This window comes from Blautia sp. St.27G3, from assembly GCF_059728505.1.
The window spans coordinates 634,386-691,430 of the sequence record NZ_BAAGFO010000002.1 but is presented as its reverse complement, the minus strand read 5'-3'; the positions used below and the strand labels follow the sequence as shown (position 1 = coordinate 691,430).

At 46.1% G+C, this 57,045-nt stretch carries 55 protein-coding genes, 1 tRNA gene, 1 other RNA gene and 1 pseudogene (2 of these 58 running past the window's edge); 48 read left to right on the top strand and 10 right to left on the bottom strand.

All coding sequences use genetic code 11. The features are described 5' to 3' along the window. The 4 genes in view from trpC to trpA are tightly spaced (each overlapping or abutting the next) and all read left to right on the top strand, a layout consistent with a single transcriptional unit that may run on beyond the window. On the top strand, nt 1-262 hold the final stretch of the coding sequence (gene trpC / locus AC6I2O_RS12815; protein WP_120391858.1) for an indole-3-glycerol phosphate synthase TrpC. Its footprint begins 554 nt before the window's first position; the window shows 262 of its 816 coding nt (coding positions 555-816); its start codon lies off the left edge, out of view; its stop codon occupies nt 260-262. After that, nucleotides 259-882 carry a phosphoribosylanthranilate isomerase gene (locus tag AC6I2O_RS12810; RefSeq protein WP_120391857.1) on the top strand — a complete coding sequence of 208 codons (624 nt, stop codon included), beginning with the start codon at nt 259-261 and terminating at the stop codon, nt 880-882. Before trpC ends, AC6I2O_RS12810 begins: the two co-directional genes overlap by 4 nt. Next, entirely contained in the window at nt 879-2,069 is a 1,191-nt protein-coding gene (gene trpB, locus AC6I2O_RS12805) for a tryptophan synthase subunit beta (RefSeq protein WP_120391856.1), read from the top strand. The genes AC6I2O_RS12810 and trpB overlap by 4 nt, the downstream gene beginning before the upstream one ends. Then, nucleotides 2,062-2,835, top strand: coding sequence for a tryptophan synthase subunit alpha (gene trpA, locus AC6I2O_RS12800; protein ID WP_120391855.1), 774 nt, complete (start codon nt 2,062-2,064; stop codon nt 2,833-2,835). The genes trpB and trpA overlap by 8 nt, the downstream gene beginning before the upstream one ends. 101 nt (nt 2,836-2,936) lie before the next feature. Here the strand turns inward: trpA and AC6I2O_RS12795 are convergent, their stop codons facing one another. The 4 genes and pseudogenes from AC6I2O_RS12795 to AC6I2O_RS12780 all read right to left on the bottom strand — a co-directional run bounded on the left by AC6I2O_RS12795 (nt 2,937) and on the right by AC6I2O_RS12780 (nt 4,764). Then, nucleotides 2,937-3,200 (bottom strand): hypothetical protein, encoded by a 264-nt coding sequence (locus AC6I2O_RS12795; protein ID WP_120391854.1) that lies wholly within the window; start codon nt 3,198-3,200, stop codon nt 2,937-2,939. Beyond that, nucleotides 3,190-3,621 (bottom strand): hypothetical protein, encoded by a 432-nt coding sequence (locus tag AC6I2O_RS12790; RefSeq protein ID WP_497742989.1) that lies wholly within the window; start codon nt 3,619-3,621, stop codon nt 3,190-3,192. The genes AC6I2O_RS12795 and AC6I2O_RS12790 overlap by 11 nt, the downstream gene beginning before the upstream one ends. 18 nt (nt 3,622-3,639) lie before the next feature. Then, nucleotides 3,640-4,086 (bottom strand): annotated as a pseudogene (locus tag AC6I2O_RS12785) (M56 family metallopeptidase); the annotation flags it as partial. 279 nt (nt 4,087-4,365) lie between these two features. Next, nucleotides 4,366-4,764, bottom strand: coding sequence for a BlaI/MecI/CopY family transcriptional regulator (locus AC6I2O_RS12780; RefSeq protein ID WP_120391852.1), 399 nt, complete (start codon nt 4,762-4,764; stop codon nt 4,366-4,368). Nucleotides 4,765-4,988: 224 nt separating this feature from the next. Between AC6I2O_RS12780 and AC6I2O_RS12775 the strand changes: the two genes are divergently transcribed. From AC6I2O_RS12775 to AC6I2O_RS12755, 5 genes are read left to right on the top strand one after another with little or no spacing between them, the layout of a single operon-like run. After that, the gene (locus AC6I2O_RS12775; RefSeq protein ID WP_120391851.1) at nt 4,989-5,387 is read left to right on the top strand and encodes a hypothetical protein; all 399 of its coding nucleotides are present in this window, start codon (nt 4,989-4,991) and stop codon (nt 5,385-5,387) included. Between the two features lie 12 nt (nt 5,388-5,399). After that, a complete protein-coding gene (locus AC6I2O_RS12770) occupies nt 5,400-6,482 on the top strand; it encodes a hypothetical protein (RefSeq protein ID WP_120391850.1) in 1,083 nt (360 codons plus the stop codon). Then, entirely contained in the window at nt 6,479-7,261 is a 783-nt protein-coding gene (locus tag AC6I2O_RS12765) for a hypothetical protein (RefSeq protein WP_497742841.1), read from the top strand. Before AC6I2O_RS12770 ends, AC6I2O_RS12765 begins: the two co-directional genes overlap by 4 nt. Further along, entirely contained in the window at nt 7,254-8,126 is an 873-nt protein-coding gene (locus AC6I2O_RS12760; RefSeq protein ID WP_120391848.1) for a hypothetical protein, read from the top strand. The genes AC6I2O_RS12765 and AC6I2O_RS12760 overlap by 8 nt, the downstream gene beginning before the upstream one ends. After that, nucleotides 8,123-8,773 (top strand): ABC transporter ATP-binding protein, encoded by a 651-nt coding sequence (locus tag AC6I2O_RS12755; RefSeq protein ID WP_120391847.1) that lies wholly within the window; start codon nt 8,123-8,125, stop codon nt 8,771-8,773. Before AC6I2O_RS12760 ends, AC6I2O_RS12755 begins: the two co-directional genes overlap by 4 nt. Here AC6I2O_RS12755 and fic read toward each other — a convergent pair. Beyond that, nucleotides 8,770-9,378, bottom strand: a complete 609-nt coding sequence (gene fic / locus AC6I2O_RS12750) for a protein adenylyltransferase Fic (RefSeq protein ID WP_120391846.1) — start codon at nt 9,376-9,378, stop codon at nt 8,770-8,772. The genes AC6I2O_RS12755 and fic overlap by 4 nt on opposite strands. A gap of 15 nt (nt 9,379-9,393) precedes the next feature. Beyond that, nucleotides 9,394-9,807 carry a hypothetical protein gene (locus tag AC6I2O_RS12745; RefSeq protein WP_120391845.1) on the bottom strand — a complete coding sequence of 138 codons (414 nt, stop codon included), beginning with the start codon at nt 9,805-9,807 and terminating at the stop codon, nt 9,394-9,396. A gap of 448 nt (nt 9,808-10,255) precedes the next feature. Between AC6I2O_RS12745 and ccpM the strand changes: the two genes are divergently transcribed. The 11 genes from ccpM (at nt 10,256) to AC6I2O_RS12690 (ending at nt 21,737) form a co-directional block, all read left to right on the top strand. Then, complete coding sequence (gene ccpM / locus AC6I2O_RS12740) at nt 10,256-12,421, top strand: Cys-rich peptide radical SAM maturase CcpM (RefSeq protein WP_120391844.1); 2,166 nt, start codon at nt 10,256-10,258, stop codon at nt 12,419-12,421. A gap of 17 nt (nt 12,422-12,438) precedes the next feature. Beyond that, the gene (locus AC6I2O_RS12735) at nt 12,439-12,702 is read left to right on the top strand and encodes a hypothetical protein (RefSeq protein WP_497742840.1); all 264 of its coding nucleotides are present in this window, start codon (nt 12,439-12,441) and stop codon (nt 12,700-12,702) included. 62 nt (nt 12,703-12,764) lie between these two features. After that, on the top strand, nt 12,765-12,947 hold the full coding sequence (locus AC6I2O_RS12730; protein WP_497742839.1) for a hypothetical protein: 183 nt from the start codon (nt 12,765-12,767) through the stop codon (nt 12,945-12,947). Between the two features lie 259 nt (nt 12,948-13,206). Further along, nucleotides 13,207-14,517, top strand: a complete 1,311-nt coding sequence (locus AC6I2O_RS12725; RefSeq protein ID WP_497742838.1) for an ABC transporter permease — start codon at nt 13,207-13,209, stop codon at nt 14,515-14,517. Between the two features lie 38 nt (nt 14,518-14,555). After that, a complete protein-coding gene (locus tag AC6I2O_RS12720) occupies nt 14,556-16,064 on the top strand; it encodes an ABC transporter permease (RefSeq protein ID WP_497742837.1) in 1,509 nt (502 codons plus the stop codon). 18 nt (nt 16,065-16,082) lie between these two features. Further along, nucleotides 16,083-17,174, top strand: coding sequence for a S8 family serine peptidase (locus AC6I2O_RS12715; RefSeq protein ID WP_497742836.1), 1,092 nt, complete (start codon nt 16,083-16,085; stop codon nt 17,172-17,174). After that, on the top strand, nt 17,171-18,880 hold the full coding sequence (locus tag AC6I2O_RS12710; RefSeq protein ID WP_120391839.1) for an ABC transporter ATP-binding protein: 1,710 nt from the start codon (nt 17,171-17,173) through the stop codon (nt 18,878-18,880). Before AC6I2O_RS12715 ends, AC6I2O_RS12710 begins: the two co-directional genes overlap by 4 nt. Next, a complete protein-coding gene (locus AC6I2O_RS12705) occupies nt 18,864-19,511 on the top strand; it encodes an ABC transporter ATP-binding protein (RefSeq protein ID WP_120391838.1) in 648 nt (215 codons plus the stop codon). Before AC6I2O_RS12710 ends, AC6I2O_RS12705 begins: the two co-directional genes overlap by 17 nt. Further along, nucleotides 19,495-20,799, top strand: a complete 1,305-nt coding sequence (locus AC6I2O_RS12700) for an ABC transporter permease (RefSeq protein WP_497742835.1) — start codon at nt 19,495-19,497, stop codon at nt 20,797-20,799. The genes AC6I2O_RS12705 and AC6I2O_RS12700 overlap by 17 nt, the downstream gene beginning before the upstream one ends. 162 nt (nt 20,800-20,961) lie before the next feature. Next, nucleotides 20,962-21,264, top strand: a complete 303-nt coding sequence (locus AC6I2O_RS12695; RefSeq protein WP_497742834.1) for a type II toxin-antitoxin system RelB/DinJ family antitoxin — start codon at nt 20,962-20,964, stop codon at nt 21,262-21,264. 2 nt (nt 21,265-21,266) lie between these two features. Beyond that, nucleotides 21,267-21,737, top strand: a complete 471-nt coding sequence (locus AC6I2O_RS12690) for a type II toxin-antitoxin system RelE/ParE family toxin (RefSeq protein ID WP_497742832.1) — start codon at nt 21,267-21,269, stop codon at nt 21,735-21,737. On the opposite strand, the gene AC6I2O_RS12685 is transcribed toward AC6I2O_RS12690, so the two are convergent. Beyond that, nucleotides 21,632-22,864, bottom strand: a complete 1,233-nt coding sequence (locus tag AC6I2O_RS12685; protein ID WP_120391835.1) for an argininosuccinate synthase — start codon at nt 22,862-22,864, stop codon at nt 21,632-21,634. The genes AC6I2O_RS12690 and AC6I2O_RS12685 overlap by 106 nt on opposite strands. 304 nt (nt 22,865-23,168) lie before the next feature. Here AC6I2O_RS12685 and argC point away from each other — a divergent pair, with 304 nt between their 5' ends. The 20 genes from argC (at nt 23,169) to AC6I2O_RS12585 (ending at nt 48,168) form a co-directional block, all read left to right on the top strand. Continuing rightward, the gene (gene argC, locus AC6I2O_RS12680) at nt 23,169-24,209 is read left to right on the top strand and encodes an N-acetyl-gamma-glutamyl-phosphate reductase (RefSeq protein ID WP_120391834.1); all 1,041 of its coding nucleotides are present in this window, start codon (nt 23,169-23,171) and stop codon (nt 24,207-24,209) included. 121 nt (nt 24,210-24,330) lie between these two features. Beyond that, on the top strand, nt 24,331-25,560 hold the full coding sequence (gene argJ / locus AC6I2O_RS12675; protein ID WP_497742831.1) for a bifunctional glutamate N-acetyltransferase/amino-acid acetyltransferase ArgJ: 1,230 nt from the start codon (nt 24,331-24,333) through the stop codon (nt 25,558-25,560). 16 nt (nt 25,561-25,576) lie between these two features. Next, a complete protein-coding gene (gene argB / locus AC6I2O_RS12670; protein ID WP_120391832.1) occupies nt 25,577-26,500 on the top strand; it encodes an acetylglutamate kinase in 924 nt (307 codons plus the stop codon). A gap of 65 nt (nt 26,501-26,565) precedes the next feature. Continuing rightward, nucleotides 26,566-27,753 (top strand): aspartate aminotransferase family protein, encoded by a 1,188-nt coding sequence (locus tag AC6I2O_RS12665; protein ID WP_497742830.1) that lies wholly within the window; start codon nt 26,566-26,568, stop codon nt 27,751-27,753. Between the two features lie 81 nt (nt 27,754-27,834). Then, the gene (locus AC6I2O_RS12660; RefSeq protein WP_120391830.1) at nt 27,835-28,263 is read left to right on the top strand and encodes a DMT family transporter; all 429 of its coding nucleotides are present in this window, start codon (nt 27,835-27,837) and stop codon (nt 28,261-28,263) included. A 136-nt stretch (nt 28,264-28,399) separates the two neighbouring features. Continuing rightward, a complete protein-coding gene (locus AC6I2O_RS12655) occupies nt 28,400-30,478 on the top strand; it encodes a glycogen debranching protein (RefSeq protein WP_497742982.1) in 2,079 nt (692 codons plus the stop codon). An 80-nt stretch (nt 30,479-30,558) separates the two neighbouring features. After that, nucleotides 30,559-31,212, top strand: coding sequence for a ComEA family DNA-binding protein (locus AC6I2O_RS12650; protein WP_497742828.1), 654 nt, complete (start codon nt 30,559-30,561; stop codon nt 31,210-31,212). A 19-nt stretch (nt 31,213-31,231) separates the two neighbouring features. After that, complete coding sequence (locus AC6I2O_RS12645) at nt 31,232-31,921, top strand: response regulator transcription factor (RefSeq protein ID WP_120391828.1); 690 nt, start codon at nt 31,232-31,234, stop codon at nt 31,919-31,921. Beyond that, nucleotides 31,866-33,347 carry a sensor histidine kinase gene (locus AC6I2O_RS12640; RefSeq protein ID WP_497742827.1) on the top strand — a complete coding sequence of 494 codons (1,482 nt, stop codon included), beginning with the start codon at nt 31,866-31,868 and terminating at the stop codon, nt 33,345-33,347. Before AC6I2O_RS12645 ends, AC6I2O_RS12640 begins: the two co-directional genes overlap by 56 nt. Nucleotides 33,348-33,382: 35 nt before the next feature. Beyond that, nucleotides 33,383-34,339: a GerMN domain-containing protein gene (locus AC6I2O_RS12635; protein ID WP_497742826.1), complete on the top strand. Its 957-nt coding sequence runs from the start codon at nt 33,383-33,385 to the stop codon at nt 34,337-34,339. A 24-nt stretch (nt 34,340-34,363) separates the two neighbouring features. Next, nucleotides 34,364-36,703, top strand: a complete 2,340-nt coding sequence (locus tag AC6I2O_RS12630) for a DNA internalization-related competence protein ComEC/Rec2 (RefSeq protein WP_497742825.1) — start codon at nt 34,364-34,366, stop codon at nt 36,701-36,703. Between the two features lie 29 nt (nt 36,704-36,732). Continuing rightward, nucleotides 36,733-37,740, top strand: coding sequence for a deoxyguanosinetriphosphate triphosphohydrolase (locus AC6I2O_RS12625; protein WP_120391824.1), 1,008 nt, complete (start codon nt 36,733-36,735; stop codon nt 37,738-37,740). 17 nt (nt 37,741-37,757) lie between these two features. Further along, nucleotides 37,758-39,518, top strand: coding sequence for a DNA primase (gene dnaG, locus AC6I2O_RS12620; protein ID WP_497742823.1), 1,761 nt, complete (start codon nt 37,758-37,760; stop codon nt 39,516-39,518). A gap of 69 nt (nt 39,519-39,587) precedes the next feature. Beyond that, nucleotides 39,588-40,682 carry an RNA polymerase sigma factor RpoD gene (gene rpoD / locus AC6I2O_RS12615; protein ID WP_120391823.1) on the top strand — a complete coding sequence of 365 codons (1,095 nt, stop codon included), beginning with the start codon at nt 39,588-39,590 and terminating at the stop codon, nt 40,680-40,682. Nucleotides 40,683-40,731: 49 nt separating this feature from the next. Further along, nucleotides 40,732-41,454 carry a tRNA (adenine(22)-N(1))-methyltransferase gene (locus tag AC6I2O_RS12610; protein WP_497742821.1) on the top strand — a complete coding sequence of 241 codons (723 nt, stop codon included), beginning with the start codon at nt 40,732-40,734 and terminating at the stop codon, nt 41,452-41,454. A gap of 143 nt (nt 41,455-41,597) precedes the next feature. Then, on the top strand, nt 41,598-42,383 hold the full coding sequence (locus AC6I2O_RS12605; protein WP_497742820.1) for a Nif3-like dinuclear metal center hexameric protein: 786 nt from the start codon (nt 41,598-41,600) through the stop codon (nt 42,381-42,383). Between the two features lie 31 nt (nt 42,384-42,414). Next, the gene (locus AC6I2O_RS12600; RefSeq protein ID WP_497742819.1) at nt 42,415-44,085 is read left to right on the top strand and encodes a nucleoside kinase; all 1,671 of its coding nucleotides are present in this window, start codon (nt 42,415-42,417) and stop codon (nt 44,083-44,085) included. 18 nt (nt 44,086-44,103) lie between these two features. Then, the gene (locus tag AC6I2O_RS12595) at nt 44,104-44,469 is read left to right on the top strand and encodes an arsenate reductase family protein (protein WP_120391819.1); all 366 of its coding nucleotides are present in this window, start codon (nt 44,104-44,106) and stop codon (nt 44,467-44,469) included. A 65-nt stretch (nt 44,470-44,534) separates the two neighbouring features. After that, nucleotides 44,535-44,916: RNase P RNA component class A (gene rnpB / locus AC6I2O_RS12590), an RNA gene on the top strand. 279 nt (nt 44,917-45,195) lie between these two features. Further along, a complete protein-coding gene (locus tag AC6I2O_RS12585; protein ID WP_497742818.1) occupies nt 45,196-48,168 on the top strand; it encodes an InlB B-repeat-containing protein in 2,973 nt (990 codons plus the stop codon). 128 nt (nt 48,169-48,296) lie between these two features. On the opposite strand, the gene AC6I2O_RS12580 is transcribed toward AC6I2O_RS12585, so the two are convergent. Genes AC6I2O_RS12580 through AC6I2O_RS12570 form a run of 3 tightly spaced genes read right to left on the bottom strand, consistent with a single transcriptional unit; the run spans nt 48,297 to nt 50,244 of the window. Then, nucleotides 48,297-49,121 (bottom strand): Cof-type HAD-IIB family hydrolase, encoded by an 825-nt coding sequence (locus AC6I2O_RS12580; RefSeq protein WP_120391817.1) that lies wholly within the window; start codon nt 49,119-49,121, stop codon nt 48,297-48,299. Next, nucleotides 49,114-49,341: a hypothetical protein gene (locus tag AC6I2O_RS12575; RefSeq protein ID WP_497742817.1), complete on the bottom strand. Its 228-nt coding sequence runs from the start codon at nt 49,339-49,341 to the stop codon at nt 49,114-49,116. The genes AC6I2O_RS12580 and AC6I2O_RS12575 overlap by 8 nt, the downstream gene beginning before the upstream one ends. Before the next feature lie 33 nt (nt 49,342-49,374). After that, nucleotides 49,375-50,244, bottom strand: a complete 870-nt coding sequence (locus AC6I2O_RS12570; protein ID WP_497742816.1) for a PHP domain-containing protein — start codon at nt 50,242-50,244, stop codon at nt 49,375-49,377. Between the two features lie 207 nt (nt 50,245-50,451). Between AC6I2O_RS12570 and AC6I2O_RS12565 the strand changes: the two genes are divergently transcribed. The 8 genes from AC6I2O_RS12565 to AC6I2O_RS12530 form a co-directional block, all read left to right on the top strand. Continuing rightward, a complete protein-coding gene (locus tag AC6I2O_RS12565; protein WP_120391814.1) occupies nt 50,452-50,775 on the top strand; it encodes a metal-sensing transcriptional repressor in 324 nt (107 codons plus the stop codon). A 154-nt stretch (nt 50,776-50,929) separates the two neighbouring features. Beyond that, nucleotides 50,930-51,001, top strand: a tRNA-Glu gene (locus AC6I2O_RS12560). Between the two features lie 290 nt (nt 51,002-51,291). Continuing rightward, complete coding sequence (locus AC6I2O_RS12555; RefSeq protein WP_120391991.1) at nt 51,292-51,717, top strand: type II secretion system protein; 426 nt, start codon at nt 51,292-51,294, stop codon at nt 51,715-51,717. Nucleotides 51,718-51,954: 237 nt separating this feature from the next. Continuing rightward, nucleotides 51,955-52,728, top strand: coding sequence for a prepilin peptidase (locus AC6I2O_RS12550; protein WP_120391813.1), 774 nt, complete (start codon nt 51,955-51,957; stop codon nt 52,726-52,728). A 50-nt stretch (nt 52,729-52,778) separates the two neighbouring features. Beyond that, complete coding sequence (locus AC6I2O_RS12545; RefSeq protein WP_497742815.1) at nt 52,779-53,978, top strand: type II secretion system F family protein; 1,200 nt, start codon at nt 52,779-52,781, stop codon at nt 53,976-53,978. A gap of 32 nt (nt 53,979-54,010) precedes the next feature. Then, nucleotides 54,011-55,477 carry a type IV pilus biogenesis protein PilM gene (pilM, locus tag AC6I2O_RS12540; protein WP_497742814.1) on the top strand — a complete coding sequence of 489 codons (1,467 nt, stop codon included), beginning with the start codon at nt 54,011-54,013 and terminating at the stop codon, nt 55,475-55,477. Continuing rightward, nucleotides 55,474-56,205, top strand: coding sequence for a hypothetical protein (locus AC6I2O_RS12535; RefSeq protein WP_120391810.1), 732 nt, complete (start codon nt 55,474-55,476; stop codon nt 56,203-56,205). Before pilM ends, AC6I2O_RS12535 begins: the two co-directional genes overlap by 4 nt. A gap of 4 nt (nt 56,206-56,209) precedes the next feature. Then, nucleotides 56,210-57,045 carry the 5' portion of a GspE/PulE family protein gene (locus tag AC6I2O_RS12530; protein ID WP_497742813.1) on the top strand. 847 nt of this gene lie beyond the right edge of the window, so 836 of the gene's 1,683 nt are visible here — the first part of the coding sequence; its start codon is at nt 56,210-56,212; its stop codon lies off the right edge, out of view.

The following is a 57,045-nucleotide window of genomic DNA, read 5'->3' as shown; positions in this document are numbered from 1 at the left end:
TGTCAATAACCGGAATCTCAGGGATTTTACGGTAAATACAGACAACAGCAGAAGGCTTCGCAGCCTGATTCCGCCGGAAGTGATTTATGTGTCAGAAAGCGGAATCCGCGATGCAGACGATATCAGAGCCCTCAGGGAAGCGGGTACGGATGCAGTGCTGATCGGGGAGACACTCATGCGGGCAGAGGATAAGGCAGCGAAGCTTGCCGAGCTGAAAGGGGCGCCTGATAGGACTGGAGGGAAAAGGCAGGATTCGTTATGACAAGGATTAAATTCTGCGGGCTTTCCAGAGCCTGCGATATTGCGGCAGCCAATGAGCTGATGCCGGATTATATCGGTTTCGTGTTTGCTCCGAAGAGCCGCCGGTATGTGGATGAAAAAAAGGCGGCGGCCCTGAAAGCTCTTTTACATCCTGATATCCTTGCAGTGGGTGTGTTTGTGAAGGAAGAGCCGGATTTTATAGCGCGGCTGTTGCAGGAAGGTGTGATTGATATAGCACAGCTGCATGGAAATGAGGATGAGAGCTATCTGGAAGCCCTTAGGGCAAAAACAGATAAGCCGGTGATACAGGCCTTTGACGCAGACAGCGGGGAAACAGTCAGAAAGGCAAAGAACAGCCAGGCAGATTTTATTTTATTTGATTCTGCGGGAGGCGGAACAGGGCAGACATTTGACTGGAACGTGCTTGCAGGTGTGAAAAGGCCGTATTTCCTGGCCGGAGGCCTGAATGCAGAGAATGCAGAGGAAGCGGTACGGGCTTTGCATCCATATGCGGTTGACGTCAGTTCAGGGATTGAGACAAACGGCGTAAAAGACAGAGAAAAGATGAGAAAGTTTGCAGCAGCCGTGAGAGCCGCTGCCGGAAAGGACGAGAGAAGATGACAAATCCAAAAGGACGTTTTGGCATTCACGGGGGGCAGTATATTCCGGAGACGCTGATGAATGCTGTGATTGAGCTGGAAGAGGCATATAATAAGTATAAAGTGGACCCGGAGTTTAACCGGGAGCTGACGGAGCTGTTTAACAACTATGCAGGCCGTCCGTCAAGGCTTTACTACGCGGAGAAAATGACGAAGGACCTGGGCGGGGCGAAAATTTATCTGAAGCGTGAGGATTTGAACCATACAGGCGCCCACAAGATTAACAACGTGCTCGGCCAGGCGCTGCTTGCCAAAAAGATGGGAAAAAAGAGACTGATTGCCGAGACGGGAGCAGGACAGCACGGCGTTGCGACGGCGACAGCCGCAGCGCTGATGGGAATGGAATGCGTGGTGTTTATGGGGGAGGAAGATACAATCCGCCAGGCGCTTAATGTATACCGGATGCGTCTTCTGGGCGCAGAGGTGGTTCCGGTAAAGGCAGGCACGGCTACGCTGAAGGACGCGGTTTCAGAGGCAATGCGCGAGTGGACGAACCGGATTGCAGATACCCATTATTGTCTGGGTTCCGTGATGGGGCCACACCCGTTCCCGACGATTGTGCGCGATTTTCAGGCTGTAATCTCAAAAGAGATCAAGGAACAGATTCTGGAAAAGGAAGGGCGGCTTCCGGATGCCGTTGTGGCCTGCGTCGGAGGCGGTTCCAATGCAATCGGCAGCTTTTATCATTTTATTGAGGACGAAGGCGTGCGGCTGATCGGCTGTGAGGCGGCCGGACGCGGGATTGATACGTGGGAGACGGCAGCTACCGTGAATACCGGAAAACTCGGAATTTTCCATGGCATGAAATCCTATTTCTGCCAGGATGAATATGGCCAGATTGCCCCGGTTTATTCAATTTCCGCAGGGCTAGACTATCCGGGCGTGGGTCCGGAGCACGCCCACCTTTACGATATCGGAAGGGCAGAGTATGTTCCGGTCACGGATGATGAGGCGGTGGAGGCTTTTGAATATCTTTCAAAGACAGAAGGGATTATTCCGGCCATCGAATCTGCGCACGCGGTTGCTTATGCGAGAAAGCTGGCGCCAACCATGGAGCAGGATAAAATTATTGTAATTACCGTTTCAGGAAGAGGAGATAAGGATTGTGCGGCCATTGCGCGCTACAGAGGGGAGGATATCCATGAGTAACATCAGAGAAGCATTTAAAAACGGAAAAGCATTTATCGCATTCATTACGTGTGGAGATCCGGATCTTGAGACAACGGCAGCAGCCGTGCGTGCAGCAGCGGAAAACGGGGCAGACCTGATTGAACTCGGTATTCCCTTTTCAGACCCCACAGCGGAAGGCCCGGTGATACAGGCCGCGAATATCCGCGCGCTTGCAGGCGGTGTGACGACGGACCGGATTTTTGATTTTGTGAGGGAGCTCCGCCGTGATGTGAAAATCCCGATGGTGTTTATGACGTATGCGAACGTTGTATTTTCCTACGGCAGCGAGCGATTTATTTCTACGTGCAGTCAGGTTGGGATAGATGGACTGATCCTTCCGGATCTGCCATTCGAAGAACGTGAGGAATTTCTTCCGGAATGCCGTAAATATGGCGTTGATCTGATTTCCCTGATTGCGCCGACGTCAGAAGGACGGGTTGCAATGATCGCGAGGGAAGCAGAAGGCTTTTTGTACCTTGTATCGAGCCTCGGCGTAACCGGGGTAAGAAATGAAATCGAGACAGACCTGGTTTCCATGGTGCAGATGGTGCGCCAGAACACAGACGTTCCCTGCGCGATTGGATTCGGCATTTCAACGCCAGAGCAGGCGAAACAGATGGCAGGGCTTTCCGACGGAGTGATTGTGGGATCTGCGATTGTCAGGCTGCTCGAAGAGCATGGGAAAGAAGCGCCGGAGTATATCGGGGAATATGTCAGGAGGATGAAAGAGGCGATTCGGCAGTAGATTTGAGAAAATTGTGGATAGAAAAAGTACCGGGCATTTTGAAAATGGAGCCGGTACTTTTTATGTCAGAGATTAATTTTTGTTTAGTTATAGAGATACACTTAACCTATGTCAATCCAGTCAGGGTCAACCCAGCAGGCTTTTGTTTCATTCCAGCGGCGGTATTGCTGTTTCCCATTATAGAAACGTGTTTTGATAACAATTTTGTCGGTTGCCTGTATTGATATTGAAGAATCAGAGGTTGGGTGGAAAACCTGGGCTTTTAATGGTGCCGCTCCAGCAGAAATCGCAGAAAAAAGCGATGCGGCAAGCACAAATGCACGAACAGTCTGTTTGAGTTTGTTTGTGGTTGTTCTATTTTTCATAAGAGTCCTCTTTAATGGGTACACCGGCTCCTATATAGACAGGAAGTCCTATAGTTTCATCAACTTGTACGGTATCTGAACCGTTGATTACCAGGTAATAGTTTCCATCTTTTATGTATAACCAGGACAGCTCCGGGTCAATGTATGTGCCTCCATGCCCTTCGATTTCCTCCATAGGCGTTTCATACGATGGAAGCGGAAGGTACAGATAGGAAGCAAAAAAGAAGATACACATAATAATTGCGAACAGGATCGTATTGCGTGATCCTGTTTTAGTTTTTGGAGCTTTTGACAGAATCTTAAAGCGTTCGACCATGGTACTTTTAGATGCAGTCTCGGATAATGTCATGATATACGGCAAATCGGTTCTGTGTCCATCTTTTTGACTGGCACGCTTCATACTTTGTACTAGAACATCCATATACCGAATCCTGAATGGCCGGGATAAATGTTCGGAAACTGTCATATCGCATCGGATCTCAGTTGCCTGCATGATCTGTTTTTGCAGCAGACGTATGGGCGGGAACCACCACAGCAGACAGCAGCAAATGTGAATCATATATTTCAGGAGCAGATCACCGTTTCGAAAGTGACAGTATTCATGCGCCAGTATGAAGTAGAGCTCCTCATCTGAGTAATTGTAATCAGGCAAAAGGATTTTTTTGTGGAAAACTCCGATTCCGCCCGGCATGTGCAACTCGGGAATGCACAGAATACTGCAATTTATTTTCATTCCGAAGTCATGTAAAACCGACGAGGAGACTGTTTGCACCTGCTCTGACTGGCAGGAAGATAATGGACGAAGGCTTTTGGTGTAAGCGTGGTACTGTATAAAAAAGCGAAACAGCATTGCGGCAGCGCCCAGTCCCCATATGATTAAAAACATTTCCCAGGGGGAAATTGCAAAGAAATCAAATGTGGATGTAGTATTTAACATAAAGTCAGAAAATATAGCATACACACCACGAATAGGAATTCCCGTACTGAAAGAAAAATCATATGAGAGAAACATGCGTAAAATGCACAGTATGCACACCAAAATCAAAGCAAAGGCCCCATGCTTCCCGGATAGTGTAACGTGTTTTCGAAACAGAGTCAGAGCGAGAATAAATATACTGCACCATGCCAGTGCAACAAGGAATGACCAGAATGTAAATCCCATACGCTATTCCTCCGCTTTCTGGCGAAGCTGCTGAATCATATCTTCAAGCTGCGCAATGATCTGTTCAGAATCTGCGGAAGCTCCCTCAGCCAGTGCAACAGCTACCTTTGAGACAGAGCTGGAATTCAGATTAAGGGACAGAGCCAGCTTTGCAGCATATTCTTCTTTGGTGAGAAGCGGGCGAAACTGTCTTGCATACTGAGACGCATATTGGACAGATCCACAGACTTCGATCATGCCTTTTTTCAAAAGAGAACGGATCAGGATATAGACATAACTGCTTTTCCATTGCTCTTCTTCCGCATGCTCCGCTAATTCCACACTGGTCATGGGACGTTTTTTCTGCCACAAAAGTTCCATGACACGCTCTTCGCTGGGAGTCAGTGCGAATTTCTTTTTCACAAAAGGTTCACCTCCAATCAGTTTTTCTTAAATTTTATAATAAATAGGGAAAAGTGTCAATAAAAAATATCAGCTGCTAACAAATTCAAGAAAAACTATTAGAATATTCGCAACTAATAAAAAATATTACTATTAAAAAGAAAGGAGAATGAAACCAATGGTGTAAAATATGCTAGAAAAAGAAGTAATTAACAGAAAAGACGAATGAGCGAGGGAGGTAAAACATGAAGAAAAAAATTTTTGCTATTTTAACAATTATTGGACTTTTGACCATGTCAATGACAGTAATGGCCCAAACTGTATCGTTTAATATTACGATGGGAGGGAGCTCTCCCGATCCTATTTCAAAAAGGGCAGAGAAGAATCCATATGACCAGGACAATTACTTTTATGTAACTGGGTATAGTTCATCAGATTCGAGTACATTGATAATAGCAAAATCAAAACATTTATATAAGCCGAATCAATACTATACTCCTTATGGGACGATGATTATTGTTGGAGCTACACAATCAGCAGCGTATAACACTACAGTACCACATGGCGAGCTTTATTATATGGAAGGTGAATATTTGAATGGATATGGTCCCAGAGTTCAGCTGACAGGAGCTTATACACCATAATCGGAGACTAGTATGACTAGAAAATATTTGAAATTATTACTTATAGGATCAGTATTATTGCTGGGCGGCTGTACAGGCCGTCCAAGACAAGCTGAAGATGTTATACAGGAAATTTGTGAGTTCCCGGAACATTATGAAAATACGATAGAAAAGGTTACATTTGATGCTGGGCTTGAGATAGCGGACGGCGTGCAGCTGGAAAATTTAAAGGCGGGCCGCGTGCAGCTTCAGCTTCCGGATGTAGAGACAGTAAAAGCTGTTTTTCTGGATGGCTTGGAAGAAAAGAAGATAAAGGAGAAGGTAGAAGAAAAAGGTGGTGAGGGAGAGCCGGGGTATTTTCATTTGCTGACAGAGGATTTTTACAATTTATCAGCTGGCGGAAGTGTGGTGTATAATACGCCAGACGCATACTATTACCGTGCGGCTATACACTATGATGATCGTGATAATTTGCCGGAAGAATATGTAGGGAAAGAAGATCTGGACGGGATGTCAGCAAATGAGGCTCTGGATGCAGTAAGGGAAACCTTGCAAAAAATCGGAATAACGACGGAAGGATGTCTTGTTTCAGGCTTTACCTTGCCGCATACTTTGATGGAAGAAAAGGAAGTATGGGAGGATCATACGGGGAATATTACCAGTGAGTATTACAAAGAATCCTGGACTAGAGAGGATGATGCATATTATTATGTAATGCATCAGACGTGGCAGGGGCTTCCGGTTTATCACAAATATGTGTTTCCGGATAATAATGATATGAATGCACCGATCCGTGTGCTCTGGTCACGCAGAGGCTTGGAGGACCTGCAGGTTGATTACTATTTTAGGTTTAAAGCGGAAGAAGAGACGTTGCAATTGAAAGATTTTTCTCAGATTACGGCAACTGTTGCGGATAAATACAATGCGATTTTGAACGAGGTGGATTATCTTGTGATGGATGCCACTTTATATCAGACGGTGGTTCAGGGAGAAAAGGAGAGGGATTATTTTACGATTCCGGCCTGGCTTTTCCATGTTACAGAAAAATCAGATGAAGGGGAATATACAATCACAATGCTGGTAGATGCAGTTTCCGGAAAGGAGATTGTTGCATGAAAACGAGATATTGGAGAACGGATCTGTACCGATGTTTCGGCTCGTGGCAGATGCTTTTAGCAATCATAGGGGTATGTGTAGTGCATTTGTTGGGAGCAGAGCAGTTTTCAGAGGTTAGGGTTTCAGTGCTGCGCAGTTTTTACCGGGTTTGGGGAAGCAATGCAACAGTTCTGGTGTATCTGTTTACTACCTTGGCGTATGGGCGATGTTTTGCGGAGGATATGGAACAGGGCTACATAAAATATGCGCTGACCAGGGGAAAAGCCATAAATTATGTGATTTCAAAATGTATATGGATTGCCGTGTCGGCGGAGATTTCAATGGTATTTGGCCGTATGCTCTATATTTTTCTGCTGCGCTGCCGATATCCGTGGGAGGCTGGTGTCGGAGAACTGGAGATGTTATCTGTGTTTGGAGGTTTCACCGGACTGCTTGAAAACGGAAATTATTTTATGTATTTGTGGATACACAGTATATGCCAGGGTGTATGGGCGGTTGTTTTGGCGCTTTTGGCAGCGTTGGTTTCCCTGTATACTACCAATGGGTTGCTTGTCCTGGCATTTCCGGTGATGGCACATCATCTGATCCGCAGAATCAGTGTTGTGTTTGGAAGTGGAAAATATCTGATGGATCCGGATCATTTTTTCCTGATTAACTATAATGCACTCGGAAATGATAAGCTGACAGTAGCTGCTATTTTCCTTTTGGGAGTTTTTTTATCTGTTCTGATTGGGGCCGCCATTTGCAAAAGCGTGGAAAGGAGGGTACGGAATGGGTAAGTTCTGGCGACAGCTTCAGTATACATTTCAGCTCTATCGTCATCGTTTTTTTCAGATGAGAACCGGGATTTTATTGATTTTACTGTTTGGGGCAATGGACTTAGATTATATGGGTCTTGCACGTGCAGTAAAGGGACTTGATTACCCGGCTTCTCCATGGTTTATCTTAAGCGTTATGACAAATGATTTTATGTGTGCGGCCGTAGGATTGGGAGCAGTCTATCTTTTTTCCGGAGCGCCTTACCTGAACCGGAACGGAATGTATCAGATGATTCGGGTGGGCAAAAGACGCTGGGCGGCAGCACAGCGGGGAAGTATCCTGGTAAGTAGTTTTAGTTTTACGCTCTCTTTGTTTTTGATGGGACTGCTGCATCAGCTTCCGCGTATTGACTGGACGGTTTCCTGGGGCAAAATGCTCCATACGCTGTCCCTCACAAATGCAGCGCAGGAGTTCGATGTAACATTTGGCCTGAGCTATTCGTTTCTTCAGCAGATAGACGGATGGCAGGCAGCGCTTCTTGCATTTGGGCTGGATAGTTTGGTGTTTACATTGCTTGGTTTCCTGCTTTTTGGGATTGGTCTTTGTTTTGGAAGGACAGTAGCTCTGACGTGTGTCGGATTTCTGGCTGTTCTGCCATTTAGTTCACAGGCATTCGGCATACATAATTTTTATTGGTTGCATATGATCTCGCCGGTGTCCTGGCTGCAGACCGGGCTGTTTTTTACAAAAAATTATATCTATGCAGCTATGCCGCCTGTTACGGTAGTTTTTGGCCTGAGTTTGGCCTATATTGTTGCAGCCATTGGAATCGCATCATTGGGAGTACATCGAAATCAGTTCAAATGGAATGGAGAAACGGAATGAAAGAAGTTTCAATCAGAGTAGAAAATCTGCAAAAGTCTTTTCGGGATAATAAAGTATTACAGGATGTGACATTTACCTGTAAATCGGGGGAAATTGTAGGATTTGTTGGGTATAACGGATGTGGAAAAAGTGTATTGTTCAAGTGTATCTGTGGCTTTTTGCAGCCGGATTCAGGTACAATCGAAATCTCCTGCGATGATGCCAGGGTGGATGATATCAGTGGAAAAATTGGAATTATCATAGAAGAACCGGCATTTTTGAGAAATAAAAGTGGACTGAAAAATCTCGAATTTTTATATGGAATCCGTAATAAGATGAACCGCATATATCTTCGGTCGGTGATGGAAACAGTAGGCCTTGAGCCTTCTTCCAGAAAACATGTAGGGACTTATTCGCTTGGAATGAAGCAGAGGCTTGCGATCGCCCAGGCGATCATGGAGGATCCGCCAATTCTGATACTGGACGAGCCGATGAACGGTCTGGATAAGGCGGGAGTTGCCCAGATGCGGACTCTTTTTTTGAAAATGAAAGAAAAGGGAAAGGTGATTTTGCTGGCGAGCCATAACAGGGAGGATATCGAAGTCCTGTGTGACCGTGTGTATGAGCTGGAGGAAGGGCGGCTTTGTCCTTTAGGAAACGCTGATTAAAGCGTTTCCTCTGTCTTAAAGGATGTATAACCCTCATAGTAGTAGCTATGGTCGATGCCCTTCATATAGATTTCACGGCTATTGATGTCATCCGTCAGGGCGTTTTTCAGCAGGTGTTTGATTTCAATATCCTTAATCGGGCTACGCTCCATAGCAAGAAGATAATCTTCTTTATCTACCTTGCTCCAGTCAACGACCCTGTGAAGCTCGGTTTTGAAAATCAGATCCAGCCAAATACGGGCGCTGCGTCCGTTACCTTCCCGAAATGGGTGGGCGATATTCATTTCAACATACTTTTCTACAATCTCATCAAAAGTTGATTGCGGCATCTTATCAATGTTTTCAAGTGCCGCTTCCAAGTACACCACCGGGGCAAAACGGAAACTGCCTTTTGCAATGTTTACTGTTCTGATTTTTCCGGCAAAGTCGTAAATTTCGTCGAATAGATATTTATGAATAGCCTTGAGCGCAGAAAACTTTCCAGCTTCTAATTTATCAAGAATTCCTTTTTCAAAAAGTTCCGCAGCCTTTTTCTTGCTGATCCGTTCTTCCTCACGGGCAAGATCGGCAGAACTGGTCAGCCCCAATTTATTTTCAAGTGCCATATCGCACCTCCATCCTCATGTTTGATTATGAATCTCTTTTAAATCCTCGATAGCCAGAACAGGATCCATTGTGTGAAATATCATATAGTTGCGTTTCATTGTTTCAACGGGGGCCTGTTTATATATTTTTGCGCTGTCTTCTCCGCTGTAATAATGCCAATAGCGGTAGAGGTAGCCAATCCAGTACAGAATATCAGTGGAGTATATTTCTCCGCCTGAGATTAATGAACTGCTTGCGGCAGACACAATTTCCTCAAGCAGATATTCTTCACCTGCCCACTGCATCCGGTTATAATCGGAGTCAAGCGCCTTTGCGGTGTCGGATGTCATAAATGCCTTCACAAAAGCGGCACTGTCATACTTCTTTTCGGCAGATAACTCAAACAGTCTGCCTTGAATATCACATAACTTTAGCTGTAACCCGTCCATTATTGCCCTTCGTTCTTCATCTTGTCGAGTATTTCATCAAAAAACAATCCTTCACGGCGATAATTTCTGCAAATATCATTGGCAAGAGAGATTCCTTTTGCCCGGTTTTCTCCGGCGGTATTCTTTATAAATAGTCTTTCAAGGGCATATCATAAACGAGACCGGACTTTTTTTGTTTTGGATTATATCTAATGTTATATTTCGCGTCAATAGATTTTACCGAAATCTGTGCTTTTGCGTATTTTTTCTTTTTGTGGTTTGAGAAACTGGCTTCTGGCCATTCCACTACTCGATTGTGCAGAGACGGATATAAAAGTTGACTTCAATTTGAGACGATGTTAAAATATAAGCTAATAATAAAAAATATCATTAATAAACATGGTTTGAATCAGATAAAATGTAAGGATGAAACTCTGGGACAGCAAATTACTTTTTGGAGGAGGAACACATGAAAAAGGTCATTATAAAAACAATAGAAACATGCGGAGGAACTTATATTTATGACAGGAATACACATACTGTCATTCCTGTTGACAGAGAGAGCTTCGAAGAGTTTCGTGCTTATGAGCAGGGGAAAACAGATCAGGAGCATTGCCCTGCGTTGCAGAGATTTTGTGATATGGGAATCCTGGAGGAGAATGTTGTGGAGGAGATCCGCCACCCGGATACAGATTTTCTGGAGCATTATGCAAAGTGCAGGGTACGGCAGGTTGTTTTGCAGGTGACTCAGCAGTGTAACCTCCGGTGTGCATACTGCGCATATTCCGGAAACTATTTCACAAGAGAACACTGTGATAAGAAAATGACTTTTGAGACAGCCAAAAAGGCGATTGATTATGCTATTAGCCATTCCAGCGAGATCGGGGAGATGTGTTTTTCCTTTTATGGCGGGGAACCTCTTCTGGAAATCGGACTGATACGGGAATGCGTTTCTTACATAAAAAAGTGCATGGGTGAAAGAAAATATACCTTTACAATGACAACAAACGGGACGCTTCTGACTCCGTCGGTGGTGAAATTCCTTTCGGAAAATCAGTTTACTGTTCATATAAGTCTGGACGGCCCGAAAGAAGAGCATGACCAAAACAGAAAATTCCGGACAGGAAAAGGCTCTTTTGATACGATTATGAAAAATATTGCTGTTATAAAAGAGCAGGATTATGAATTCTGGAAAAATCTCGGCTTTATGATTACCTTAAATCCCAAAGTGGATTTGAAAAAGATAACAGAATTTTTTGATCACACAGAGCTGATTCCGAAGCATGCGGTACAGTATCATGAAGTAGAAGAGACAAATCTGAAAAATCAGGAATGGGTTCATTATCAAAACGCTTTCCGGTTAAACAGAAAATACATGTATCTCAAAGCCTTGATGTACCTTGCAGGCATGCTGGAAGAGAAACAGGTAGACCAGATGTTCAGAACTACCTGTGTAATGAAACAGAAATTTTTCGATGGACTCAAAAAAGGAAGGTATATGAGAAAGTCTGTACATCATGGAGGGCCGTGCATACCGGGAATGCGAAAAATTTTTGTGTCTGTTGACGGGACATTTTATCCATGTGAAAAGGTAGTAGAAAATGAATCCGCTTTTTCGATTGGAAATGTGGATGAGGGACTGTGTATTCCTAAAATGGAGCCGATTTTGAACCTTGGGCGTTTAACGGAAAAACAGTGCATCAACTGCCCTGCCCTGCAGAATTGTGAAATATGTGTTGCGAGAATTGAAGGCGGGGACAAAGAGAGCTTTGTAACGGCAGAGAAAAAATTAGAAATCTGTCAAAAGAGCAGACAGACATTTGTCAATGAATTGTATGAATATTGTGTGATTAATGAGTGCCAGAAGGAAAACAAGGACAGGAAAGAAGAGAAGAGGGCTGTGCCGGAGCCTGAACAGCCATTTCAGGCAGAAGAACTTCCGCATTATGGCATGGAAAAATTAGAGATTCCCGTTCTTGTGGTGCTTGGCCAGGGGGAACAGTGTTCAAAAGCGGCGACATTTGCCAGAGCCTGCGAATTTATCCGGACAAAGGGATATCAGGTCTTGGGCATTGGCGTTGACCCGGCGGTATGCAATGCAGGTAACAGGAAGCTTCCGGACTTTTTCCTGGACCAAGCAGAAGGCTTTGAAAAGAAAGTTCTGAATCTAAATAAGTATGTGAAAGAGCTTTGCGACAGAGAAAATCCGGATATTGTAGTAGTGGAGATTCCGGGGGGAATGTTCCCGGTAAGCGAAAAGGAGCATTTTCATTTTGGAGAACTTTTGGCAGTAGTTTCCCGTGCTTTGGATGTGGATGCTGCGATTTTCAACCTGTATTATAACGTGTGCAAAATGGATGCAGAGCGAAGGGATGCATATCTTGCCTATATGAAAGAAAGCTGTATGGGCAAATATCAGTTCCCGGTGGATTTTTTCTGTGTCAGCCCGCATTACATGAAACTGGATCCGGAGACAAGGAAAGCGGATTATCTGTGTTTTGATGAAGATTCCGTTGTCCTGAAAAATACAGAGAAGCAGGCGCAACTGGTCTGTCTTTGGGAGGACAGCCAGGATTTTGAAAAGGAAATGGATAAGCTTTTGGAAAGATTAGAAGAAAATACAGAGGTCGTTTAAAAGAAAGAGGCGTGAATATGGAAGATAAAAATAGGATAAATATAGAGGAAATTGAAGAAACAGTGCAGAGCATTGTAGAAAACTATACAGGGATTCATGTAAATGACAGAGAACTCAATCTTTTGGATGATACGTTGGGAATTCCTGTGGTAGACTGGTTATATGTGATACAGGAGATCGAAAGAAGATTCCAGGTTAATTTGGCAGAAATGATTGCAAAAGAAACCTTTGAATTTTTTACAGTCAAGGGTATCGCAGAAAAAATCAGAGAGGAGGGGTAAAAGTACAATAGCGGCGGCGTGTAACAGGGCAAAGAAATATTATTGCGATTGGAGGTAACAGGATGAGAAAACTGAAAAAGAACTACGAAAGAAAAAGTAATAGTGTTTTAGCAATGTCTGTTTGCTGGTGTCCGTGTGAGGGCGTGAGCTGTGCGTGTTGGGATGCAAATACGCAGAATTATAATAATTATCAATCATTGGTAGAGGGTTCAAGGAGTTCTACGACAAGAGCTAATTATGAATAATGATGTAGATTGTTAATAAAAACTAAGTAAAGGCTGCCGCTATTGTATTTTTATATAATTTATGAAAGAAACAAAAAGAATGTTATTATCGTTATCCAGAAAAAAGAGTAGTCTGCTTTTGTTTGGAATACTGTTTTTTCTTCTCTTTTTTATGCTGGTATTTATATCAGTTTATAACATATCCAAAGAAAACATTTCAGCAATCGAAAAGACATATGGTACAAGCTTCAGCATAGGAATTACGCCAGATAAAAATGATATGAATCAGTGGGAAGATCGAGTGATTGAAGGGTTGGATAGTTCGATACGGGCTTATATCGGGCCAAATGTGGATGAAGCTTTGGTGCGCAGGATTTCAGAGGGAGTGGACGGGATCACAGATTATGAGATTGGCAGCAGAGCCAATGTGATGTTGTACGAATATGAGCTGATTCCAGGATATCAAGTATGGAGTTATAACTATTTTTCAACGCATGAGCATCAATTGCTCTATGATCCAGAAGATACTAAGAATTTAATGTATGTTACTTGGAGTTACCATGCCAAGAATAGTTATCGTTTTGAACAGTTTTATAACGGTGCATTCCGGCTTACCCAAGGCCGACATATCACACCAGAGGATACGTTTAAATGTATTGTTTCGGAAAGCTTTGCTGAAAGAAATGATTTGCAACTGGGAGATATTGTGAAACTGGATTTTCCTTCGACGAATGTATGGGCGAAATATCCGATTGAATCACTTGGAACTGTGAAAACAGAGATAGTAGGACTTTTTGAAATGACCTACCGGCAGGCTGCCACGCAATATACAAACGAGCAGGATATTTTGGAAAACTGGGTGATTACAGACAATGAGACTGGACGTGCTTTGGATGATCTGTGCGGGGAACCGTATTATTTAAGTACAAGCCAGTTCTTTGTAGAAAATCCGGCAGAACTTGACGAGGTCATGGAGCGGGTAAGACAGCTTGACTGGATAGACTGGAAGTATTATGAGATCGTGAAGGACGATGCGCTGTACAGTCAGGCAGTAAAGCCTTTGCGGACGCTAAAAATAATTATGGGAGTCTGCCTCGTAGTCATAGTGATATCGGGCGTTTTGCTTCTGATGTTGATAGTCCTGCATTCAATAAAAAGGCGTAAGCGGGAGGCTGGCATCCTGATGTCTCTTGGAATCACGGGAAGAGAGATCAAAAAGCAGTTTTTAGGGGAGCATCTGGCGCTTGGACTTACCGCATTTTTCTTTGCTCTTATCGTGAGCCTGGCAGTCACGCCAGGGATTGGAAACCAGATATACGGAGCAGTGAATAAAGGAGGAGAGCAGAAGGTTTATACAGAAAAAGAAATAGAGGCGGCGATTGCTCGTGGAGAAAACAGCAAAGTGGCAGAGATGGCAAAAAATCAGAGGACAGGAGTAGAACCGCCGAAGGAGCTGACGACAAAGGTAGATATGAAGACTGCTTTGCTTGTATTTGCTCTGATGCTTCTGATCGTTTATTATAGTGTAAACGAAGCAATAAAGAAAACGCTGAAGCTGGAACCGATCAGAGTACTGTCTATGATTGAGTAGGACGGAGTACAGATAAAAGAAGGAGGAAAGTACAGTTTATGAGAGAAAGAAAACGAATATTATTATCGTTATTCCGGAAAAAGAGCAATATGTTTTTACTGGGAATACTGTTTTTTCTTCTTTTTTTTATGCTGGTATCTGTATCAATTTACAATACATCCAGGGATACGATCTCAGCAATTGAAAGGACGTACGGCACAAGCTTCAGCATTGGACTTACGCCCGATAAAAATGATATGAACCAGTGGGAAGACCGTGCGATTGAAGGGATGGATAGTCCTGTACGGACTTATATTGGTCCAAATGTGGATGAAGCGATGGTGCGCAGAATCACAGAAGAAGTGGAAGGGATTACAGATTATGAGGCAGGGAGCAGAGCTGATGTGATGCTGTATGAGTATGAGCTGGTTCCGGGCTATCACGCATGGAGTTACAATTATTTTACAACGCATGAGCATCATTTGCCCTATGATCCAGAAGAGACTAAAAATATGATGTATATAACGTATACTTATCATACCAGGAACAGCTGTCATTTTGACCAGTTTTATAACGGTGCATTCCGGCTCACCCAAGGCCGCCATATTACGCCGGACGATGCATTTAAATGCATTATTTCAGAAAACTTTGCCAAAAGAAATCATTTAAAACTGGGCGATACGCTGAAAATTGACCTTCATTCTTTGAACGTACGTGCGAAATATCCGATTGAATCACTGGGGTCAGTAGAGACGGAGATTGTAGGATTTTTTGAATTGACTTACCAGCAGACGGTCACTCAATATACAGAAGAAATAGACATTCTGGAAAACTGGGTGATTACAGACAATGAAGCCGGGCGTGCGCTGGATGAGATAATTGGGCGTCCATATTATCTGAGTGCAAGCCAGTTTTTTGTGGAAAATCCGGCAGAACTTGACGAGGTCATGGAGCAGGTAAGACAGCTTGACTGGATAGACTGGAAGTATTATGAACTTGTGAAGGATGATGGTCTGTACAGTCAGGCAGTAAAGCCTTTGCGGACACTGAAAATAATTATGGCGGTCTGCCTTGTAGTCATAGTGACGTCGGGCGTTTTGCTTCTGATGCTGGTAATCCTGCACTCGATGAAAAGGCGTAAGCGGGAGACTGGTATTCTGATGTCCCTTGGAATTACGGGCAAAGAGATCAGAAAGCAGTTTTTAGGGGAGCATCTGGCGCTTGGACTTACCGCATTTTTCTTTGCTCTTATCGTGAGCCTGGCAGTCACGCCAGGGATTGGAAACCAGATATATGGAGCAGTAAACAAGGGAGGAGAGCAGAAGGTTTATACAGAAAAAGAAATAGAGGCGGCGATTGCGCGCGGAGAAAACAGCAAGGTGGCGGAGATGTCGAGAAATCAGAGGACAGGAGTAGAGCCGCCGAAGGAGCTGACAACAAAGGTAGATATGAAGACTGCTTTGCTTGTATTTGCTGCAATGCTTCTGATTGTTTATTATAGTGTTAACGAAGCGATAAAGAAAACGCTGAAGCTGGAACCAATCAGAGTACTGTCTATGATAGAATAGTATGGAGGGTAAAAGAACATGAGAGTGGCTATCGTAGACGAAGGGATTGACAGACGGGCGCTTCTGCACCCGCAAAGGGTTCAGAAAGTAGTTTTTCCGGATGCGAAAACCGGCGGGGCTGAAATACCGGCAGGCGGGCATGGAACAGACTGTGCGGGACTTCTGGAACAATGTGCGGCTGAATACGAAATTTTAGATGTGCGTATCGCAAAAAGCTGGGAATCGCCGTTATCAGTCAGAGATTTGCGGAAAGCGCTGGAATGCTGCATAAAAGAGGAGGCGGATCTGATCTGCCTGAGCCTTGGAACCATGCGGCTTTCCGATGCGGAAATCTTGGATCCGGTTATGGCGCAGATACAGGAAAAAGAAATCACTGTCGTGGCGTCTCTGAGCAATGACGGAAAGATGACGCTTCCGGGCGCCTATCCGAATGTAATCTGCACGGCAATGGACTGGAATCATCTGCTGAAACCAGGGGAATGTAGAGCCGTGTATCACGAGATTTTACAGAAAATATACGTGGCAAACACGGAAGTCGGACCAAATAAAAAGGGCATTTGGAAAGGAAACAGTTACGCAGTGCCTGTGGCAGCCGGAAGTCTGATTCAGTGGATTAGGAAAAAAGAAAACGGACAGGCAGACGAATGGGCGCCTGAGACTGAGCTTTCTTTTGCGGACTTTGCAAGAAAAGGCTGGGGCAAACCTCTTGAAAGCCCGATGGTTGCTGTTGTGAACCGGGAAGAGATTTTTGAAACAGAAAAGCTAGTCCGCATATTCGCAGAAAAATTCAGCCTTGAGGCCGCCGCTCTCGTGGAAGAGGATTTTGGAAAAGGATTTCAGATATTTGGGAGAAACCATTATAGTGGTTCACGCGAAGAATTGCTGAACAAAATGGACCGCTATCTTGATGTTTCGTTGCTGCTCTCTGTCTATGAGAAGGAGGAAATGGAAAAAGAACACTTTTTTTACGATGCAGAAGTTTACTGCAGAAGGGAAAAAATAGATTTTTATGCAGAAGGAAGACTGGCCTGCACGCTGCGTGCATCTTCCGCAGTGGAAACGGATATCTGCAGGACATTGATCCGGATGCTGGGCGGAGAAGATTTATGAAGAGTGTAATAATACAGATTTTACAGATCATGAAGAAACATACGGCGGCCCTTGTCCTGATCGCGGGCGCCTGTCTTCTGTGTATGGCAGAAAGCTTTTTTCATCCGCTTATTTTGCAGAAGCTGACGGATGAAGGGCTGCTTCAAAGAGAATATGGACGGGTTGTAGGCTATGCGTGCCTGTTGATTATTTTGATTCTGGCAGTCCAGGGGCTGGAAGCGCTTCAGGACTGGTTGCTTTTAAGGGTACGCAATGATGTGCTCCATACGCTGCATGTCCAGGCGTTTCAAAAGGTGCTTCGTCTGAAAATAGGCCAGTTTACAAAACAAAACAGTACGGAGCTGATTCATCAGTTAAATACGGATATTGAAAGTGCGGGCGTACTTCTTGATAAAGGTGTTCTGTATCTGTTTACGTATTCGCTCCGTATCGTCAGCGGACTGATTGGGCTGTTTTTTATTAACTGGAAAATGGCGCTTTGTATTTTGGTATGTGTTCCTGTGAAATTTGTATTTTTACATATTTTGAGTAAAAAGAAGGAGGAGCAGTTTCAAAACTATATTCAGGAGAACCAGAGCTTTCATGCGTGGATATCGGACCGGATCAGCGGGATACGTGAAATAAAGCTTCAGAACCGGTATCAGAAAGAGGAAAAACAGTTTTCATGCCGGAAAGAAAAGCTTTTGTGCGGGCAGCAGAAAATAAATATGCTGGATATTTTTCATTCTTCTGCGGAGGCTGGAATACAGGGGATTATGACGGGAATTTATTATCTTCTGGGCGGATATTTTGTCTGTAACGGTTCTATGAGTATGGGAAGTGTACTGGCATTTATTTCTTACAGCGGAAATGTGACAGGACCGATTTCGATGCTGATGAATATAAAAATGATTGTTGCGCAGATACGCCCTTCTTTTAAAAGACTGAACGAATTCTGGAATCTTGATACAGAGCAGATTTGGGGCAGTAAGCTGGAACAGGAATTTCGTACCCTGGAATTACAGAGGGTTTGTTTTGGATATGGAAAAAAGCCGGTTATCAGAAATGCGTCCATGCAGCTGCGCCGCGGACAGCGGGTTGCGGTTGTGGGAGACAATGGAAGCGGAAAAAGCACACTGATTCAGCTTTTGCTTCGCTTTTACGAGCCTGACAGCGGCGAAGTTCTGGTAAATGGAAAAAACAGCAGAGCGATTAACCTTGAGGAGTACCGAGCTTTGTTTTCTGTGGTGTCTCAGTTTCCTTATCTTTTTCAGGAGACAGTCCGGGAGAATCTGGATTATGAGGGCAGATACACAGACGAGGAGCTGAAGGCCGTATTTCGCGAGACCGGAATGGAAGAGCTGCTGGCACATTTTCCGCAGGGGCTTGATACTGTGATCGGTGTGAGCGGGACAAACGTGTCCGGCGGAGAAAAACAGAAGCTTGCCTTTCTACGGGCAATGCTTCATCTGGCGCCTGTGCTGATTTTTGATGAATGTACGTCAAATTTTGATCATGAATCAGAGGAATGGTTTTTCACAGAGGGTTTGGAACTGCTGGGAGACAAACTGGTAATTCTGATTACCCATCAATTGAAATACGTGGAAAACTGCGATAAAATATACGAAATAAGAAATGGAAAGATAGAAGAAAGAAAAGCGATAAGAGAGAAAAGCAGTAAAAGGAAAAAGCAGAACAGGAGGCGGGAAAATGCTGCAGATTGTTGATATGATGTATTCTTACACGGATTATAATACCGTTTTGGAGGACGTAAATCTTGATTTTGAACAAGGAAAGCTGTATGCGATTCTGGGAAAGTCGGGATGCGGAAAAACGACGATGCTTTCTTTGCTCGGAGGGCTCGATAGTCCCAGAAAAGGAAAAATCCTTTATAACGGGACAGATATCCGGGAATATGGCCTTGACCGGCACAGGCAGGACCATGCGGCCTTCATTTTCCAGGGGTATAATCTGATTGAATATATGACAGTTAAGGAAAATGTGGCGCTCACCGCAAAGCTTCCGGTGGAGGAAGCTTTGGAAAAGGTAGGGCTTTCAAAAGAACTGTGGGACAGAAATGTTTTAAAGCTTTCCGGCGGCCAGCAGCAAAGAGTGGCTATTGCGAGGGGAATTGCCAGCAATAAGCCCATTCTTCTGGCTGATGAACCGACGGGAAACCTTGACGAGGATACGGCAAAGGACATTCTTGCGCTTTTGAAAAAAAGCGCCCATGAGGAGGGGCGGTGTGTGATTATGGTAACGCATTCCTCTGCCCTTGCGCAGGAGGCGGATGTGCTCTGCGAGTTTCAGGACAAACATTTTGTGGCAAAGGAAGCGGCTGATGAAAACAGATCATAAAACTCATAAAACAGATCATAAAAAATTGGTTCTGGGGCATGCAGTCCTGTATTTGAAAAGAAAAAAATCCAGAACCGCTGTTCTTACTGCAATTTTCTTTCTTCTTTTGGTGCTTGTGCTTTCGGGGATTACGCTGACAGCAGCAGTACAGGATTCACTTACAGAGCTGCGCAGGCAGTTTTTTGCCTGCGTGACCGTGGAGTGTACGTTTGATGAGGAGAACGTTGTGACGCCGGAGCTTGCAGGGAGTGTCGTGCAGGTAGTGGAGCCTGAGAAATGGACCGGAATCAATACGTTTTACCTCTCCATGAAGGAGCTCTTTTTATGCCCCGGGAAATTTACAGCAGAAGGAACGGAAGCCGCCCGGACGGCAAGAATGGTTGCGTGCACAGAAAGCGCCCTTGCCAGGGAGTTTACGGATGGAAAGCTGGAACTGGCGAAGGGCCGTGCGATAGAGAGCGGAGATACGGAAAAAGCGGTGATTTCTGAGTATCTGGCAGAGGCGAACGGCCTGAAGATAGGAGATACCATAACCGGAACCGTGACGGATGAAATCGTCATGAGGGCGCGCGCAGGTGTGGGAAATACATATCGCTTTGAGATCGTGGGAATTTTTACCGTTGCGCCTGAGGCAGATAATGCTTCCCCGCAAAGGGCGGAGCCGGAGATTCTTTCCAACTACATCTATGTAGATGAAGCAAGCGGAATGCAGGTGGCAGAGGAGGTCTGGCAGACTGAGCGGCAGTATACGAACGGACTTATTTTGCAGCTGGAGGATCCGGCGCTTCTGGATGCCAGCCTTGAGAACGTGATATCCATTCCGGGCTATCACTGGGACAGTTACTTCATCAACACGAACAGCGCGGATTATGACCGCAGCGCAGCGCCTCTTACGCAGATGAACCGTATTCTTTCTGCTATGCTGATTGCAGTTCTTCTCCTTGGGCTAATTATACTGGTCATTGTCCTGACCATGTGGAATCAGGAACGTACGGGAGAAATCGGAATCCTTCTTTCACTGGGCTTTTCAAAGAGACAGATAGTGGGCAGACTGATGGCGGAAAATCTTCTTGTTTATTTATGCAGTCTGATTCTCTGCGTTCCGTTTGTGTACGGGGGAGTCCGCATCCTTGCAGAGGTGTTGGAACTTCCGGGTGCAGGCTTACGGGCAGGAAGCGTCATTACAGCAGGAGCGGGGGGCATGATTTTCTGCGTGATTGTGACAGTTTTATCGTGTGTGAGGATTATGCGGGTGAATCCAAGAGAGATTCTGACAATGATAAACTGACCACTTGACAAATGCTTTATCGTATATTGCCTTTGGAGAAAAGGAATCCGACAGAAAAACAAGTTGGCATGGAACAGCTGATGGATGTTTAAAAAAGGGAAAGTTTTCGGTTAAATTGTAATGACAAAAGCGTTACAATATCAGAAGCGAGGAGGTGTGATCATGGAAAAAACACCAATATTGAATTTAAGAGTAAATCCAACGGTCAAAGAACGGGCAGAAAAAGTATTATCTCAGTTAGGTGTCCCCATGTCAACGGCCATTGATATGTATTTAAACCAGATTTCTCTTACTGGTGGAATTCCATTTTCTGTTTCTTTACCAAAAGCGCCGGCATCCATTTATGCAGATGCTATGACAACAGAAGAAATCCATCAGAAACTGGAAAAGGGATACAATGATATAGCGGCAGGAAGAGTACAGAATGCAGCAGAGGCATTTGCAAAATTCAGGGAGAATCATTGATTATGAAGCGATATACGGTTGAGATTACAAATGAAGCGTTGACTGATATGGATCAACTATATAATCACATTGCTTATGTCCTTCAGTCACCGGAAAACGCAATAAATCAATACAACCGGATTGCAGATGCTATATTAACATTGGATACATTGGATGAGAGAATCCATATTGTGGAATCGGAGCCGGAACAGAACAAAGAGATGAGACGGCTGTTGGTAGATAACTATTCTGTCTTTTATGTAATCCAGGGAGATAAAGTGATTGTAACAAATCAGAAAAATATAAAATCAGGCAGGGATATCCCCTGCCTGATTTGGCGTTTGATTCATGGTAATGAAAATAGAAAGTCCGTGAATCATGCCTTTTATTATTTATCTGCCTTCTGTGTCTTTGCCTCAGCAAGCTTCATGGCCCGAACCTTCAGCGGAAGGCCGAACAGTGTGATGAATCCGCTTGCGTCGTGGTGGTCGTAGAGATCTCCGGTTGTGAAAGAAGCGAGAGACTCATTGTAGAGGCTGTATGGAGAAGTCGTTCCGGCTTTGATGATATTGCCTTTGTACAGCTTGAATTTTACTTCTCCGGTCACGTATTGCTGCGTGGATTCCACGAATGCCTGAATTGCTTCGCGCAGCGGGGTGAACCATTTTCCTTCGTATACGACCTGGGCGAACTGGCTGCCCAGTTTTTTCTTTGTCTCAAGTGTTTCGCGGTCAAGGATCAGCTCCTCGAGCTGGTCGTGTGCTTCCATGAGGATGGTTCCGCCCGGAGTTTCATAAACGCCGCGGGATTTCATGCCCACTACGCGGTTTTCGACGATATCAACAATACCGATGCCGTGTTTTCCACCAAGCACATTCAGCTCAGAGATAATTTCAGAAACTTTCATCTCTTTGCCGTTTAACGTCTTCGGAACACCTGCTTCGAACGTCATGGTGATGTATTCACCCTGATCCGGGGCTTTTTCCGGGGTGACGCTGAGCACGAGCATGTGGTCATAGTTCGGCTCGTTCGCCGGATCTTCAAGCTCCAGGCCTTCATGGCTGATGTGCCACAGATTACGGTCGCGGCTGTAGCTCTGGCTGGCGTCGAACGGGAGGTTGATGCCGTGCTGTTTACAGAATTCAATCTCATCCTCACGGGACTGCATGGTCCAGACATCGGTCATACGCCATGGTGCGATAATTTTGAGATCCGGGGCCAGAGCCTTGATGCCAAGTTCAAAACGGATCTGATCGTTTCCTTTTCCTGTTGCGCCGTGGCAGATGGTGGTAGCGCCTTCCTTGCGGGCGATTTCCACAAGGCGCTTTGCGATAACTGGACGCGCCATGGAGGTGCCGAGCAGATATTTATGCTCATAAACAGCGCCGGCCTTTACGCATGGCATGATAAAGTCATCACAGAATTCGTCTACAATATCTTCAATATATAATTTGGAAGCGCCGGAAAGCTTTGCGCGTTCATCGAGGCCTTCCAGTTCATTACCCTGCCCACAGTTGATGCAGCAGCAGATTACTTCATAATCAAAGGTCTCCTTCAGCCACGGAATCAGCGCTGTTGTGTCCAGACCGCCGGAATAAGCCAGAATTACTTTTTCTTTCATAATGAAATCCTCCTCAGTACCAAATGATTTTATAAAACCAGGTTTTTCGTGTTCCTTTTATTTTCTCAGGCAATGCAGCCTTGTTTGGCCGTATGGGGCATCCCTGAGGGCCCTATTCGTCTGCAAGTATACCGCAAACATCATAAATATGCAATAGAGAAAATTGGTTTTGTATAATATGCAGAAAAGACTTGAATAATATTCATAAACAATGTATAATTATGCGGTGCGAAAGTTCTTTACAACTTTTTTTCGTTGGTATATGATAGGGAAAGTTAAAAAGATTTGAGGGAGGACTTTGGAAATGATCAAAGTAGGGATTATCGGAGCAACGGGGTATGCCGGTGCAGAGCTGGTGCGGCTGCTCCTTGGACATAAAGAAGCGGAAATTGTCTGGTATGGCTCACGAAGTTATGTGGATCAGAGCTATGCATCTATTTATCAAAATATGTTTCAGCTTGTGGATGCAACATGCATGGATGATAATATGGAAGAGCTTGCAGCAAAGGCGGATGTGATTTTTACGGCAACACCACAGGGGTTGTGTGCTTCTTTTATAAATGAAAGAATTCTTTCCAGTACGAAAGTAATTGACTTAAGTGCGGATTTCCGACTGAAAGATGTAGCAGTCTATGAAGAATGGTATAAAATAAAGCATCAGGCGCCGCAGTATCTGGAAGAAGCGGTCTATGGCCTGTGTGAGATAAATCGGGAAAAAATTAAAACAGCGCGTCTGATCGCCAATCCTGGCTGTTATCCGACCTGCAGCATCTTATCCATTTATCCGCTGGCAAAAGAAGGGCTGATTGACCTGTCAACGGTGATTATTGATGCAAAATCAGGAACCTCCGGAGCAGGACGCGGTGCCAAGACGGATAACCTTTACTGTGAGGTAAATGAAAATATCAAGGCGTACGGGGTAGCGGGGCATCGCCATACACCGGAGATTGAAGAGCAGCTTGGATATGCATCAGGCGAACATGTGACGCTGAACTTTACCCCCCATTTGGTTCCGATGAATCGTGGAATTTTGGTTACGGCATATGCATCTTTGAAAAAGAATGTGACGTATGAGGAAGTAAAGGCCGTTTATGACAAGTATTACGAGAAGGAACGTTTTGTCCGTGTTTTACCGGAGAATGTCTGTCCACAGACAAGATGGGTGGAGGGCAGCAATTATGTGGATGTTAATTTTAAGATTGACCCAAGAACAAACAGAATCATTATGATGGGTGCGATGGACAACCTTGTAAAAGGCGCCGCAGGCCAAGCCGTACAGAATATGAATCTCCTTTTTGGCCTGGATGAGGCAGAGGGACTTTATCAGGCGCCGATCTTCCCATAATACAGGGCTGTTTTTATATCTTCTGCGTATGGAGAACTCTGTGCCGCGTGCACAGAGGATGCAGGAAATATAAAGAAGATTGATGTACAATATTTTCAGATAAGAGGAGGAACATTCAGATATGGCTCAGGTTACAAAAAGAAGCGGCGGCGTTACTGCGGCACAGGGATTTCAGGCAATCGGAATTGCAGCGGGAATCAAAAAGAAACGCAAGGATATGGCGATGATCTACAGCGCAGCGCAGTGTGCGGTTGCGGGAACCTTTACGACAAATCTTGTAAAGGCGGCTCCGGTAAAATGGGACCAGCAGATTGTATACGGAAATAAAACGGCACATGCGGTTGTTGTGAACAGTGGCGTGGCCAATGCCTGCACCGGTGAAGAAGGGATGCGCTATTGCCGTGAGACGGCGCAGAAAGCAGCTTCTTTGTTTGGAATAGAAGAAAACCAGGTACTGGTTGCCTCAACTGGTGTGATCGGCAAACAGATACCGATTGATAAGATCGAAGCCGGCATTGAAGCGATGCGGCCGCTGCTCGAGGGCAGTGAGGCTGCGGGGACGCTTGCAGCAGAGGCGATTATGACGACAGACACCGTGAAAAAGGAGATCGCGGTTTGTGTGGAGATTGCGGGAAAAACAGTTACAGTGGGCGGTATGTGCAAGGGCTCTGGTATGATTCATCCGAATATGTGTACGATGCTGAGCTTTGTGACAACAGATGCAGCCATTTCACAGGAGCTTTTGCAGAAGGCGCTGAGCGCTGACATCCGGGATACCTACAATATGGTTTCTGTGGATGGAGACACCTCGACAAACGATACGTGTCTGCTTCTGGCAAATGGTCTGGCAGGAAATCCTGAAATTGTCTCAGAAGGAGAGCACTATCAGAAATTCTGTGAGGCGCTGAATACAGTGAATACGTATCTGGCGAAGCAGATGGCGGCAGACGGAGAAGGAGCGACAGCCCTCTTTGAAGTGCAGGTCACAGGCGCTGAGAGTAAAGAGCAGGCAGTGATTCTCAGTAAATCCATTGTGACTTCAAGCCTGACAAAGGCGGCAATTTTCGGCCATGATGCAAACTGGGGGCGTATTCTGTGTGCGATGGGTTATTCCGGTGCGCAGTTCGATCCGGAAAAGGTAGACCTGTATTTTCAAAGCGCAGCAGGCAGGGTGAAAATTATTGAAAATGGCGTGGCGACAGATTACAGCGAAGAGGAAGCGACGAAAATTCTTTCGGAGAAGGAAGTAACGGCTGTTGCGGATATCAAAATGGGAGATGCCCATGCGACGGCGTGGGGCTGTGATCTGACATATGATTATGTGAAAATCAATGCGGATTACCGTTCGTGAAAGGTAGGGAAGAAATATGGAATCAACAATGGAGTTGTGGGTGGAAAAGGCGAATGTCCTTATTGAGGCGCTGCCTTATATCCGCCGTTTTCATGGGAAAACGATTGTGGTAAAATATGGCGGAAGCGCTATGATTGATCAGGAGCTGAAGCAGAGCGTGATACGGGATGTTGCGCTTCTGAAGCTGATCGGTTTCAGACCGATCGTCGTACATGGTGGTGGAAAAGAAATTACCCGCTGGATTAATAAAATCGGTCTGGAAACAAATTTTATCAACGGGCTTCGCGTAACGGACAAGCCGACGATGGAAATTGTGGAGATGGTGTTAAATAAGATCAATAAGGATCTGGTGTCCATGATGCAGAATTTGGGCCTGAAAGCGGTTGGAATCAGCGGCAAGGACGGCGGAATCCTGCGGGTGGACAGGAAGCTGGCCGGAGATAAGGATATCGGCTTTGTAGGCGAGGTAAAAACGGTAAATACCGGACTGCTTGATACACTGCTTGATAATGATTTTGTCCCGGTTATCTGTCCTGTAGGCTTTGACAGCAGTTTTAATTCCTACAATGTCAATGCAGACGATGCAGCCTGTGCGATTGCGACCGCAGTGAAGGCCGCAAAGCTGGCGTTCCTGACCGATATCGAAGGAGTCTACCGTGATCCGCTTGACCGCTCGTCACTGATTAGTGAGCTGACAATACCGGAAGCAAAAGGATTTTTAAAGAGCGGCAATGTGGGCGGCGGTATGCTTCCAAAGCTTCAGAACTGCATTGCAGCAATCGAGGCAGGAGTTTCAAGGGTGCATATTCTGGATGGAAGAATTGCGCATTGCCTTCTTCTGGAATTTTTCACCAATAAAGGAATCGGTACGGCCATTATCGGCGACACCGAAGAACGCTACTATTCGGAAAACAATGAGACGTGCAAAATAAGAGAATGACGGGGCGGACGTTTGCAAACGAAGCGGAGCGAACTGCACGTCGGAGAAAATGGAGATGTTAAATTATGAAAAGTAAGGAATATATGGATCGGACGGAGCAGAGCGTGCTCCACACCTACAATCGTTTCCCAGTTGTTTTTGAGAAGGGCGAAGGGGTGTACCTTGAAGATGTAGAAGGAAAGAGGTACCTGGATTTTGGCGCCGGCATTGCAGTGTTTGCGCTTGGATACGGCAACAGAGAATATGAGGAAGCTCTGAAGGATCAGATCTCAAAGGTAATCCATACTTCAAATCTGTTCTATAACCCGCCACTTATGGAAGCGGCGGAAAAGCTCGTAAAGGTGAGCGGGCTGGATAAGGTTTTTTTTACAAACAGCGGAACAGAAGCAATTGAGGGTGCGATCAAAGTTGCCAGAAAATATGCTTATCTGAAAGACGGAAGTACAGATCATGAGATTATTGCGATGAACCATTCCTTCCATGGAAGGAGTATGGGAGCACTTTCAGTGACGGGGAACCCCCATTATCAGGAGGCGTTTAAGCCGTTGATCGGAGGCATTCGGTTTGCTGATTTTAATGATCTGGAAAGCGTGAAAGCGCAGGTTACAGATAAGACGTGTGCAATCCTTCTGGAGCCGGTGCAGGGCGAGGGCGGCATTTATCCGGCATCTCAGGAATTTATGGACGGAGTGAGAAAGCTTTGCGATGAAAAGGATATCCTGCTGATTCTGGATGAGATACAGTGTGGAATGGGACGGACCGGAAGCTGGTTTGCATGGCAGCAGTACGGAACCAAACCGGACGTCATGACGTGTGCCAAGGCGCTTGGCTGTGGTATTCCGGTGGGAGCTTTCGTATTGAATGAAAAGACAGCCAAGGCTTCTCTTGTCCCGGGAGATCATGGAACGACGTATGGTGGGAATCCGCTGGCCTGCGCTGCTGTTTCCAGAGTGTTTGATCTGTTTGAAACACTTGACATCATTGCGCATGTAAAGGAGCTGACACCGTATTTTGAGGCAAAGCTGGACGAGCTGACTGCCAGGTATGATTTCCTTGCGGCGAGGCGGGGAAGAGGATTTATGCAGGGGCTTGTTGTGACTGGCCGGCCGGTCGGAGAGATTGTAAAGAAGGCGCTGGAGAACGGGCTGATCGTACTCAGCGCAGGAAGCGATGTGCTTCGGCTGGTGCCGCCGCTTGTGATTGAAAAAGCGGATATTGATGAGATGGTGAAGCGCCTCGAGCAGTCGTTTTGAGTGCCGTGTATAGATTTTGACAAATCTGCATATACTTTCGATGTTAAATATGATTTATTTCATTGAAAGGACGGAAGGTATATGTGGGGAATTCTGATTGCATTATTGTCTGGTGCGCTGATGAGCGTGCAGGGAGTCTTTAATACAGAAGTGACGAAGCAGACGAGCCTATGGGTATCGTCTGCTTTTGTGCAGTTTACGGCGCTGCTGGTCTGTCTGGGGGCGTGGCTGATTACGGACCGGACGAATCTGATGTCACTTGCGCAGGTGGAGCATAAATATATGCTGCTTTCCGGTGTGATCGGCGCGTTTATTACGGTGACAGTGGTAAAAGCAATGAGTTCGCTTGGACCGGCCCGTGCGGCGATGCTGATCGTTGTGGCACAGCTGATCATTGCGTATTTGATTGAGCTGTTCGGGATGTTTGGTGTGGAGAAAGAGCCGCTTGAGTGGCGTAAGGTGATTGGGATGGCGATCTCAATTGTCGGGATCGTGATTTTTAAATGGTAAATGTGATGGAAAAAAGGTTGACGGGGTTCGGGAATACTCCTATAATCAGTGGCAGCAAAAAACGCTGACAGGAGGATTTGTTTTGAAGTTTTACAGTCACAAATCAAGGCTGGATTTTCCAGTCTCAGTAAGCCCGATGGGAGAGATTGAGGGATTTCCGGTGAGGCCGGGAATGTTTGATGTCAATGGAGCGACTGCGCTTCCGGGGGGCGTGAATTTTACAGTGCATACGCATGACGGAACGTCTGTCGAGCTGTTGCTTTTCCATAAAAAAGAGGATGAACCGTATGCGGTTCTGCCGTTTCCTGAGACATACCGGATCGGGGATGTCTATTCGATGATTGTTTTTGGACTGAATATAGAAGAGTTTGAATACGCGTACCGTGTGGACGGTCCCAATGAACCGAAAAAAGGCCTGATGTTTCAAAAAACAGAGGTTCTGCTTGATCCCTATGCGAGAGCAGTGGCAGGGCAGCGAATCTGGGGGGAACAGCCGTCACACAGCTATCATGCCAGAGTCGTGCAGGATGTTTTTGACTGGGGAGATATGCCGCAGTCCAAAAGAGAGCTGAGCGATCTGATTATATATGAACTGCATGTCCGCGGGTTTACGAAGCATGCTTCTTCCGGTGTTGCCCATCGTGGAACATTTGCCGGTCTGATGGAGAAAATCCCTTATCTCAAGGAACTTGGAATTAATGCGGTAGAACTGATGCCGATTTTTGAATTTGATGAGACGCGAAATTCCAGAGAGGTGAATGGTAAAAAGCTTTTGGAATACTGGGGCTATAATACCATCAGCTTTTTTGCGCCCAACACGAGCTATACGGCTTCGGAGGAGTATAATCAGGAAGGCACGGAGCTGAAGGAACTGATTCGGGAGCTTCATAAAAACGGAATAGAAGTCATTTTGGATGTCGTGTTCAATCATACGGCAGAGGGCAATGAAATGGGGCCTACCTTCAGCTTTAAAGGGTTTGACAACCGGATTTATTATATGCTGACACCGGACGGGAATTATTATAATTTCAGCGGTTGTGGCAATACCTTGAACTGCAATCATCCGATTGTGCAGCAAATGATTCTGGAATGCCTGAGATACTGGACGGTCAGTTACCGAGTAGATGGATTCCGGTTTGATCTTGCGAGTATTCTGGGCAGAAATACAGACGGTTCACCGATGAACAATCCGCCGCTTCTGAAAAGTCTGGCGTATGATCCGGTGCTGGCAAATGTGAAGCTGATCGCAGAAGCCTGGGATGCAGGCGGCATGTATCAGGTGGGAAGCTTTCCGGCAAGCCGCCGGTGGGCGGAATGGAACGGCAGGTACCGGGATACGATTCGTGGATTTTTAAAGGGCGACAACTGGGAAGCCCATCCGGCTGCCTGGAGCATTGCGGGCTCGGAGGATCTCTATGGAGGATTCCATCTGGATGATGGAGGAAGCTATGCCGGATACAATTCCTGTGTGAATTTCCTGACCTGCCATGACGGTTTTACTCTGTATGACCTGTACGCTTATAACGAAAAACATAACTGGAACAATGGATGGAATAATACGGACGGCAGCAATAACAACCGAAGCTGGAACTGTGGCGAAGAGGGAGAGACGTCGAATACGGAAGTTCAGACACTGCGCCGCCGTATGATACGCAATGCGTGCGCGGTTTTAATGTGCAGCCGCGGAACACCGATGTTTCTCTCAGGTGATGAATTCGGGAATACACAGTACGGCAATAACAACTGTTACTGTCAGGATAATGAGATCTCCTGGCTTGACTGGTCGTTGCTTGAAAAAAACCGTGAATTGTTTGAGTTTTTCCGTTTTATGATTGCGTATCGGAAAGCACATCCGGCGATCCGGAAAAGGCTTCCGGATGCCGTTTGCGGGATGGAACCGGTGCGTATACATGATACGCAGGCGGAGAAGCTGAGCATTGCGCCGGATGCCCGCACATTTGCGTTGAGCTTTGCCGGATACAATAGGAAAAAGGGCGAGGATGACCTCGTATATGTAGCAATCAATACGTACTGGGAGGATGTACGAATTACGCTTCCGGTTCTGAAAACAAATGGTTCCTGGTATCTGAGCGTGAATACCTGGGGGGACGGGCAGGGCAGATATTTCTATCCGGAAGGAACAGAGACGAGAATTGCCAGTGAATTTATCATGCGTCCGCGGTCTGTCGCGGTGTTTACAGGCAGAAAATTTTAAAAAGTCATTGCAAATTTTTTACTTTTTCGTTAAAATATAGAGGTGTAAGGGAAACCGGCAGTGCAGGCTGCATGGATTATATGCAGAAAAAAAGAAGGGGGCTGGCAGCAGTCCTATTGTTTGTGTTATTTTATTGTCTGACTGGATGCAGAGGCAGGCATGAGGTGTATGAAGCCGGGCTGGAAACCGAATGGCTTCATACGACAGAGACGGAAATGTCATATACGGAGACTGACAGCGAGAAGCAGACACAGGGTTATTCCGGATATGTATATGTCTGCGGGGCAGTATCGCGGCCGGGCGTATATCCCCTGTATGACGGAATGCGGATTTTTGAGGCAGTGGAGCTGGCAGGCGGTTTTTTGCCGGAGGCAGACGAGACATGGCTGAATCAGGCCAGTCCCATGCAGGATGGTCAGCAGCTGTATGTGTATACAAAAGAAGAGACCCGGAAGATAAAGGACGTTCGGGGAGAGGGTACCGTTTGTGATCTGGCCGAGCTTTGGCCAGATGGAAGTACAGGCGGGAAAACGCAGGAGCAGGGTAAGGTAAATCTGAATACGGCAGATGTGGATGAGCTGATGACGCTTCCGGGAATTGGGGAAGCAAAAGCTCAGGCAGTTGTGCAGTACCGGGCGGAGCACGGAGCTTTTTCTTCTATCGAGGAGATTCGGCAAATTCCGGGAATTAAGCAGGCTGTATTTTCGAAAATAAAGGATCAGATTACGGTATAGGCAGTGAAGGAGTGAAACCATGAGTAAAAGAGTTTTGGTAGTAGACGATGAGAAGCTGATTGTGAAAGGAATCCGGTTCAGTCTGGAGCAGGATGATATGGAGGTGGACTGTGCATACGATGGCGAAGAGGCAGTCCAGATGGCGAAGGAGAAAGAATATGACATTATTCTGCTGGATCTGATGCTGCCGAAACTTGACGGGCTTGAGGTCTGCCAGCAGATCCGGGAGTTTTCGGATGTACCGATTGTCATGCTGACGGCAAAAGGCGATGATATGGATAAGATTATGGGACTTGAGTATGGCGCCGATGATTATATCACGAAGCCGTTTAATATTCTTGAAGTAAAGGCCCGGCTGAAGGCAATTATCCGCAGGACTTCGCAGAAGACTGCATCGGAGCCGAAAGGCAAGATCGTAGAGGTCGGGGATCTGGCCATTGACTGTGAGGGCAGAAGAGTCAGCATAGCAGGCAAGGAGGTCAACCTGACAGCAAAGGAATTTGATGTCCTAGAGCTGCTTGTTTTTAATCCGAATAAAGTATACAGCAGAGAAAATCTTCTGAATATTGTGTGGGGCTATGAGTATCCGGGTGATGTCCGGACCGTGGATGTCCACATTCGGAGACTGCGCGAGAAGATCGAAGCAAATCCGAGTGAACCAAAATACGTACATACGAAGTGGGGAGTGGGTTATTATTTCCAGCATTAAGGAAAGGCTCCGTGGACATTTTAAAAGTCTGCGTACACGGATTTTTGTCATTGTGCTGCTTGTAGGTATGATTCCGATCTTTCTGATGAAATACGTAATCTTAGAGAATTATGAAACACAGTCTATTGAGCAGAAAAGTGCGCTGATTCAGAGCCAATGCCAGCAGATTGTGGATCAGGTCGGAAGTTCCGGTTATATTAGAAATGTTTCGACAAGCCAGCAGGTTGATAAGCAGCTTGTACAGCTTGCGAGCATTTACAACGGCAGAGTGATAATTGTAAACAGCAGCTTTCGCATTGTCCGGGATACTTATGAGATTGATGAGGACAAAGTGATTATTTCAGAGGAGGTGCTCCAGTGTTTTCTTGGCACCGATTCGACAAATTACAATGAAGAAAATGAATTTCTGGAACTGACGCTTCCGGTGAAAAATCCGGATACAAAGTCTACAGAAGGAATTATGATCGTCAGCCTGTCAACGCAGGATGTGAAGGATGGTAAGGATGCGCTGAGTAACACGGTTCTGATTTTGCAGGTCGTGATTACCATTCTGATTCTGGCGGCTGCTTATTATGTGGCGAGGGTTCTGACAAAGCCATTCGGAAAGATTACACGTTCTCTGGAAGGTATGCAGGGAAACGTGATTGATGACGAAGGAATTTCCATTCCGGAGTACACGGAAACACAGATGCTTGCCGAGGCATATAATCGTATGCTGAAGCGGCTCAAGATTCAGGAAGAATCGCGGCAGGAGTTTGTTTCCAATGTCTCGCATGAGCTCAAGACGCCGATTACTTCTATGAAAGTACTGGCTGATTCTCTGCTGGCGCAAAAGGATGTTCCGGCAGAGCTCTATCAGGAATTTATGGGCGATATTGCGGAAGAGATCGACAGAGAGAACAAGATTATTACAGATCTACTGTCTCTTGTGAAGATGGACAAGCGATCTTCTGACGTGAATATTAAGGAAACCAATATCAATCAGCTGATTGAACTGATTTTGAAGCGTCTGCGCCCGATTGCCGCAAAACAGAATATTGATCTGGTGCTTGAAAGCTTTAAGCCGATTCTGGCGGAAGTGGATGAGACAAAGCTGACGCTGGCGTTGTCGAACCTTGTTGAGAACGGGATTAAATATAATAAGGAAGACGGCTGGGTGCATGTTTCCCTGAATATTGACAGCAAATATTTCTATGTAAAGGTGGAAGATTCCGGCATGGGAATTCCGGAATCTGACCAGGAGCATATATTTGAACGTTTTTACCGGGTTGATAAATCCCATTCCAGAGAAATCGGAGGGACCGGACTGGGACTCGCAATCACACGGAGTGCTGTTCTCATGCATCACGGTGCGATCAAGGTGTACAGCAAAGAAGGGGAGGGAACCACCTTTACGGTGCGTATCCCGCTGAAATATGTACCGTGATACAGGAAACGGTCTATGATGACGGGAGGCATTTGGTGAAAAGAAAAAGAAAGCTTCTGCTTCTGTTTGCAGTATTTCTATTTGTGCTTTGGGGCTGTGGGAAAAAGCAGGAGAAGGAGAACAGTTATAAATTATATTATGTCAATCAGGCCGGAACACGGCTTGCGGAGTCCGACTATTATCCGCAGGCGCAGACGTTTGAGGAGATGATGGACGAGCTGCTCAGACAGCTTCAGAATCCGCCTGCGGGTTCCTCGGGATTGATGAGTGTATTTGCAGAGGGCGTGGCGGTGAATGGTTATGAGCGTGGTATTGATGCGCTGCGTATTGATTTTTCTGGGGAATACTATAAGCTGAGCAATACGCAGGAAGTACTTTTGCGTGCGGCGGTGGTTAAGACCTTTTCTCAGGTTCCCGGTGTTGCAAAGGTTATGATTACGGTAAATAAAGAACAGCTGAAGGATACAGCCGGAGAACTGGTACAGCCGATGGATGCCAATTCCTTCATTGATACAAAAGAGGGTGGAATCAATTCCTATCAATATGCAACCCTGATTCTGTATTTTGCGGACAGCGACGGAGAGAAGCTTGTGAAGGAGACGCGGAGCCTGCATTATTCCAGTAATATGGTACAGGAACGCGTGGTGGTTGAGCAGCTTCTTGCGGGTCCCGAGGAATCAGGACATAAGGCAGTCCTTGGAAGCGACGTGCGGATTCAGAATGTATACATTCAAAATGGAATCTGTACGATCAACTTTGACGAGAGCGTGAACAATATGCCGTCAGAGAATCCGCCGGATGCCACAGTTGTGCTGTATGCAGTTGTCAATTCGATCTGTGATACGTGCGATGGTATTTCCGGTGTGAAGTTCGAGATCAACGGAGACAGTGATGTGCTGTTCTGGAATACAGTTGATCTGAATCAGGTTTTTATGATGAACCGTTCGTATATTGAACAGAGCTCCATGCAGACGGAGGAGACTGCCGCCTGAGAAAGAATATAAAGGAGTGACAGTTTGAAAAGAGCACTGAGCGTATTTTGCACAGCTGTTCTGCTGTTTCTGTTCTTGCTGTGTGAAACGGGAAACTGCAGCCGCGGTTTCCCGGATCAAGCAGCGGAAGCTTTGCTGGAAGCGCAGGGGCAAAGCGGAACAGTTATGATCCGGGGAACGGTGAGCAAGTGTGAAAAGTTATCTACAGGTATACGCCTGTCTGTGAATCATCTGAGTATTCAAAATAAGAAAAATTCTGTTATATCTTTGCTATCTGATTTAAATCTCATATTTACAACAGAATATACGGAAATACAGCCCGGGGACATCGTCTGCGTTAAAGGGGAATTCCGGAGCTATGACGACGCTGCAAATCCGGGTGAATTTGATGCAAAAGCCTATTATTGGGCACAAAATACGGTGGGGCAGTTAAGACGTGCAAAAATTCTTTTTGTTGAGAAAAAGTCTTCGGGTCCTGTATTATGGGCACACCAGATGCGGGCGGCACTTAGGGAATCTTACTGTCAAATACTGCCGGATCGTGCAGCGAGGACAATTTCCGCGATCAGTCTGGGTGAAAAAAACTGGATGGAACGCGAGTGGAAACAACAGTATCAGGAAGGCGGCATTTCACATATCCTGGCGATTTCAGGACTTCATATTTCCTTGCTTGGTATGTTAGGGTTCCGGCTTTTGCGGAGGTTTCGATGCAGCTTTCAAAGTTCTGCACTGTTTTCTGCCGCAGTCCTGTCCTTTTATCTTTTTATGTCCGGGTTCAGCATTTCCGCTCGAAGAGCATGTATCATGTTTTTTGTGTGGCTTGGAGCGCAGGTGTGCGGAAGGAGTTATGATATGCTGACAGCAATTTCGGTTGCAGCGTTGCTTCTTGTGGCCGGAGACGGTCGGAATTTGTACCAGGCATCGTTTCTGCTGTCGTTTTCAGCAGTGCTGACCCTGTCGGTGGTGACTGGGGCTGTTTTGAAATCTTCTCATATTACGGGAATGGCAGGGAAAGCGGTAGGTACTTCGCTGACCGTATGGTTTGGTACCCTTCCATTTACTGCGTATTTTTTCTATCAGGCATCGCCGTGGAGTGTGGTGGCAAATCTGGTAGTAGTACCTTTGATGGGTATTCTAATGACATCAGGATTGATTGCAGCGTGCGTTGGTATGGTTTCCGTATCGGCCGGTATGTTTTTTGCCGCTCCTGTCCGGTATCTTCTGTCTGGTTTTGAGTGGCTGTGCCGGTTTCAGCAGAGGCTGCCGGTACCGGTATGGGTGACGGGGCGTCCTGAGAAGTGGAGAATTGTAGTTTATTATATGGTATTGCTTGGCGTAGTCTGGCTGATCGGTCAGATCTTTCAAGTTCATACGCGGAAAACAGCCCGAGGTGGGAGGAAAAAGAATTGTTTGGGAAAATGGGGGATGCGGAGTATCTGGCTTTGCGCGGGACTGGTGTGTCTGGCAGTTCTGACGGTACGTCCGGGGCGGCGTCTTCAGATTGATTGCCTGGACGTCGGACAGGGAGACTGCGCCCTGGTACAGTTACCGACCGGTGAAAACTGTCTGATTGACGGAGGAAGTTCTTCTAGAGATAAAATATGGGAATATGTAATCGGACCTGCTGTGAAATATTATGGGATTGCGGAACTTGATTATATTTTTCTGTCGCATGCGGATGAAGATCATATGAACGGGATTGCCGAGTATATTGCGTCGTATGAGGTCGGAGTCGGTGGAAGAAATGTACATGGCATTTCTGTGAAGCATATCGTGCTGCCGCCGTGTGCCAGTCAGGCGGATTTTCTGGAACTTCGGCAGATGGCAGGGGAAAAGGGACTGAAGGTTTCACGTATGGAAGCAGGAGGCAAAATAGCAGGAGGAGAAGGTACGGCCCATGCCTGGCAGTTGTTATGTCTGGCCCCGGAAAGAAGCATGCTTACAGGAGAGAAGAATGAGGATTCTATGGTTCTGATGCTGAGTTACGGGCAATTCCGGATGCTTTTTACAGGAGATCTGGAGGGGGAGGCAGAGCGCAGGCTTGCGGCTTCCGATGCGGACTTGCACGCGGATGTTCTGAAGGTGGGACATCACGGTTCCGCGGGCGCATCCGGACAGGAACTTCTTGCGCGGGTTCAGCCCCGAATTGCTGTAATTTCCTGTGGCAGGGATAATGCATATGGGCATCCGGCGCAGGAGACCGTAGACAGGCTTGCGCATGCGGGAAACGATATTTTTGTGACAGCAGAGTGCGGCGCGGTTTCTGTCACGACAGACGGAAAGACATTTGCTGTAAAAAGCACAGGAAATTATGAAAAATTTGAAAAAAATTTGAAAAATAATGGAAAAATACCGCCTGTTTAGAATATAATAATAAAAGAGGTGAAAAAACCATGACGATACGTGAGAAAACGGAAGAGCTGGAACTTGCCGTATTCAGCCCTTATGCAGCGTTCAGCCGGTATTCCCGGGGGCGGGAGGTCGAAGAAGAGGCCTGCGATATCCGTACAGTATTCCAGCGAGACCGGGACAGGATTTTGCACAGTAAATCGTTCCGGAGACTAAAACAGAAGACACAAGTGTTTTTAATACCGGAAGGAGACCATTACCGGACAAGACTGACGCATACGCTGGAAGTTGCGCAGCTTTCGAGAACGATTGCAAAGGCGCTGCGACTGAATGAAGATCTGGCGGATGCGATTGCACTTGGACATGATCTGGGGCACACTCCGTTTGGACATGCAGGTGAACGGGCTCTTGCAGCGGTTTGTCCCTATGGTTTTGCGCATTTTGAGCAGAGTGTAAGGGTGGTAGAGCTGCTGGAAAAAGGCGGGGAAGGACTGAATCTGACCTGGGAGGTGCGCGATGGGATTCGCAATCACCGTACGTCAGGGACGCCGCATACGCTGGAGGGACAGATTGTCCGGTATTGTGATAAAATCGCTTATATCAATCATGATATTGATGATGCGGAGCGAGCCGGTATTTTGCAGGAAGAGGATATTCCGGAGGAGAGCCGGCGGATCATGGGTGAGACCACGAGGATGCGTCTGAATACGCTGATTCACGATGTGGTGGAACACAGTGAAGGCCGCGGTGCGATCGTTATGTCTGATCGGATGGAATCAGCCATGAAGTATCTGAGAGCGTTTATGTTTCGGCATGTATACAGCAATGAGGCAGCTAAGGGAGAGGAAGATAAGGCGATTCGTATGATTCAGGAATTGTATCGCTATTATAACGAATACCCAGAACAGCTTCCGGAAGAATATCGGTTTTTGAAGCAGGAAAAAGGAGAGCCGCAAGAGCGGGTGGTGTGCGATTATATTGCGGGTATGACAGATTCGTATGCGATTCATAAATACAAAGAGCTATTTGTACCGGAATCGTGGCAGAGGTAACAGAAGGCGGGGAGTATATGTATTATTCAGATGAAATTGTAGAAGAAGTGCGGTCAAGAAATGACATTGTAGATGTGATTTCGGGCTACGTAAAGCTGCAGAGAAAAGGCAGCTCTTATTTCGGACTCTGTCCGTTTCACAATGAAAAATCGCCTTCCTTTTCCGTTAGTCCGGGGAAGCAGATGTACTACTGTTTTGGTTGCGGGGCAGGCGGAAATGTGTTTACGTTTATTATGGAATACGAAAATTATACGTTTCCGGAGGCACTGAAGCTGCTGGCTGAACGGGCCGGCATTACGCTTCCAGAGCAGGAATATACAGGGGAAGAAAGACGGCAGCAGGATTTAAAATCTGCTGTGCGGGAGATTAATAAGACAGCTGCAAGATATTTTTGCTATCTTCTGCGTACGCAGCAGGGGGAAAAGGCAATGCAGTATCTGAAAAACAGGAGTCTGAGCGATGAGACCATAAAGCGGTTCGGAATCGGATATGCCGGGCCGTACAGTGATGCCCTGTACCGTTATCTCAAAAAACAGGGTATTTCGGATCAGCTTTTAAAGGAATCCGGATTGATGCAGGTAAATGAAAAACAGGGGATGTATGATAAATTCTGGAACCGCGTCATGTTTCCGATTATGGATGTGAACAATAAGGTGATCGGTTTTGGAGGCCGTGTGATGGGCGATGGTAAGCCGAAGTATCTCAATTCGCCGGAGACTGTGATCTTTGACAAAAGCCGGAACCTGTATGGCCTGAATTACGCGAGGACATCGAAAAAGCGGTATCTTCTGGTCTGTGAGGGGTACATGGATGTGATTTCCATGCATCAGGCCGGTTTTACGAATGCGGTTGCTTCTCTTGGGACAGCGCTTACCAGTCAGCATGCCTCTCTTTTAAAGCGGTATACAGATGAGGTGATCCTGACGTATGACAGCGATGAAGCGGGAATTCGGGCTGCGCTTCGGGCAATTCCACTTTTGAAGACAGCAGGGATTTCTGCCAGGGTGCTTCATATGGACCCGTACAAAGATCCTGATGAATTTATCAAGGCACTCGGACAGGAAGCATTTCAGGAGCGTATCGACGCGGCAGAGAACAGTTTTCTGTTTGAATTATCAATTTTGCAGAAATCCTATGATATGAAGGACCCGGACAGCAAAACAAAATTTTTTCAGGCTGTGGCGTCCAGAATTGCGGAATTTGAGTTGGAGCTTGAGCGGGAAAATTATATTGAGGCTGTCGCTGGACGCTTTCAGATTTCCTTTGAAGGGATGCGGAAAATGGTTTTGAATGTACTGATGCAGGGTGTTCCGGTTCGAAAGGGTCCTGTAAGGCAGCAGAAGCGTCCGGAAAAGGAGGATGGTATCCTGGTTTCTCAGAGATTGATTCTGACGTGGTTGACCGAATACCCTACATTGTTTTCCATGATTTCGAATTATGTTCGCCCGGAGGATTTCTCGGACGAGCTGTATCAGAAGGTGGCTTCTATGCTGTATGAACAGCTGGAAAAGGGAGAACTGAATCCAGCCAGGATTACGAATTATTTTACAGACCCGGAACAACAGCGGGTCGTTGCACAGCTTTTTAATACGGCGGTTACGCTGGAAAATGAAAAGGAACAGGAAAAGGCAATTCAGGAAACGCTCTACAAGGTGATGGAATACGGGATTGAGAAAAAGACCGTTGCGCTTGATCCGTCTGATATTGTGGGGCTTCAGAAATTAATTGATGCAAAAAGAAGACTGAAGGAGTTGGGGAGGCTGCATATTTCTTTGTAACACGGACAGACTATAGCTAAGTAATCAACGAAAAGCAATACCCGGACAAACCGGAAAGGCGGGAATCAGATGGGCACACAGATAATCGACCTACCAAAGAAACTTGACGAACTGATAGAAAAGGCAAAAGGACAGCAAAATGTGCTGGAATATGAAGAGATTCAGGATTTTTTAAGTGGTCAGGCGTTAGGTGCCGGAGAATATGAGCATGTCCTGGATTATCTTGAAGCGAAAGGGATCAGTATCGGGCAGAAGCTGCCTGCGGACGAGCCGGTTTTGCTGATGGAAGAGGAAGAACTTCCGGATGAGCCGGAAACAGAATTATCAGACGGAATTTCTATGGACGATCCGATGCGGATGTATTTGAAGGAGATCGGTAAGATACCGCTTCTTTCCTCAGAAGATGAGCTTCTTCTGGCAAAGCGTATGAGCAACGGGGATGAGGCAGCCAGAGAAAAGCTTGCAGAAGCGAATCTGCGTCTGGTAGTCAGTATAGCAAAAAAATATGCGGGCCGGGGGATGCAGCTTCTTGATCTGATTCAGGAGGGGAATCTTGGCCTGATAAAAGCTGTGGAAAAATTCGATTATCAGAAAGGCTTTAAATTCAGTACGTATGCAACCTGGTGGATTCGCCAGGCAATTACCCGTTCTATTGCAGATCAGGCACGGACGATACGGATTCCTGTTCACATGGTGGAAACGATGAATCGTGTGGTGCGTACTTCGCGTACTCTTGTGCAGGAGCTTGGAAGGGAACCGAGACCGGAGGAGATTGCGGACAGGCTTCATATGCCGGTACAGAAAGTACAGGAGATTCTGAATATCGCTATGGAACCGGTTTCACTGGAAACACCGGTCGGGGAGGAAGAGGATAGTCATCTGAGCGATTTTATACGGGATGACCGGCTTCCTGTGCCTTCGGAGGCCGCAACTTATACGGTTTTGCGGGAGCAGCTTGTGGAAGTGCTTTCGACGCTGACGCAGCGCGAACAGCGCGTGCTTTGTCTGCGTTTTGGCCTGGAGGACGGGCGTGCGAGAACATTGGAGGAGGTTGGACGGGAATTTAACGTGACAAGAGAGCGAATCCGGCAGATTGAGGCAAAGGCACTGAGAAAGCTCCGCCATCCGAGCAGAAGCCGGAAGCTGCGGGATTATCTTGAATAAAAATAATTTGGTGACAGGATAGGTTTTCGTTAAAAAAGGAGGTTATCATATGCAAATTTCAAAAAGGCTGAGGACGGTTGCCGGTATGGTAACTTCCGGCAGTATCCTTGCGGATATCGGGACTGACCACGCGTACATACCGATTTATCTCGTGTCAAATAAAAAGATTCCATGTGCGCTCGCCATGGATGTAAACAGAGGACCGCTGGGAAAAGCACAGAGACATATTCAGGAGGCGGGCCTGGAAGCAGTCATTGAGACGAGGCTTTCTGACGGGCTGGCCGCATTGCGCTGTGGGGAGGCTGAAAGTATTGTAATTGCGGGCATGGGAGGCCCGCTTATGGTGCGTATTTTAGAAGAAGGCAGGGAAAAGCTTGTGGGTTGTAGAGAGCTGATTTTACAGCCGCAGTCTGATATTCGAGCTGTCCGTGCATATATTGAAAAGGAGGGCTGGCAGATTGTCAGTGAGGAGATGCTCTGTGAGGAACAGAAGTTTTATCCTATGATGCGGGCTGTGCGAAGAGAGAAGACGGACGTTCTGGCATCGCCGCTGACAGAGGCACAGCTGAGATTTGGTCCGTTTCTCATAAAGGCTCGCCACCCGGTTTTGAGGGAGTTTCTGCTGGGCGAAAGACAGATGAATCGGCGGATACAGGATGCGCTTGCCGGGCAATCAGGAGAGGGGGCTTCCCGCAGGCGGCAGGAGGTTGCAGAAACCTTGGAGTTGATTGAGGAAGTGCTGGCACTTTACACAGAAGCTACCAGTTTATAAGAGGAAAAGAGCACAGCATTTTTATGGAAGGAGAAGCTGGTTCCCTGATTGAAAGTGTTGCAGAGGATTTACAGGAAATAAAGCGACATAAAAAGGAGACACAAAAAGAAAACACAGGAGACACAAATAAGGAGACATAAAATATGAAAATGGAAAAAATAATTGACAGACTTGCAGAGCGTTATCCGTCAATTTATGCGATGAACTGGGATAATCCAGGGCTTCAGGTTGGAAAGAGTTTCCATACGGTTAAAAAAGTAATGATAGCGCTGGATGCGACAGACCATGTGATTCAGGAATGTATTTCCTGGGGAGCAGATCTTCTGGTAACCCATCACCCGCTTTTGCTTTCAGGAATCAGGAATATCACAGATGGAAATTTTCAAGGGCGGAAAATTCTTGCCATGGTGGAAAATGGTATTGCACACTATGCAATACATACGAATTATGACGTTCTGAAGATGACGGAGCTGGCGGAAAAAGCGCTTAAATTAAAAAAGACACAGATTCTGGAAATAACAGGAATCCGGGATGACGGAAGCGTTTACGGAATCGGCAGCGTTGGAATTGCTTCCGGGAAGATGACGGCAGGAGCGTACTGCGAATATGTCAAAAAAGCGTTCGGATTAAAATCTGTAAGGCTGTTCGGAAGTCCGGATAAAGATATCAAACGCGTCGCAGTATCACCGGGTTCTGGGAAAAGTATGATCGGTTCGGCGCTGGCGGCGAATGCGGATCTTCTGGTGACTGGAGACATCGGCCATCACGACGGTCTCGATGCAGTGGATCAGGGAATGGCGGTTATTGATGCGGGACATTATGGTATTGAACATATTTTTGTTCCTGAGATGGCGCAAGAATTGCGGGAGGCATTTCCGGATCTGAAGATCAAAGAAGTAAAAGAAAGAGAACCATTTATCGTAGTTTGACGGATTGTTTGTTGAGAAGAGGGGGAGTATCATGGAGAACGGCAAAATTACCGTTTGGATAAATAACGTGCAGGAAGTTTATGAAGATGGCGTATGTTATCTGGATATTGCTCGGCAGCATCAGAGGGATAAAAAATATCCGATTGTACTTGCACGATGTGACGGCCGGCTTCGGGAGCTTCACAAGACAGTGCCGGATGGATGTCATCTGGAATTTTTAACCACGGAGAGTAAGGCAGGGCACAGTACGTATGCGAGAAGTCTGGTTCTGATGATGTTGAAAGCGATCTATCATACGGTTGGTGATAACAGTCTGATTGATCGCGTAGGCGTTCATTTTGCAGTAAACGGCGGCTATTACTGCACGATGCAGGGAAAAGTAAAGCTTACGCAGGAATTTCTCGACCAGGTAAAAAACAGCATGCAGGAGCTCGCAAAAGCAGCGCTTCCAATTGAAAAAAAGACGGAGAATACATATGAGGCCCGTCGGAAATTCAATGAGTACCGGATGTATGATAAGAGCGAACTGCTTCGCTATCGCCGGGCGTCAAAGGTTAATCTCTACAGCCTGGAGAAGTTTGAAGATTATTTTTATGGGTATATGCTTCCGGACACCTCCTATCTGAGACATTTTGACCTGAAGCTGTTTTTAGACGGATTTGTGCTGCTGTTTCCGTCCGGTTATGAACCGGAAAAGCTTCCTGTTTTTAAACCGGACTTAAAGATTTTCCATGTACAGAAAGAATCCATGGAATGGGGAGCGCGGCTTGGAATTCCGACAGTCGGTGCATTGAACCATTATATTGTGCACAATAAGGTCAAGGATTTGATTATGATTCAGGAGGCATATCACGAGAAAAAGATTGCGGAGATGGCAGCTCAGATTGCGGCTTCTCCGGAAAAAAAGATCGTATTGATTGCCGGGCCGTCTTCTTCAGGAAAAACAACTTTTTCCCACCGCCTTTCCACGCAGCTCTCCGTATATGGTTTACATCCGCATCCGATTGCAGCGGATGATTATTTTGTAAACAGGGAAAAGACACCGCTTGATGAAGAGGGCAAGCCGGATTTTGAGCGTTTGGAAGCAATTGATATTTTGCAGCTGAATCAGGATATGGAAGATCTGCTGGCAGGAAAGACGGTAGAGCTCCCAAGCTTTAATTTCAAAACAGGAAAGCGGGAGTATAAAGGAAAGTATAAAAAACTGGGGAAAAACGACATCTTGCTGATTGAGGGAATACACTGTCTGAATGACCGGTTAACAAACCGTCTGCCGAAAGCGAGTAAATTTAAAATATATATCAGTGCCCTCACTCAGCTGAACATTGACGAGCACAATCGCATCCCAACGACAGACGGCAGGCTGCTGCGACGGATTGTGCGCGATGCAAGAACAAGAGGAGCGGATGCAAGGCGAACCATAGAAATGTGGCCATCTGTGCGCCGCGGTGAAGAAAACTATATTTTTCCGTATCAGGAAGAGGCTGATATTATGTTTAATTCAGCTTTGATTTATGAACTGGCAGTTTTAAAACAGTATGCGGAACCGCTGCTGTTTTCTGTGAGCCCGGAGGAAAAAGAATATGAGGAAGCGAAACGACTGCTGAAATTTCTGGATTATTTTTTGCCGATACCGAGCGACAGTATACCGAATAATTCACTGATTCGGGAGTTTATAGGCGGAGGATGTTTTGATCTGTAAGAAAGGACAAATGTGAAAATGAATTTATTTGTATGTTATCCGAAATGTAGCACCTGTAAAAAAGCAGAAAACTGGTTGAAGGAACAGAAGGTACCATATGATTTGAGGGATATCAAACAGGAAAATCCATCCAAGGAGGAGCTTGCTGCCTGGTATGAAAAAAGTGGTCTGGAACTGAAACGTTTTTTTAATACGAGCGGGATTTTGTATAAAGAAATGAAGTTGAAGGACCGCCTCCCGTCCATGACGGATGATGAAAAACTGGATTTGCTGGCTACGGACGGGATGTTAGTGAAACGCCCGATTCTGGTTACGCAGGATTGTGTACTGGTAGGTTTTAAAGAGAAAGAGTGGGAAGCAGCTGTTGCATGCATACAGAGATAAAAGAGTGACATATTTCACGATAGAAAAGTTTGCAAAGTAAAAAAAGATGTGGTAGAATGCCACTGTAAGTAGGATAAATGGTCGCGGCTGGCAGGCCGAAAGGTGCCAGACGAGGAAAGTCCGGGCTTCACAGGGCAGGGATGCCGGATAACGTCCGGTGGAGGCGACTCTAAGGATAGTGCAACAGAAATGAACCGCCGGTGCAGTGCTGTGGATTCTGTTTTACGGAACATGCAAGCGGCTCCGGTAAGGGTGGAAGGGCAGTGTAAGAGACTACCGCCCTCCCGGTAACGGGAGGGGCATATGTAAACCCCATCCGAAGCAAGACCGAAACGAAGCATATGGCGGCCCGTCAGCTTCAGGTAGGTTGCTGGAACCTGCCGGCAACGGCAGGTCTGGATAGATGACCATTCACGACATAACCCGGCTTATCGTCCTGCTTATAAAAAGAATCCCGCTTAAGGTATTTTTTCAGGGGAAGAATATTTTATGCGGGGTTCTTTTTGACTTAAAAATCGTGAATTTTGAAGGAAATGTGATAGAACATGCGGCGGAATGAGGTTCTTAGAAAAGTCTTAAGAAAACATACGGGAAACCATCCTTTGCTTTTATTTCCGCCTGTGCTATAATCACGATATCCAAAACGTTCACGTGCACAGATGATAAAAATACAGACATCTGCGACGAAACAAATATTTGAAAAGGGAGACGGGAGGAAGGGTAATTATGAAGAAAAGACAAAAAGGTTTCATAGGCGTTATGCTGGCATGTCTGCTGGTATGCCTGCCGGTATCGCAGGCGCTGGCGGAGGTACAGATTGAGGCGGCTGAAGTGGATGGGAAGCTTTTATTCCCGGAAGATTCGCTGGTCAATGCATGGCTTCCTGTGATGATGGACGGAATCGATGTATCAGCGGAGAATCCGGGCAGCTGGACAAATACAGACAGCGGAATCGTTTACAGTGCGTCTGTGTCAGATACGGAGATTGTACTGACAGAAGCAGGGTACGTACTGGTAGTGGAAAATGGTACTGCAGCCCTTGACGACGGCACGGATGAATCCAAATATCATAAAGACACAGATTCCAAAGATGTGGCATGCTATGAGAAAGATGACATCATTAGAATCAAGGCGGCAGAACCGGAAGAAGGCATGGTCTTTACAGGCTGGATTTCAGAGGACGTATCTTTTGCGGATGCTTCCAGCGCTGAGACAACGATCACTATGCCGGAACATAAGACTACAGTTACCGCGACTTATGGAGCTGTTTCAGTAGAAGAGCCGACAGAGGCGCCAACAGAAGCACCGGTGGAAGAGCCGACAGAGGCAGCAACGGAAGCACCTGTAGGAGAGCCTATAGGGGCAGCGAATGAGTGGACGGACCCGAATATTACACTTGGAGCAGATACACCGGTTGATACGTATACAGATCAGACAGAAGCAGCGACAGAAACAGAACCGGAGACATCGGCAGCAGTAGACTATTATGCAGTGATGGTGAATAATGGTTCAGTGGATGATGAGACAACAGGCGTGAGAGATGAAATCGGTACACTCAGGTTTACAGAGGGTACAGAAGTGTCTGTTACAGCGAATGCAGCTGAGGAAGGTCAGGAGTTTACAGGCTGGATCTCAGGTGACGGGAATGATTCCATTTTTACGAACCCTATGTCAGAGACGACAACATTTATTATGCCAAAGAATGATGTGACTGTTTCTGCCACATATGCAACTAAAGTATCTGAGACGGAAAGTTCTGAAACAGAAGAGCAGACAGCAAGTCCGGAGACGCAGGCACCTGAGACAGAGGAGCAGACAGTAAGCCCGGAGACGCAGGCACCTGAGACAGAGGAGCAGACAGTAAGTCCGGAGACACAGGCACCTGAGACAGAAGCACAGACGGTAAGTCCGGAGACACAGGCACCTGAGACAGAAGAACAGACAGTAAGCCCGGAAACACAGGCACCTGAGACAGAAGCACAGACAGTAAGCCCGGAAACACAGTCAACTGAGACGGAAACAGAAGCTGTTACTGAGACACCGCAGCTTGATGATGAGACATATGAAGTTGTCGTTGAAAACGGAACGGGAAGCGGTTTTTATAAAGCTGGAGATACCGTTACTGTTCAGGCTGAAGGCGAAGAAGGATTGGAATTCCAGAACTGGGAGACGAGCAGCGCAGATGTTCAGATGTCAGACCCGAACCAGACGACAGCTACCTTTATCATGCCGGAGGAAGGCGTAGTCGTTAAAGCAGAGTATGCGGACCCGGCGCCAAGTACCACGATTACAATAACGGGCGGAAAAGTAGTTTCGCCGGTATCAGACACAGGTGTTTATGCGGTTGGCACAGCTGTGGAGATCGAGCTTGATGCAAGTACTGTTCCGGCAGGAAAACAGTTTGCAGGCTGGGTTGCACAGTGGGATGACGGTGCAAATGGTATTAAGGATGTGGAGTTTACAACAACTGGTACAAAGGCAACATTTAATATGCCGGGTGGACCGGTGACAATTACCGCGACATATTCAGATATTACTTATACCGTATTGGTGGCAAATGGTACACTGGTAAGCGAGGAGTCTCAGCATGATCCTGCAGATCCGAGCAAGTATATTGTAAAGGCTAATAAAGAAGTTTTGATTAATGCAAATCCGAATCCGGCAGGTCAGGCATTTACAGGATGGATAATCCGGGATGCACAGGGAACCGAGATTGATCCGGCTGTGCTTGGACTTGATGCGAAGAGTTCGTCACTTACCCTGGCTTCGATTAACCAGAGCTTGAATTTCCAGGCACAGTATGAGGGAATTCAGTATAACGTGAAAGTCAATGACGGTTCTGCAAATTATACGACTGCAGTCAGTGGCACCAATGTTACGATTACCGCAGACAAAGCGCCGAAGGGCATGGAATTTGATTACTGGAAAGTAGATTCCGGAAATGCGACTCTGGCGAATGCTTCAAGTGCAACCACAACCTTTGCAATGCCGATGGCAGACGTTACAGTAAGTGCAAATTACAAATATAAAGAGTACCGTCTGACGGTTGAAAATGGAACCGGAAGCCAGAAATATTTCTACATGGGAGATAAGGCTACGGTCAGCTCCAATTATCCGGCAAGTGGTAAAGAGTTTGATAAGTGGGTTGCCACGAGCGGTAATGTTGAATTTGAAAATGCATCCAGATGGAAAACCACGTTTGAGATGCCGGCAAGTGACGTAACAGCAAAGGCAACGTATAAGGATGGTCCGTCCCCGGACAACAATCAGATCCTGGAACTTGTGGCAGGCGGTGAATACTATACCGGCGCATCCATCAAGTTTACAGCTTCCGGTGCAGGTATGGGAAATACAAATCCGAACCCGGGTGATTACCGTTATCGTCCGAGCGGTTATCAGATCGGCAATGTAACGGGATCATGGGATGGTTCTCCGTATACGACTTCTATGACGATTAAAGCGACAGGGGAATATACATTAAAGGTGACTTACAACAAAGAAATCTTTGATGGAAGCAACTGGGCAGCTGATGGCACAACAGATACAAAATCTGTTACTTTTAAAGTAATTCCGAAGGCAGCAGGTGTTGCGACTGGCGACGAGACGCCAATCGGAATCGTAGTTGCGATTGCAGCAGTTTCCTGTCTGTTGTTTATCATTCTTCTGGTTGTATTCCTGAAGAGAAGAAAGGCTCGTTAATAGAAGAAAAACTCATTATTAGAAGAAAGACTTATTAATCGAAGCGACATTAATAGAGAAGATTCTCAGATGATGCTAGCGTAGAAAAAAGAGCTACCGCACAAATCAAAGTATGCGGTAGCTCTTTTTTAATGCGTGTCTTTTAAAATAAAGCGGTGAATGATTTCTGCTACACCGTCATGGTTGTTGTCTGCTTTTGTAATGTAATTCCCATGCTCCGCAATACCAGGGAAGGCATTGCACATGACAGCGCCTACACAGGCGGCTTCGATCATAGAGATATCGTTTTGTGCATCGCCGGCAGCAACTGAATTCTCCAATGGAATTCCGAGATAATCACACATCCAGCGAACGGCAAAACCCTTGGATATCCCAGTGGGTACGATCTCGAGAAAAGCATCATCAGAAAAGAAGGTGTCCAGCGTTCCTTCGTATTTGGAAAGCACCTCTTTTTGAAAATCGAGAAGCTTTTGGTGGTTATTCAGATCTATGGCGATTAACTTATAGGGATCTTCTGTCAGAGCATCGCTGATGTTTTCTATAATATGGTATGGAATCAAAATTGTTTTTGTATAATGCTGTAGTTCCGGACCGTCGTGCTCCGTTAAAATATGTGAGGCGTTATAGGTTTGGATATAAAGCTGGCGTTTCGCAGCTTCCGCAAAGATTGGCGCGGCAAGCTCGCGGGAAAGCGTTCTTCCATATATAGTTTTTTTATGATAGATATCGTAGATCTGGGAGCCGTTATAGGCAATCGCATAACAGCCTTTTTTGACAAGTCCGAGCCGCTCCGCCTGAATAAGGGCGCTGACAAGAGGCCTTCCTGTTGTGATTACAATAATATGTCCGTTTTCAAGTGCCTCATCAATGGCAGCCTGGTTGCCAGGCGTTATTTTTTTCTCATCATTTAGCAATGTACCATCCAGATCTGTAAATAATATTCTTTTACTCATGGTGTGCCTCCGTGCGTTTTGTGTTTTGGCTTCGTTCTTTTTCGAGCAATCGTTCAAGTGCTTCATCACTTTCGCTGATCCAGATATCTTCCTCTTCGGCAGTCAGGCCCAGGTATTCCCGAAGGGTACAGGTCTCATCGCTGAAATTCCACTCATCTGTGAGTGAAAATATTTCTTCAAAATCTGCTTCATGATGCATATAGCGTTCACGGAATTTCATCAAAATGTCCTCCAGTGTTTTTTATGTTTTTGATTAGCTGCGGCGTGAAAAATGGGATGATGTGGCGCGGGCGTGCCTCAGACCATCCAGTAGGTCGTAGGAGAGCTGTAGATTTCCGGTTCCACTGCCAAGTGAGATGTTTGGTTTATTGGTGCCATGAAAATCAGATCCGCCCGATGGAGCCAGATGAAATTCGCTGGCAAGCGCAAGCAGATATTCTTCCTGTTTATGGGTGTATCCGGAATAGTATACCTCCATTCCAAGCAAACCGCATTCCTTGAGGGACTTCAGAAGCGTTCGCAGTTCTTCGTCAGTAAAACGGTATTGAAACGGGTGGGCGAGGACAGGAATGCCGCCGAATCGGTGAAGAAGAGCGATCACTTCGAACGGAGAAACCTTTTGCCGTGGAATAAAGTATTTGCACCCTTCACCCAGGTAGCGTGTAAAAGCATCATTTATGCTTTCGACATAATGGTGTTCAACGAGATAACGGCCGAAATGTGCTCTGGTCCACATGGCATTGCCAAAAGATTCCTCCATTTGCGGCCAGGAAATATCAATGCCGTCTGCGGCCATTTTGTCGATGATTTTCTGGTTTCTGCGCAGTCGCTCTTCCTGGTAAAACTGGACAGAGGGCAGAAAATCCGGATCGTTCCAGTTAAAATCAAGCCCGACAATGTGGAGATCTGTTCCATGGTATTCGGTTGAAAATTCAATTCCGGGGATCAGCTCCACATTGCAGTGCTCGGCTTCTTTGATGGCTTCCGTCAGGCCATTTACATTGTCATGATCCGTCAGCGCAAAGGCGGACAGACCGCAGGAAAGAGCGTGACGGACTAATTCTTTTGGAGAAAGAGTGCCATCTGATTGATTTGAGTGTACATGCAGGTCAATACGTTTCATAATGCGCCTTTCTGTATTTCTGATTCGATGTCGTTAGAATCACTGCCAGTATAATCGAAAAAGACGAGGATGTAAACAGAAAAAGCCGCGCTGATTGACAGAGAGAGAAAATTATGATAGTGTGGAAACAGGCCAAAACCAGTGATATTGCAGGATAGTCTGCATAGTGCTGGAGGCTGATTCAGCAGGAAATTCCGGAGGGAAAAGATGGAGATTAGTGGTCAGAACGAACAGACAGAGGTAAAGTGTGAATGTCGTATGAAGCATCGGGAGGACAGTGAAAACAAAGATTTGCTGAATCGCCTGAAGCGTATCGAAGGACAGGTGCGAGGCATTCGGGGTATGGTCGAGGAAGAGCGTTACTGCGTCGATATTTTGACACAGGTGGCAGCAGTTCAGTCTGCGTTGCACAGCTTTAACAGAGTTCTTCTGACAAATCATATTAAAACGTGTGTGGTGGATGATATTAAAAACGGAGAGGAACATGCAGTAGAAGAGCTTTGCGCAACGATTCAGAGGATTATGAAATAGGAGACTCATTTGCGATTAGGGGCATTTCATGCGCAGAATTTAATGCCATTTGGGGATGGAATTTGAGGGTAAAAATAGCTTGTCGAAAAAAGTTTAAAAAAAATAAAAAAAGTACTTGCATTTTTTGAAAAGGTTTGGTATATTAATTGAGCAAGGTTCCTTGGTCAAGCGGTTAAGACGCCGCCCTCTCACGGCGGAAACAGGGGTTCGATTCCCCTAGGGACTGTTTCAAAAAAACTCGAAAGTTCTGTGTTTACAGTATTTTCGAGTTTTTTGTTTATGCAAAAAGGAAGGGATAACAAAATAGAACCTCAATATAATTTTTGTTCTGCAGATGGCAATGCCATTACTTGACAAATAAATAAAACATGATAGAATACAGTTATAAGTGTGCTTACATTTTCCAAAAGTAAAACGGCCGGAAATAGTCAGCAGATTTTTTTTGCTTCTGAACTTTTTTGGGAACATATGGTCGAAGTATTGGGGAGTATGGGCGGACCAGAGGAGGGTACATATATGAGTTTATTTCAAAAAGCAAAAAAAGCGAAAGAGAACAAAAATGGTTTTACACTTGTGGAACTGATCGTGGTACTTGTTATTTTGGCTATTTTGGCTGCTGTTTTGGTTCCGACTATGACAAAGTGGATTGACAAGGCGAATGAGAAACAGGTAGTGATTGATGCGAGGACGGCTTATCTTGCAGCGCAGACTGTTGTTTCTGAACAGTACGGCCTGGGTAATACAATAGAGGAGCTGAGTTTCGCAAACGACACAGACAGCGATGATGCGAACGGTGAGGCGGCAGAGCTTGCAGATATCTCCGGAGATTATTCAGCCAGCTTTACAGTAACCAGCAACAAGGTAGAGGCAGGTAGCTTTACAAAAGGTGGTTTTACCGCGATTCTTGCGAACGGTACCTGGACAGTAGAAAAGAGTGAATAAAGGTATAAAGATACCATATAAATGAAAGGCTGTTGCAAAGAAGTTTGGATTGCTTTGCAACGGTCTTTATTTATGCCCGTGTACTGCAAAAAGCGTTGACAATTTCTTGTTTTATGTGCTATAAAAGAAAAAGATTGTTACTATAAGGGAGTACCTTTTGTTTACCATGTACAGAGAGCTGTGCGGTATGGGAGACGAGGGTATTTTTTTATACCAGCATCGAAAGGAGAGGCAGGGATGAGTGTAGTAGTTGCTTATACGGTTATATATGCATGCTGTTTTTTATTTGGAGCGTGCATGTTCTCCTTTTTGAATGTACTTGTTTATCGGCTTCAGAGGGGGATTCCCTACTGGAAGGGACGGAGTATCTGTCCTTCCTGTAATCATACGCTGAGAGCATTTGACCTGATTCCGGTTGTGGGCTGGTTTCTTTTGCGGGGCAAATGCAGATATTGCGGAGCAAAGATTTCTTTTCGGTATGTGTCAGTGGAGTCGCTGGGCGGGTGCCTTAGCTGTCTTTGCTATTGGAAATATGGTTTTACGGTATCAGCAGCCTTTACTTTTGCCTTTTTGTTTCTGCTGACCCTGGTGTCCGGTGTTGACTGGGATACCATGGAGATTCCGAATGGTTTTGTGCTGGGTGTCGCGGCAATTGGCATTACAGGTTGGGCTGCAGGTATGGAACCGGATCTTGGTTCAAGGCTGATCGGGACAGTCTGTGTCAGTGTTCCGATGCTTTTACTGACGATTATGATCGAGGATGCGTTTGGCGGCGGCGATATCAAACTGATGGCAGCGAGCGGCCTGATGCTTGGTTGGAAACTGACTTTGTTCGCAGTGCTTGCTGCGATTCTGACAGGCGGTACCTATGGAATCTGGCTGCTTGCGACCGAAAAGAAAGAAAAAAAAGAACATTTCGCATTCGGTCCCTTTCTCGGTGTGGGAATGGTAGCAGCGGTATTTATCGGGGAGCCGGTCTTGAAGTGGTATTTCGGGCTGCTTGTTATTTAAAGGCATAGCAGGAGAAACAAAGTATATTGACAAGAAAGTGGGAGCAAGGTATGAAAAAGTACCTTTATACAGCAAAGGACAAGGATGGAAAACGCGTGCGCGGTTATGCGGATGCAGAAAATGAGCAGGAGCTTTATGAAAAGCTGCGTGGAAAGGCACTTTTTCTTCTCCATGCAAAAGCGGTGGGCGGCAGAAACGGTTCGCGGAAAATGAAAGCGAAAGAGCTGTCTGAGTTTACAAGGGAGCTTGGAACGCTTTTGCAGGCAGGTGTGCCGCTTATTCGAGCACTGACAATTATAGCGCAGGAAGAGGCAGTAAAACCGTCTGTGCGGGCTATTTACAACGATATGTTGGAGCTTCTGTGCCAGGGTGTTTCTTTTTCAGAAGCTCTGGAGGCGCAGGGGAATGTGTTTCCGGAGCTTCTGATCCATATGATGCGTACGGCGGAGGTAAGTGGAAATCTCAGTCAGGTGTCGTTACGCCTTGCGGTTCATTATGAAAAAGAATATAAGTTAAACGGCAAGGTGAAAAGTGCGATGGTCTATCCGATCATATTGCTGGTTATAACAGTCGCTGTCGTGCTTGTTGTATTTACATACGTGTTGCCTCAGTTTGCGGCATTGTTTGAAAATGCAGAAGATATTCCTTTTTCAACGAGAGTCATGCTTGGAATCAGCGATGTTCTGATTCACAACTGGCTACAGCTTATTTTACTGGTAGTATTGCTTTTGATCGGAGGAAAGGCGGCAGCAGGGATTTCAAAAGTAAGGTATTATGCGGATCGCATGAAACTGCGGATTCCGGTAGTTGGAAGGCTGCTTAGGACGATGTATACGGCGCGTTTTGCCAGGACGTTAAGTTCGCTCTATGCGGCCGGGATTCCGATGATAACGGCACTGCAGATCAGCAGACGTGTGATCGGGAATGCTTGTATTGAGCGCCAGTTTGACGAGGTGATTTCAGGTGTCTGCTCCGGTGAGCCGCTTTCGCAGGCTTTGCGCACAGTGGATGGTTTTGTGAAAAAGTTTGCTTCGGCTGTTATGGTGGGGGAAGAGACGGGGAAACTGGATCAGATGCTTGTGAACATGGCGGATACACTGGATTTTGAAGCAGAGCGGGCGATTGAGCGTATGGTTGCGATGCTGGAACCGCTTATGATTGTTGTGATGGCAGTCATTGTCGGCGCAGTGATCATTTCTGTGATTGGACCGATTTATGCCTCTTATGATGCGATCGGTGCAGGTGCGTAAGAAAGAGTTGGCTTTTGTATGCGGAGGTACATATGGTTACAGCGGTCTATTTATCCGATTATTTTCTGAAAGTGGTAGTTGGGAAACCAGGAAGTAAAAAAATTGAAATCCATCAGGCATTTCAGGAAGAAATTCCTTCAGGGTGTATCGTAAATGGAAATATATTATCAGAAGAAGCAGTTGTAGATTTGCTCATGAAAGTGTGGAAAGCGCATGGGCTTTCTGCAAAGCGCGTGCGTGTGGTAATCAACGCCATGCCTATTACATTGCGAAAGATGGCACTTCCTGCTATGCGCAAGAAAGAGCTGCTTCAGACTTTGCAAAGAGAGCTGAGTGGTCAGGAGCAGGAAGATCTGATTGCTTATCGGAAACTGTCCGGAGGCAGGAAACGGCTTCAGATTTATGCTGCGGCAGTACCGCGGGCGTATCTTGAAAAATATCAGCGTGTATTCCAGAAGGCTGGGATTCGGCCGGCGCAATTTCTTCCGTCCCGCATCTGTCTGGAAAAGGGGCTGTCACATGTGGATGTACTTCGCAGGGGAACCAGTATTGTACAGGTACTAGACGGGGTACAGCTTACAAGCGTGCTGTGGGAAGGAAAAGAAGCAGTTTATGCAGCAGGGACCAATATTTTTGCGGAATATGGCAGTTTTCAGTTTGGACTGGAAGTAGCGCGTTCAGTCAGTAAGCTGATGCAGTTTTATCTGACGCAGGAAAATGGTCATGGAATCGAAAAGGTGTATCTGAGTGGAATTTCAGAAAAGGATTTTCTGATCTGTGAGGAAGCGATCTTGCAGATGGTTCCGAATGTAAGCGCGTTGCGTCTCGAACAGGATGCTTCAGTTCAGGTTCGCCATGGAAAGGCGTTGGCATTCGGAACGTATCTGAATCTGGCGGGCGCTTTATTTAACCGGAGAAATGAAATGAATCTGCTGATGCCCAAAAAGAAAAAGGCAAAGAAAAAGCAGACAGAATTCTGGAAATATGCAAGGATGCCGCTTATGCTTACCGTAGGGTGCACCGCGATTACCGCTGCGTTTCTTGTTTCTAATCAAATGAAACAGGACATGCTGGACGATGTAAAACGTTATCTGAATGATACAAATAATGTGGCAAAATGTCAGGAACTGGATGAATTGGAGTTCGAAAACGGACTTCTTGCGCATCAGACCATGGCAGTGCAATATATAAATCAGGCGCTTTCCTCTTATCCGGAAATGAATTCGTCGGTAATAAAGGGTATTGAAACGTGTGCAGGGGATAAGGTGGCAGTTCAGGTGAGCAGTTATCTCGCCAAGGACGGGTTGCTGACCTTGGAGGCAACGGCAGAGGAGGCTGATCTGAATAGTCAGTTTGTAGGAGATTTACAGGATTTGGGACTGTTTCAGAAAATTGATTATACGGGTTACGTATATTTACAGGCAGATGAAAGATACCATATCAGCCTTTTGTGTTATCTGAAGTCAGACGCAGGAAAAGAGGAGGTGGAAGGCAGATGACGCCGCTTACGCAGCGAGATAAAAAACTCCTGGGCTTTCTGGCCATAGTGATTGTTCTTTTTGTGTTTATTCGCCTGCTTATTATGCCGCAGATGGAACGGTATTTTGATCTGGATACAGAGATTGAGCTGGCAGAGCTTGAAAAGCATGAAATGAATCTGAAAATGGTATCCGTGGAAGGAACAAGAAAACGAAACGAGGAGTTAAAGGAAGAATTGCAGGTTGCATCCGAACCGTATTATTCGATGCAGACTAGCCAGGAGATTGACCGTGAGATCACCGGAATTTTTCTCCAATATGGGGTGAATATCGTAAATCTTTCCATAACAATGCCTTCAGGACCGTCGGAGCTTAAAATATATGCAGGATGGGAGAACATTTCCGGGGAAATGATGCAGGGACAGATGGATGCCGGGAAAGTAGATATGCAGGATGAGGCTAGCGTTGCAGGGAAAACGGCGCAGAATCAGGTGAATTTGCCGAAGGATGTGGCACAGGATCAGGTTTATGCCGCAGATGTGGTTGTAAAGTGTACCGGAACGAGAGCGCAGATGACAGAGATGATTGATTTTATTACACGCGAGAATCCCGCAATTTTTGTGACCGGATATTCGTTCGCTGCACAGCGTGTGACGGAGAAAAACAGCGGTGATGAGGAACAACAGGAAGAACTGACAATCGGCTTGCAGCTGTTTATGTGTGAAAACGGCGCGGCAAATTTGGAGTAAAGCTATGATAAATGTGAAGAACCTTCCAATTGGTGAAGTGCTGAAGGAATATGGATATATTACAGAAGAGCAGCTTCAGGGAGCCTTGGAGTATCAGAAAGAGCATCGGGGCAAACGTCTGGGTACGGTGCTGATTGAGCGCGGTTATATTACGGAAAGCCAGATGCTGGAAGCGTTGGGGCAGCGGCTTCATTTGCAGCAGGTTTCGCTATCCGGAGCGCAGATTGATATAAATGCTGTGGCCTGCATTCCGGAGAATCTCGCAGAGCAGTACTGTATGCTCGGAATGAAAATAGAGGGAAAGAATCTGACTGTGGCGATGAACGATCCTCTGAATTTCTTTGGAGTGGAGGATGTCCGTCAGGCAACCGGTTATCATATTTCGATTCTGCTTTCTGAGGAGGCGCCGCTTCGCCGTGCCATCCATTATTATTACTCAGAAATATCAGCCAGAAAAGCAGCCGAGAAGGCGAATACGATTTTGCGGGAAACGCCTGCGCCGGAGCTGGAAACACCGGATGGGGAAGGCGATGCTCCAATTATCCAGCTGCTGAACAGCCTGGTACAGCGTGCCTACAATACGAATGCAAGCGATATCCATATCGAACCGTTTGAGAATAAAACACTGGTGCGTATGCGGATTGACGGAACGATTGTAGACTATGTGACATTGCAAAAAGGGATTCACGCTTCGTTGATTGCCAGAATTAAGATTGTTTCAGATCTGGATATTGCAGAGAAGCGGCTTCCGCAGGACGGCCATTGCCAGATTCGGGTGGACAGAGGACCGGTCAACATCAGAGTGTCTCTCATCCCGACGGTTTACGGGGAAAAGGCAGT

Excerpts from the sequence above, each read along its gene's own strand:
- AC6I2O_RS12710 (WP_120391839.1), top strand. The coding sequence starts at position 17,171 with ATGAAGAGTGTAATAATACAGATTTTACAGATCATGAAGAAACATACG.
- fic (WP_120391846.1), bottom strand. The coding sequence starts at position 9,378 with ATGGCACTTGAAAATAAATTGGGGCTGACCAGTTCTGCCGATCTTGCC.
- AC6I2O_RS12695 (WP_497742834.1), top strand. The coding sequence starts at position 20,962 with ATGGAAAAAACACCAATATTGAATTTAAGAGTAAATCCAACGGTCAAA.
- AC6I2O_RS12770 (WP_120391850.1), top strand. The coding sequence starts at position 5,400 with ATGACTAGAAAATATTTGAAATTATTACTTATAGGATCAGTATTATTG.
- AC6I2O_RS12725 (WP_497742838.1), top strand. The coding sequence starts at position 13,207 with ATGAATCAGTGGGAAGATCGAGTGATTGAAGGGTTGGATAGTTCGATA.
- AC6I2O_RS12765 (WP_497742841.1), top strand. The coding sequence starts at position 6,479 with ATGAAAACGAGATATTGGAGAACGGATCTGTACCGATGTTTCGGCTCG.
- AC6I2O_RS12605 (WP_497742820.1), top strand. The coding sequence starts at position 41,598 with ATGAAAATGGAAAAAATAATTGACAGACTTGCAGAGCGTTATCCGTCA.
- AC6I2O_RS12575 (WP_497742817.1), bottom strand. The coding sequence starts at position 49,341 with ATGAAATTCCGTGAACGCTATATGCATCATGAAGCAGATTTTGAAGAA.
- AC6I2O_RS12570 (WP_497742816.1), bottom strand. The coding sequence starts at position 50,244 with ATGAAACGTATTGACCTGCATGTACACTCAAATCAATCAGATGGCACT.
- trpA (WP_120391855.1), top strand. The coding sequence starts at position 2,062 with ATGAGTAACATCAGAGAAGCATTTAAAAACGGAAAAGCATTTATCGCA.
- AC6I2O_RS12735 (WP_497742840.1), top strand. The coding sequence starts at position 12,439 with ATGGAAGATAAAAATAGGATAAATATAGAGGAAATTGAAGAAACAGTG.
- AC6I2O_RS12685 (WP_120391835.1), bottom strand. The coding sequence starts at position 22,864 with ATGAAAGAAAAAGTAATTCTGGCTTATTCCGGCGGTCTGGACACAACA.
- AC6I2O_RS12720 (WP_497742837.1), top strand. The coding sequence starts at position 14,556 with ATGAGAGAAAGAAAACGAATATTATTATCGTTATTCCGGAAAAAGAGC.
- AC6I2O_RS12600 (WP_497742819.1), top strand. The coding sequence starts at position 42,415 with ATGGAGAACGGCAAAATTACCGTTTGGATAAATAACGTGCAGGAAGTT.
- AC6I2O_RS12645 (WP_120391828.1), top strand. The coding sequence starts at position 31,232 with ATGAGTAAAAGAGTTTTGGTAGTAGACGATGAGAAGCTGATTGTGAAA.
- AC6I2O_RS12795 (WP_120391854.1), bottom strand. The coding sequence starts at position 3,200 with ATGAAAAATAGAACAACCACAAACAAACTCAAACAGACTGTTCGTGCA.
- AC6I2O_RS12660 (WP_120391830.1), top strand. The coding sequence starts at position 27,835 with ATGTGGGGAATTCTGATTGCATTATTGTCTGGTGCGCTGATGAGCGTG.
- AC6I2O_RS12790 (WP_497742989.1), bottom strand. The coding sequence starts at position 3,621 with ATGGATGTTCTAGTACAAAGTATGAAGCGTGCCAGTCAAAAAGATGGA.
- rpoD (WP_120391823.1), top strand. The coding sequence starts at position 39,588 with ATGGGCACACAGATAATCGACCTACCAAAGAAACTTGACGAACTGATA.
- AC6I2O_RS12745 (WP_120391845.1), bottom strand. The coding sequence starts at position 9,807 with ATGGACGGGTTACAGCTAAAGTTATGTGATATTCAAGGCAGACTGTTT.
- AC6I2O_RS12665 (WP_497742830.1), top strand. The coding sequence starts at position 26,566 with ATGAAAAGTAAGGAATATATGGATCGGACGGAGCAGAGCGTGCTCCAC.
- AC6I2O_RS12625 (WP_120391824.1), top strand. The coding sequence starts at position 36,733 with ATGACGATACGTGAGAAAACGGAAGAGCTGGAACTTGCCGTATTCAGC.
- AC6I2O_RS12690 (WP_497742832.1), top strand. The coding sequence starts at position 21,267 with ATGAAGCGATATACGGTTGAGATTACAAATGAAGCGTTGACTGATATG.
- AC6I2O_RS12810 (WP_120391857.1), top strand. The coding sequence starts at position 259 with ATGACAAGGATTAAATTCTGCGGGCTTTCCAGAGCCTGCGATATTGCG.
- argJ (WP_497742831.1), top strand. The coding sequence starts at position 24,331 with ATGGCTCAGGTTACAAAAAGAAGCGGCGGCGTTACTGCGGCACAGGGA.
- AC6I2O_RS12565 (WP_120391814.1), top strand. The coding sequence starts at position 50,452 with ATGGAGATTAGTGGTCAGAACGAACAGACAGAGGTAAAGTGTGAATGT.
- AC6I2O_RS12545 (WP_497742815.1), top strand. The coding sequence starts at position 52,779 with ATGAAAAAGTACCTTTATACAGCAAAGGACAAGGATGGAAAACGCGTG.
- AC6I2O_RS12595 (WP_120391819.1), top strand. The coding sequence starts at position 44,104 with ATGAATTTATTTGTATGTTATCCGAAATGTAGCACCTGTAAAAAAGCA.
- AC6I2O_RS12760 (WP_120391848.1), top strand. The coding sequence starts at position 7,254 with ATGGGTAAGTTCTGGCGACAGCTTCAGTATACATTTCAGCTCTATCGT.
- AC6I2O_RS12775 (WP_120391851.1), top strand. The coding sequence starts at position 4,989 with ATGAAGAAAAAAATTTTTGCTATTTTAACAATTATTGGACTTTTGACC.
- AC6I2O_RS12555 (WP_120391991.1), top strand. The coding sequence starts at position 51,292 with ATGAGTTTATTTCAAAAAGCAAAAAAAGCGAAAGAGAACAAAAATGGT.
- AC6I2O_RS12650 (WP_497742828.1), top strand. The coding sequence starts at position 30,559 with ATGCAGAAAAAAAGAAGGGGGCTGGCAGCAGTCCTATTGTTTGTGTTA.
- argB (WP_120391832.1), top strand. The coding sequence starts at position 25,577 with ATGGAATCAACAATGGAGTTGTGGGTGGAAAAGGCGAATGTCCTTATT.
- AC6I2O_RS12655 (WP_497742982.1), top strand. The coding sequence starts at position 28,400 with ATGGGAGAGATTGAGGGATTTCCGGTGAGGCCGGGAATGTTTGATGTC.
- AC6I2O_RS12580 (WP_120391817.1), bottom strand. The coding sequence starts at position 49,121 with ATGAGTAAAAGAATATTATTTACAGATCTGGATGGTACATTGCTAAAT.
- AC6I2O_RS12705 (WP_120391838.1), top strand. The coding sequence starts at position 18,864 with ATGCTGCAGATTGTTGATATGATGTATTCTTACACGGATTATAATACC.
- dnaG (WP_497742823.1), top strand. The coding sequence starts at position 37,758 with ATGTATTATTCAGATGAAATTGTAGAAGAAGTGCGGTCAAGAAATGAC.
- AC6I2O_RS12755 (WP_120391847.1), top strand. The coding sequence starts at position 8,123 with ATGAAAGAAGTTTCAATCAGAGTAGAAAATCTGCAAAAGTCTTTTCGG.
- argC (WP_120391834.1), top strand. The coding sequence starts at position 23,169 with ATGATCAAAGTAGGGATTATCGGAGCAACGGGGTATGCCGGTGCAGAG.
- AC6I2O_RS12715 (WP_497742836.1), top strand. The coding sequence starts at position 16,083 with ATGAGAGTGGCTATCGTAGACGAAGGGATTGACAGACGGGCGCTTCTG.
- AC6I2O_RS12585 (WP_497742818.1), top strand. The coding sequence starts at position 45,196 with ATGAAGAAAAGACAAAAAGGTTTCATAGGCGTTATGCTGGCATGTCTG.
- AC6I2O_RS12730 (WP_497742839.1), top strand. The coding sequence starts at position 12,765 with ATGAGAAAACTGAAAAAGAACTACGAAAGAAAAAGTAATAGTGTTTTA.
- ccpM (WP_120391844.1), top strand. The coding sequence starts at position 10,256 with ATGAAAAAGGTCATTATAAAAACAATAGAAACATGCGGAGGAACTTAT.
- trpB (WP_120391856.1), top strand. The coding sequence starts at position 879 with ATGACAAATCCAAAAGGACGTTTTGGCATTCACGGGGGGCAGTATATT.
- AC6I2O_RS12700 (WP_497742835.1), top strand. The coding sequence starts at position 19,495 with ATGAAAACAGATCATAAAACTCATAAAACAGATCATAAAAAATTGGTT.
- pilM (WP_497742814.1), top strand. The coding sequence starts at position 54,011 with ATGGTTACAGCGGTCTATTTATCCGATTATTTTCTGAAAGTGGTAGTT.
- AC6I2O_RS12535 (WP_120391810.1), top strand. The coding sequence starts at position 55,474 with ATGACGCCGCTTACGCAGCGAGATAAAAAACTCCTGGGCTTTCTGGCC.
- AC6I2O_RS12550 (WP_120391813.1), top strand. The coding sequence starts at position 51,955 with ATGAGTGTAGTAGTTGCTTATACGGTTATATATGCATGCTGTTTTTTA.
- AC6I2O_RS12610 (WP_497742821.1), top strand. The coding sequence starts at position 40,732 with ATGCAAATTTCAAAAAGGCTGAGGACGGTTGCCGGTATGGTAACTTCC.